The sequence below is a fragment of the Cobetia sp. 14N.309.X.WAT.E.A4 genome (assembly GCF_030397495.1).
In the GTDB taxonomy this organism is placed as follows: Bacteria; Pseudomonadota; Gammaproteobacteria; order Pseudomonadales; family Halomonadaceae; genus Cobetia; species Cobetia marina.
In genome coordinates, this window is sequence record NZ_JAPNXT010000006.1 from 57517 (window position 1) to 115187 (window position 57671).

At 62.3% G+C, this 57671-nt stretch carries 52 protein-coding genes and 2 riboswitches (1 of these 54 running past the window's edge); of the genes, 18 read left to right on the forward strand and 34 right to left on the reverse strand.

Annotated features, from left to right (window positions below; genetic code table 11):
- Both ettA and OW493_RS09840 read left to right on the forward strand, forming a co-directional pair.
- Positions 1-1060: the 3' portion of an energy-dependent translational throttle protein EttA gene (gene ettA, locus OW493_RS09835; protein WP_077375059.1), read on the forward strand. 602 nt of this gene lie to the left of the window's left edge; only the last 1060 of its 1662 coding nucleotides appear in the window; its start codon lies beyond the left edge, outside the window; the stop codon is at positions 1058-1060.
- A gap of 217 nt (positions 1061-1277) precedes the next feature.
- Entirely contained in the window at positions 1278-2654 is a 1377-nt protein-coding gene (locus OW493_RS09840) for a DUF2254 domain-containing protein (protein WP_127734649.1), read from the forward strand.
- An 83-nt stretch (positions 2655-2737) separates the two neighbouring features.
- On the opposite strand, the gene OW493_RS09845 is transcribed toward OW493_RS09840, so the two are convergent.
- The 14 genes from OW493_RS09845 to ftsB all read right to left on the reverse strand — a co-directional run bounded on the left by OW493_RS09845 (position 2738) and on the right by ftsB (position 15919).
- Positions 2738-2899 (reverse strand): DUF1328 domain-containing protein, encoded by a 162-nt coding sequence (locus tag OW493_RS09845; protein ID WP_084208047.1) that lies wholly within the window; start codon positions 2897-2899, stop codon positions 2738-2740.
- A 472-nt stretch (positions 2900-3371) separates the two neighbouring features.
- Positions 3372-3755, reverse strand: a complete 384-nt coding sequence (locus OW493_RS09850) for a hypothetical protein (RefSeq protein WP_136938776.1) — start codon at positions 3753-3755, stop codon at positions 3372-3374.
- An 8-nt stretch (positions 3756-3763) separates the two neighbouring features.
- Positions 3764-4681, reverse strand: a complete 918-nt coding sequence (lpxL, locus tag OW493_RS09855; protein WP_289863998.1) for an LpxL/LpxP family Kdo(2)-lipid IV(A) lauroyl/palmitoleoyl acyltransferase — start codon at positions 4679-4681, stop codon at positions 3764-3766.
- Between the two features lie 60 nt (positions 4682-4741).
- Positions 4742-5875 (reverse strand): alanine racemase, encoded by a 1134-nt coding sequence (alr, locus tag OW493_RS09860; RefSeq protein ID WP_191237542.1) that lies wholly within the window; start codon positions 5873-5875, stop codon positions 4742-4744.
- Between the two features lie 377 nt (positions 5876-6252).
- Positions 6253-7623, reverse strand: a complete 1371-nt coding sequence (locus OW493_RS09865) for a TolC family outer membrane protein (protein ID WP_077375077.1) — start codon at positions 7621-7623, stop codon at positions 6253-6255.
- 434 nt (positions 7624-8057) lie between these two features.
- Entirely contained in the window at positions 8058-9032 is a 975-nt protein-coding gene (rpoS, locus tag OW493_RS09870) for an RNA polymerase sigma factor RpoS (protein WP_077375080.1), read from the reverse strand.
- Between the two features lie 61 nt (positions 9033-9093).
- On the reverse strand, positions 9094-10341 hold the full coding sequence (locus OW493_RS09875) for a peptidoglycan DD-metalloendopeptidase family protein (RefSeq protein WP_289863999.1): 1248 nt from the start codon (positions 10339-10341) through the stop codon (positions 9094-9096).
- Entirely contained in the window at positions 10334-11287 is a 954-nt protein-coding gene (locus OW493_RS09880) for a DUF368 domain-containing protein (protein ID WP_240499669.1), read from the reverse strand. The genes OW493_RS09875 and OW493_RS09880 overlap by 8 nt, the downstream gene beginning before the upstream one ends.
- Entirely contained in the window at positions 11284-12018 is a 735-nt protein-coding gene (locus OW493_RS09885; RefSeq protein ID WP_084209621.1) for a protein-L-isoaspartate(D-aspartate) O-methyltransferase, read from the reverse strand. Before OW493_RS09885 ends, OW493_RS09880 begins: the two co-directional genes overlap by 4 nt.
- 194 nt (positions 12019-12212) lie before the next feature.
- The gene (surE, locus tag OW493_RS09890; protein ID WP_136938778.1) at positions 12213-12959 is read right to left on the reverse strand and encodes a 5'/3'-nucleotidase SurE; all 747 of its coding nucleotides are present in this window, start codon (positions 12957-12959) and stop codon (positions 12213-12215) included.
- 58 nt (positions 12960-13017) lie between these two features.
- A complete protein-coding gene (locus OW493_RS09895; protein WP_354670152.1) occupies positions 13018-14193 on the reverse strand; it encodes a tRNA pseudouridine(13) synthase TruD in 1176 nt (391 codons plus the stop codon).
- Positions 14186-14692: a 2-C-methyl-D-erythritol 2,4-cyclodiphosphate synthase gene (ispF, locus tag OW493_RS09900; RefSeq protein WP_169477230.1), complete on the reverse strand. Its 507-nt coding sequence runs from the start codon at positions 14690-14692 to the stop codon at positions 14186-14188. Before ispF ends, OW493_RS09895 begins: the two co-directional genes overlap by 8 nt.
- Positions 14693-14765: 73 nt before the next feature.
- A complete protein-coding gene (gene ispD, locus OW493_RS09905) occupies positions 14766-15548 on the reverse strand; it encodes a 2-C-methyl-D-erythritol 4-phosphate cytidylyltransferase (RefSeq protein ID WP_289864000.1) in 783 nt (260 codons plus the stop codon).
- Positions 15545-15919, reverse strand: a complete 375-nt coding sequence (ftsB, locus tag OW493_RS09910; RefSeq protein WP_077375092.1) for a cell division protein FtsB — start codon at positions 15917-15919, stop codon at positions 15545-15547. The genes ispD and ftsB overlap by 4 nt, the downstream gene beginning before the upstream one ends.
- 160 nt (positions 15920-16079) lie before the next feature.
- Between ftsB and OW493_RS09915 the strand changes: the two genes are divergently transcribed.
- A complete protein-coding gene (locus tag OW493_RS09915) occupies positions 16080-16391 on the forward strand; it encodes an NGG1p interacting factor NIF3 (protein ID WP_084208043.1) in 312 nt (103 codons plus the stop codon).
- A gap of 72 nt (positions 16392-16463) precedes the next feature.
- Here OW493_RS09915 and OW493_RS09920 read toward each other — a convergent pair whose 3' ends face one another.
- On the reverse strand, positions 16464-17048 hold the full coding sequence (locus OW493_RS09920; protein ID WP_084208042.1) for an NUDIX hydrolase: 585 nt from the start codon (positions 17046-17048) through the stop codon (positions 16464-16466).
- A 140-nt stretch (positions 17049-17188) separates the two neighbouring features.
- Here OW493_RS09920 and OW493_RS09925 point away from each other — a divergent pair, with 140 nt between their 5' ends.
- Together OW493_RS09925 and OW493_RS09930 are read left to right on the forward strand one after the other, a co-directional pair.
- A complete protein-coding gene (locus OW493_RS09925; protein ID WP_136938781.1) occupies positions 17189-17818 on the forward strand; it encodes a CoA pyrophosphatase in 630 nt (209 codons plus the stop codon).
- Positions 17819-17950: 132 nt separating this feature from the next.
- Positions 17951-18610, forward strand: coding sequence for a 2OG-Fe(II) oxygenase (locus OW493_RS09930; protein WP_289864001.1), 660 nt, complete (start codon positions 17951-17953; stop codon positions 18608-18610).
- Between the two features lie 71 nt (positions 18611-18681).
- On the opposite strand, the gene OW493_RS09935 is transcribed toward OW493_RS09930, so the two are convergent.
- Complete coding sequence (locus tag OW493_RS09935) at positions 18682-20112, reverse strand: MFS transporter (protein WP_289864002.1); 1431 nt, start codon at positions 20110-20112, stop codon at positions 18682-18684.
- Between the two features lie 286 nt (positions 20113-20398).
- A complete protein-coding gene (locus tag OW493_RS09940) occupies positions 20399-21145 on the reverse strand; it encodes a methyltransferase domain-containing protein (RefSeq protein WP_289864003.1) in 747 nt (248 codons plus the stop codon).
- A gap of 459 nt (positions 21146-21604) precedes the next feature.
- On the opposite strand from OW493_RS09940, the gene OW493_RS09945 reads away from it, so the two are divergent.
- From OW493_RS09945 to thiC, 6 genes are all read left to right on the forward strand, one after another.
- Positions 21605-22639: a lysophospholipid acyltransferase family protein gene (locus tag OW493_RS09945; RefSeq protein ID WP_289864004.1), complete on the forward strand. Its 1035-nt coding sequence runs from the start codon at positions 21605-21607 to the stop codon at positions 22637-22639.
- Between the two features lie 125 nt (positions 22640-22764).
- Positions 22765-24069 carry a sugar dehydrogenase gene (locus OW493_RS09950; RefSeq protein WP_289864005.1) on the forward strand — a complete coding sequence of 435 codons (1305 nt, stop codon included), beginning with the start codon at positions 22765-22767 and terminating at the stop codon, positions 24067-24069.
- 142 nt (positions 24070-24211) lie between these two features.
- Complete coding sequence (locus tag OW493_RS09955; RefSeq protein WP_289864006.1) at positions 24212-25018, forward strand: TIGR04283 family arsenosugar biosynthesis glycosyltransferase; 807 nt, start codon at positions 24212-24214, stop codon at positions 25016-25018.
- A 43-nt stretch (positions 25019-25061) separates the two neighbouring features.
- Complete coding sequence (locus tag OW493_RS09960) at positions 25062-25754, forward strand: TIGR04282 family arsenosugar biosynthesis glycosyltransferase (RefSeq protein ID WP_271302168.1); 693 nt, start codon at positions 25062-25064, stop codon at positions 25752-25754.
- A gap of 152 nt (positions 25755-25906) precedes the next feature.
- A riboswitch (TPP riboswitch) is annotated at positions 25907-26045 on the forward strand.
- Between the two features lie 142 nt (positions 26046-26187).
- Positions 26188-26847 carry a thiaminase II gene (tenA, locus tag OW493_RS09965; protein WP_136938787.1) on the forward strand — a complete coding sequence of 220 codons (660 nt, stop codon included), beginning with the start codon at positions 26188-26190 and terminating at the stop codon, positions 26845-26847.
- A 190-nt stretch (positions 26848-27037) separates the two neighbouring features.
- A riboswitch (TPP riboswitch) is annotated at positions 27038-27178 on the forward strand.
- Between the two features lie 126 nt (positions 27179-27304).
- Complete coding sequence (gene thiC / locus OW493_RS09970) at positions 27305-29314, forward strand: phosphomethylpyrimidine synthase ThiC (protein WP_136938788.1); 2010 nt, start codon at positions 27305-27307, stop codon at positions 29312-29314.
- A 131-nt stretch (positions 29315-29445) separates the two neighbouring features.
- Here thiC and OW493_RS09975 read toward each other — a convergent pair whose 3' ends face one another.
- The 5 genes from OW493_RS09975 to OW493_RS09995 form a co-directional block, all read right to left on the reverse strand.
- Positions 29446-29724: a peptidylprolyl isomerase gene (locus OW493_RS09975; RefSeq protein ID WP_043331408.1), complete on the reverse strand. Its 279-nt coding sequence runs from the start codon at positions 29722-29724 to the stop codon at positions 29446-29448.
- Positions 29725-29811: 87 nt separating this feature from the next.
- The gene (locus OW493_RS09980) at positions 29812-30318 is read right to left on the reverse strand and encodes a hypothetical protein (RefSeq protein WP_127734635.1); all 507 of its coding nucleotides are present in this window, start codon (positions 30316-30318) and stop codon (positions 29812-29814) included.
- Positions 30319-30639: 321 nt separating this feature from the next.
- Positions 30640-31008, reverse strand: coding sequence for a phasin family protein (locus OW493_RS09985; protein WP_289864007.1), 369 nt, complete (start codon positions 31006-31008; stop codon positions 30640-30642).
- Positions 31009-31290: 282 nt separating this feature from the next.
- Entirely contained in the window at positions 31291-32628 is a 1338-nt protein-coding gene (locus tag OW493_RS09990; protein ID WP_289864008.1) for a nuclease-related domain-containing protein, read from the reverse strand.
- Between the two features lie 184 nt (positions 32629-32812).
- The gene (locus OW493_RS09995; RefSeq protein ID WP_289864009.1) at positions 32813-34102 is read right to left on the reverse strand and encodes a GNAT family N-acetyltransferase; all 1290 of its coding nucleotides are present in this window, start codon (positions 34100-34102) and stop codon (positions 32813-32815) included.
- Between the two features lie 101 nt (positions 34103-34203).
- On the opposite strand from OW493_RS09995, the gene OW493_RS10000 reads away from it, so the two are divergent.
- Entirely contained in the window at positions 34204-34560 is a 357-nt protein-coding gene (locus OW493_RS10000; RefSeq protein ID WP_240499666.1) for a DUF4190 domain-containing protein, read from the forward strand.
- 132 nt (positions 34561-34692) lie between these two features.
- Entirely contained in the window at positions 34693-35877 is a 1185-nt protein-coding gene (gene pncB / locus OW493_RS10005) for a nicotinate phosphoribosyltransferase (protein WP_084208033.1), read from the forward strand.
- Between the two features lie 107 nt (positions 35878-35984).
- Here the strand turns inward: pncB and OW493_RS10010 are convergent, their stop codons facing one another.
- The 4 genes from OW493_RS10010 to gap form a co-directional block, all read right to left on the reverse strand.
- The gene (locus tag OW493_RS10010; protein ID WP_136938791.1) at positions 35985-36851 is read right to left on the reverse strand and encodes a dienelactone hydrolase family protein; all 867 of its coding nucleotides are present in this window, start codon (positions 36849-36851) and stop codon (positions 35985-35987) included.
- A gap of 74 nt (positions 36852-36925) precedes the next feature.
- Positions 36926-39337, reverse strand: coding sequence for a diguanylate cyclase (locus OW493_RS10015; protein ID WP_289864010.1), 2412 nt, complete (start codon positions 39335-39337; stop codon positions 36926-36928).
- A 213-nt stretch (positions 39338-39550) separates the two neighbouring features.
- Positions 39551-39949, reverse strand: a complete 399-nt coding sequence (locus OW493_RS10020) for a hypothetical protein (RefSeq protein ID WP_289864011.1) — start codon at positions 39947-39949, stop codon at positions 39551-39553.
- Between the two features lie 695 nt (positions 39950-40644).
- The gene (gap, locus tag OW493_RS10025; protein WP_077375144.1) at positions 40645-41649 is read right to left on the reverse strand and encodes a type I glyceraldehyde-3-phosphate dehydrogenase; all 1005 of its coding nucleotides are present in this window, start codon (positions 41647-41649) and stop codon (positions 40645-40647) included.
- Between the two features lie 376 nt (positions 41650-42025).
- Here gap and edd point away from each other — a divergent pair, with 376 nt between their 5' ends.
- The 5 genes from edd (at position 42026) to OW493_RS10050 (ending at position 48728) form a co-directional block, all read left to right on the forward strand.
- Positions 42026-43882 (forward strand): phosphogluconate dehydratase, encoded by a 1857-nt coding sequence (gene edd / locus OW493_RS10030; protein ID WP_077375147.1) that lies wholly within the window; start codon positions 42026-42028, stop codon positions 43880-43882.
- Positions 43883-43915: 33 nt separating this feature from the next.
- Positions 43916-44932 carry a glucokinase gene (gene glk / locus OW493_RS10035; RefSeq protein WP_289864014.1) on the forward strand — a complete coding sequence of 339 codons (1017 nt, stop codon included), beginning with the start codon at positions 43916-43918 and terminating at the stop codon, positions 44930-44932.
- 45 nt (positions 44933-44977) lie between these two features.
- On the forward strand, positions 44978-45847 hold the full coding sequence (locus OW493_RS10040; RefSeq protein WP_289864015.1) for a D-hexose-6-phosphate mutarotase: 870 nt from the start codon (positions 44978-44980) through the stop codon (positions 45845-45847).
- A 215-nt stretch (positions 45848-46062) separates the two neighbouring features.
- Entirely contained in the window at positions 46063-47745 is a 1683-nt protein-coding gene (gene pgi / locus OW493_RS10045) for a glucose-6-phosphate isomerase (protein ID WP_084208026.1), read from the forward strand.
- A complete protein-coding gene (locus OW493_RS10050; protein WP_141392203.1) occupies positions 47745-48728 on the forward strand; it encodes a carbohydrate kinase in 984 nt (327 codons plus the stop codon). The genes pgi and OW493_RS10050 overlap by 1 nt, the downstream gene beginning before the upstream one ends.
- Positions 48729-49069: 341 nt before the next feature.
- Here OW493_RS10050 and OW493_RS10055 read toward each other — a convergent pair whose 3' ends face one another.
- From OW493_RS10055 to lgt, 8 genes are all read right to left on the reverse strand, one after another.
- The gene (locus OW493_RS10055) at positions 49070-50098 is read right to left on the reverse strand and encodes a porin (protein ID WP_289864016.1); all 1029 of its coding nucleotides are present in this window, start codon (positions 50096-50098) and stop codon (positions 49070-49072) included.
- Between the two features lie 753 nt (positions 50099-50851).
- On the reverse strand, positions 50852-52237 hold the full coding sequence (locus OW493_RS10060; RefSeq protein WP_077375166.1) for a TRAP transporter large permease subunit: 1386 nt from the start codon (positions 52235-52237) through the stop codon (positions 50852-50854).
- Positions 52234-52827 (reverse strand): TRAP transporter small permease, encoded by a 594-nt coding sequence (locus OW493_RS10065; RefSeq protein WP_084209616.1) that lies wholly within the window; start codon positions 52825-52827, stop codon positions 52234-52236. The genes OW493_RS10060 and OW493_RS10065 overlap by 4 nt, the downstream gene beginning before the upstream one ends.
- 97 nt (positions 52828-52924) lie before the next feature.
- Complete coding sequence (locus OW493_RS10070; protein ID WP_289864017.1) at positions 52925-53914, reverse strand: TRAP transporter substrate-binding protein; 990 nt, start codon at positions 53912-53914, stop codon at positions 52925-52927.
- 379 nt (positions 53915-54293) lie between these two features.
- Positions 54294-55109 carry a ProQ/FINO family protein gene (locus OW493_RS10075; protein ID WP_289864109.1) on the reverse strand — a complete coding sequence of 272 codons (816 nt, stop codon included), beginning with the start codon at positions 55107-55109 and terminating at the stop codon, positions 54294-54296.
- A gap of 103 nt (positions 55110-55212) precedes the next feature.
- Positions 55213-55764: a dihydrofolate reductase gene (locus tag OW493_RS10080; RefSeq protein WP_077375174.1), complete on the reverse strand. Its 552-nt coding sequence runs from the start codon at positions 55762-55764 to the stop codon at positions 55213-55215.
- Positions 55761-56555 carry a thymidylate synthase gene (locus OW493_RS10085; RefSeq protein ID WP_289864018.1) on the reverse strand — a complete coding sequence of 265 codons (795 nt, stop codon included), beginning with the start codon at positions 56553-56555 and terminating at the stop codon, positions 55761-55763. The genes OW493_RS10080 and OW493_RS10085 overlap by 4 nt, the downstream gene beginning before the upstream one ends.
- Before the next feature lie 218 nt (positions 56556-56773).
- Positions 56774-57577, reverse strand: a complete 804-nt coding sequence (gene lgt, locus OW493_RS10090) for a prolipoprotein diacylglyceryl transferase (RefSeq protein ID WP_077375180.1) — start codon at positions 57575-57577, stop codon at positions 56774-56776.
- Between the last annotated feature and the right edge of the window lie 94 nt (positions 57578-57671).

Consider the following 57671-nt stretch of genomic DNA (forward strand, 5'->3'; position numbering starts at 1 on the left):
GGAGCGCTTCCTGCACGATTACGCCGGCACCGTGGTCGCCATCACCCACGACCGTTACTTCCTCGACAATGTCGCGGGCTGGATTCTCGAGCTCGACCGTGGCCAGGGCATTCCCTTCGAAGGCAACTATTCCTCGTGGCTGGAGCAGAAGGACGCTCGCCTGCAGCAGGAAGCCAAGCAGGAAGCCTCACGCAACAAGGCCATCCAGCAGGAGCTGGAGTGGGTTCGCCAGAATCCCAAGGGCCGTCAGGCCAAGAGCAAGGCGCGTCTCAACCGCTTCGAGGAAATGCAGTCCGGTGATTTCCAGAAGCGCAACGAGACCAACGAGATCTACATTCCGCCGGGACCGCGTCTGGGCGACAAGGTCATCGAGCTGCACAACGTCACCAAGCGTTTCGAGGACAAGCTGCTGTTCGACGACCTGTCCTTCACCATTCCCCAGGGTGCCATCGTCGGTATCGTCGGCGGCAACGGTGCGGGCAAGTCCACGCTGTTCAAGCTGGTGACCGGCAAGGAAACCCCGGACAGCGGCGAAGTGGTGCTGGGCGAGACCGTCAAGATCGCCTACGTCGAGCAGCTGCGTGATGGCCTGGAAGACAATCAGACTGTCTGGGAAGCCGTCTCCGGTGGCCAGGACATGCTCAACATCAATGGCCATGAAGTCTCCTCGCGCGCCTATGTCGGCCGCTTCAACTTCAAGGGCACGGATCAGCAGAAGCGTCTGTCTGATCTGTCCGGTGGTGAGCGTGGTCGTCTGCAGCTGGCGCAGACGCTCAAGCAGGCCGCCAACGTGCTGCTGCTGGATGAGCCGTCCAACGATCTGGACATCGAGACCCTGCGTGCACTGGAAGAGGCGCTGCTCGCCTTCCCGGGCTGTGCACTGGTCATCTCGCACGACCGCTGGTTCCTGGATCGCATCGCGACCCACATCCTCGCCTACGAAGGGGACTCCAACGTGGTGTTCTTCGAGGGCAGCTACAGCGAGTACGAAGAGGATTACCATGCGCGTGTCGGCAACGATGCGCCCAAGCGCATGAAGTACAAGCGTATCGATGCCTGATCCGGTGATCTGAACCGCTGGATTGACCAGGACGCCCTTGCCGCTGACGCCGCAAGGGCGTCCTGCGTTTGAGGCAAGCCTCACAAGGGCGCTCCCGCGTCGCCTCTGGCACTTGCAGTCAGGCCGAACACGGGAGATAACGGGGCGAATGCTTGCCGTCACTCACGGCCGTCCGTCGCACACGCCGTTGCGCCACTCACAGGATCAGGAATTGCCCATGAATCGCTGGCTGCAACAGCCGCTGATGTGGTTACGCACCTTCACCACCAGCATCGCCTATCTGCCAAGCCTGCTGGCGACGCTCTATATCCTGCTTGGCTTGATCTCGGTGCTGCCTTCCGGCCTCCCCGAGCCACATGAACTGCCAGCCAGCGAGATGCTGAATGCCCTGACCTTCAAGGAGCACGACACGCCGCGCACCCTGCTGGCGGCACTGGTCGGCGGGCTCATTTCGCTGATGGTCTTCAGTTTCACCATGGTGATGAGCGTGCTGACCCAGGCGGGCGCACAGTTCTCCCACAAGCTGCTGCTGGGGCTGGTGACCGAGCGTCACCATCAGCTGGTGCTGGGACATTATCTGGGCAGTCTGCTGTTCCTGCTCATCAACCTGATGGTACCCAATACCGGCGATTCGCCAACGCTATGGCGCTCCATCGCGGTCTATCTGGGCGTGTTGATGATGGTCAATTGCCTGGGGATGTTCATCTACTTCATCCACCAGGCATCACAGTCCGTGCAGATCAATGCCGTGGCTCGCCGCCTGTCCGGGCGCACGCGGGTCTCGCTTGAACGACTGCGAGAGCGCAATCGCCACGACGGTTTCGGCGAGCGCCAGATCACTCGCGACACGTCACGCTGCCAGCTGCTGAGAGCAAAGCGACGCGGCTATGTGCAGCAGGTCGATTTCGCGGCCCTTCGCCAGCTGGCCATCGACCACGACATGATCGTGCACCTGGACTTCGCGCTCGGGGCCTTCATCGTCAGTGGCATGCCGCTGATGCGCATCGAATGGCCTGCGGGCCTGCCCGAAGGCGTCTCGGCGGGTGATGAGCTCGATGAGCACCATCAGGCAGGACTGATCAAGAAGCTGCGCGCGGCACTGGGCTATCTGGATGGGGAATCCGTCGATGACCTTCACGAGCACGGCCTAACCCAGCTGATGGAAGTCGCCATCAAGGCGCTGTCTCCCGGCATCAATGATCCGGGCACCGCACGCCTGTGCCTGCATCAACTCACCGAACTGCTCAGTGAGCGCATGCAGCTGCCCCTGTGCAACTGCTGCGTGGATGAGGAAGATCACATACGGGTCAGCTGGGAGATGGAGAGCTTCGACAGTCTGCTCTACCGCAGCATCTCCCCCATCCTGCACTATGGTCGTGATGACCTCTCGATCTGTCTGGCGCTGCTCTCGCTGCTCAAGACACTGTCACTGCTGGGCAGCGATGACGCGCAACTGGCATTGCTGCAACAACATGCCGACAAGGTGGTGGAGGCCATCCTTGCCCAGGCACAGTTCGAGGTGGACAGGCGCTTCATCGAGCAGGGCCTCAAGGCCGGGCATCATCGTCTGACGCTGCCAGGTACCCCGTGGTGACGTGCTGGCCTGATGAACACGCAAACGCCCGCAGCGGTCGCTACCGTCTGCGGGCGTTTGCGTCGTGATGAAAGCCGTCCGTATCAGGGCTTGCGACGCCCCTTGAAGAACGACACCAGGAACAGCACCAGGAAGACGACGAACAGTACCTTGGCGATGGTGGCCGCAGTACCTGCGATACCGCCAAAGCCGAGTACGGCGGCAATCACGGCAACGATCAGAAAGATGATGGCATAGTTGAGCATGGCAATTCCTTATGTCATGGAGAACCGGTAGTGGGCGACGACCGCAGCGGCACGACGACTGCCTCTGCATGTGGCGTCTCATTCGACGCGCTCGCCCTTCGCTCATCAGGTGTGGCAGCTGACGTGATTGCCAGAGGGCGGAGTCACGACAGACCGCTTGATCACCTTGTCCATGTGAAGATGGTAATCAATACAAGTAAAGTCAAGGCCATGTCTCGAATCGGTAAAAGATTTTCCCGCGCGGGTTGAAAGCCTCCCTCATCATCCGCAGGTCTATTTTCAGGCACACGGCAGGCGGCATCCGGTTGGCCGCACGCATGCAGCTCGGACAAGTGGCGCTGCTTGTCGGGTGCCGCCTGATCTCCATCGAAAACGCCCCGCCAGGAAGTTCCTGGCGGGGCGTTTTCGATGATGCCCATGCGTGTCGCGTCACGGCAGATCTCGTCGGCTCACACATGGGCTCAAGTGACGTTTACAGCGCCGCGATCATGGCCTCGGCATAGGCGATGAGCTCCGGCTCGCTCATGACCTCGACCCGATTCAGGCCACTGTCCACGCTGGCAGGCCGCCCTTCCTTCACCAGCAGCGTACGCGGATAGCCCGCCCCACCGATGCGCTCGCTCAGCTGCGCATGTGCCTCACTCAGATAGACTCCGCGAGTCTCCTGCACGCACAGGGTCACCAGCGGCAGACCACCTCGCGCCAGAGCCGCCTCGAAGGCCGGCAGCGCCGGACGCTGACGCACGGTGCAGTCCGGGCACCACTGCGCAATCTGATTGAGGACGAAGGTATCGCCGGCCGCCAGGCGTGCTTCGACATCGGCCAGAGTGGCGAGAGAAGACGTGTCATTGCTCATGGTTCACCTCAATACAGGGACGGATCGGATTTCTCTGGACGAGTCTTGAAACGGCGATGCAACCACAGGTACTGCTCGGGATGCTTGCGGATCGCCCCCTCGATGAAGGCATTGATGCGCGTGGCATCCGCGACATCATCGCCACTCGGGAAGTTGACGAGTGCCGGGAGATACTCCAGCGTATAGGTACGATTGTCCGGATTGCGATGGAACATCAAGGGCATCACCGGCGCCCCTGTCATGCGGGCGATCTTGGCCGTCAGCTTGATGGAGGCGGCATCGATACCGAAGAACGGCGCGAAGACGCTGACGTCCCGACCGAAATCCTGATCCGGCGAATACCACACGCCATGCCCGCTCTTGATGCGGCGCACCACACCCCGCAGGTCATGGCGGTCGATGGCGGTGCCGAAGATGCCATTGCGCGCGCGCGTCATGAAACGCTCGAACAGCGGGTTGTCATGCGGGCGATAGACGACATCGGCCGGGAAGAACAGCGAGTGCAGTGCGCCACCGAGATCCAGTGTCGAGAAATGGATGCCCACGATGAGCGCGCCCTTGCCCTGCGCCATGGCGCGCTCCATGTGCTCCTGACCCTTGAAGGTCACGCGGTCGCGCATGTGCTCCGGGTCTCGACACCACCCCGTGGCGGTCTCGAAGATGCCGATACCGTTGGCATGGAAGGTCTTGCGTACCTGACGCGCACGCTCCGCTTCGCTCCATTCGGGGAAGCACAGCTTGAGATTGGTGTCCGTGATATGGCGACGACGCTTGCCGAAACGCCATGCCAGCTCACCGATGCCGCGCCCCAGCCACAGCTTGGCGCACCAGGGCAGGAAGGCCGAGGCCTTCATGGCCCCGATTCCCAGCCAGGCCGGCCAGTAACGGGGATGCGCAAAACTCTCGGGGTAGGTCTTCTTGGCCATGACTCTCTCGTTCAACGGGCAACGGCGGCCATTGTAGACCGCCCGAGCCCTGCCGTCAGGTCAGGCGCACGTATCCACTGCCTGAGAGGCCATCGGGTCCGCCTCGCGTGCCTGACCACCGTGATAATGCTTGGGAACACGCGGCAGGACCCCTGTCAGCAGGGTATAGCTGATGGTGTCACAACTGGCGGCCACGCGATTGACCTCCAATCCCTCGCCCCACAGCACCACGCGAGAACCGACGCCCGCTTCCGGCAGGTCGGTGATGTCCACCGTCAGCATGTCCATCGACACCTTGCCGGCCAGCACGGTTTCCTGGCCATCGACCAGTACGGGGGTCCCGTCCACCGCATGGCGATCGTAGCCATCCCCATAGCCACAGGCGACGACACCGATACGTGTCGGACGCGTCGCCACGAAACGTCCGGCATAGCCCACCGGCTCGCCGATGGCGATCTCGCGTACGGCAATGATGGCGGAAGACAGGGTCATCACCGGCTTCAGACGGCGGCTGGCATCATTGGCCCCTTCCAGCGGGTCCGCGCCGTACAGCATGATGCCGGGACGATTCCAGGCGGCATGCGATTGCGGCCAGGCAAGCGTCGCCGGGGAATTGGCCAGACAGAGTGGCAGGGCAAGCTCAGCGGCCAGCGCTTCCACTGCCGCCATCTGATGCTGGAAATAATCGGGCGTCAGGCTGTCGGCCGTGGCGAAATGCGTCATCAGGTGAAGGTCCTGCGCCTTTCCACTCGCCACCAGGCGTTCCTTGACCGCCCTGGCCTGCTCGGCATCGAAGCCGAGACGATGCATGCCGGAATCGAACTTGATCCAGCAGGATATCGGCCCGGGGAGCGTTGCCGCCTCCAGGGCGGCCAGCTGCCATTCACTGTGGATGGCACACCAGAAGTCATGCTGCGCCGCCAGCTGGTATTCCGATGCCTCGAAGATACCTTCGAGCAATACCACCGGGTGCGTGATACCGCCTTCGCGCAGCGCGAGCGCTTCTTCGATGGTCGCGACGGCAAATGCCGGTGCCAGATCTGCCAGCGCACGGGCACATGCCACGGCCCCGTGGCCATAGGCGTCTGCCTTGATCACGGCGAGCGAGCGGGAATTCGGCGCCAGCTCACAGGCCAGCTGATAATTGTGGCGCAGGGCATCCAGATCAATATCAGCACGCAACGGGCGGGACATGAGGCAACTCCAGACAATGAGAAAGAGGGACAGACACGACGAATCACGCACGGGTGACGCAGCAAGTTGGGACCTGCCAACGAGCGAGCAAGGCACGCACCATGAAAAGGAGGCGGCCAACCGGAGCAGGCGTTCTCCAGCCATCAATTATTTTCCATCATCGCGCCAAGGTCACGGTGAAAACCACCAAACATCAAGCCAACTTCTTGACGTTATCTCTGGTTTTCATCAAATCAATGGCATATTCCTCCAGACAAGCATCACAGCTGTTGTCCTTCACGCTTCACGGCGAGATTTCTGCCCCCCCGATACGCGAACACCCCCACCGGCAATGGCCGATGGGGGTGTCAGGAGAAGTCGGTCAGGCCAGTATCAGATCACTGGGCCGGGCCATCCAGCTCGGTGTCGTCTTCGTCCTGCAGAACCAGTGATACCTGACGATCGCGCTTGAGGCTCTCGTTCAGATCACGCACGGTGTTGACGTCGATGATGCCCGCCGCCTGGCGCAGGTTGAGCAGATCCAGCACGTAGGTGTAACGCGAGGAGGCATAGTCCGCCAGGGCCTGATAGAGCGCCTGCTCGGCATCCAGCACATCGACGATGTTACGGGTACCGACTTCATACCCCGAGCGCGTGGCTTCCAGCGCGCTGCGGCTGGAGACGATGGCCTGCTTGCGCGCCTTGACCGTCAGGACGTCGCTGCGGACCTGACTGTAGAGCGAACGCACGCTCTGGGTGGTGGAACGCTGCTGGTCCAGCAGGTCGTACTGGCTCTGCTCCAGCAGGTGCGTGCTCTGGCGTACCTGCGCGGAAGTGCGACCACCGGTATAGATCGGCAATGACGCCTGGATACCGATCTGGTTGTATTCCTGATATCCCCCGGAGGATGCGACGTCGGTTTCATCATAGGAGTAGGTCGCGAAGGCACCGACTTCCGGCAGATGACCGGCACGCGAGGTCTTGACGTCACCCTTGGCGACATCGACACCCTTCTGCGCGGCACCGATCAAGGGATTGTTGACCAACGCCATCTCGACCCACTTGCCACGACTGGCGGGCACCGGCGCTTCGATGGCGAGATCCTCTTCCAGCCCATCGATGGAATCGTATTGCTGGCCGGTCAATTGCTGAAGTGCCTCGAAGCTGACCTGCAGGTCGGCTTCCGCGGCAATCCGCTGGGCGCGTGCGTCATCAAAGGACGCTCTGGCCTCCTGGACATCGGTGATCGCGATCAGCCCGACCTCGAACTGCTGATTGGCCTGATCCAGCTGACGGGAAAAGGCCTTCTCCTGCGCGATGCGCGCATCCAGCACATCCCGGTTGTTGAGGATGGTGAAGTACGCGGAGGCCACATCGTACAACAGCTGCTGCTGATCGGAATCCAGCAGCAGTTTCTGCTGCTCGGTACTGTCCTTGCTGGTCGCCAGCTCATACCAGTCGGCAGCGTCGAACAGCTGCTGATTCACGTTGAGCACGATGTTGCTGTCGGTGTAATCCCCTTCCACACCGCTCTGGGAATTGCCCGTGACATCGGTGCGTGACACGGTGCCGGTGGCCGATATCTGTGGCAGCAGATCCGAAAGCTCGATCCGCTCGTTGTCCTCGACGCTCTGATACAGAGAGCGAGAGGACGACAGGCTGGCATTGTGGGTCAGCGCATCACGGGTAATGTCGAGCAGATCGGCAGCCTGGGCCTGGGTCGCGAAACCCATCGCCAGCACCAGAGGCAGTATGCGTATGTTGGCCATGTATGCGTATTCCTGATCGGTAACAGTCAGTCGTGACCTGCATGATGCGCCTAAGGCACCAAGGCAAGGGGAGATAAGGTCGTTTCACGGGCCGGCTGATGACGGCATCAGCCCCTTCGGGGGCGGGTCGTGGAAAAAGGACTCAGTCTAATCGTCGCCTTGCAAGGCGTCCAGTTAGTTGGCTAACTTCATTTGCCTTACAGCGTTTCCACCCCAGCAACAATGCAACACGGCCCCGGTGTCGAATCATATGCACCGTCATCTTTCTGCCAACCCCATAGCCTGCCAAACCAATGCTCAGAAAATATGAAAACGGCCCGCCCGCAAGCGGGGGGCCGTTTTCATGTCGTGTTGCATCCACTATCCAGCAGGATGTCACGGATATCGGGCCAGACGATGACAGCTGCCAGTCCCGTCAATGACATGTCAGCGAATCATTCGAAGATGGATTCCAGCGACAGGCCCTGTTTCTCGAGCATGCGACGCAGTTTCTTGAGCGCCTCGACCTGAATCTGACGCACTCGCTCACGCGTCAGACCGATCTCCTCGCCGACCTCCTCCAGCGTGGCGGCTTCGTGCCCCCGCAGCCCGAAGCGGCGTACCACCACTTCCATCTGCTTGTCGGTCAGCTCCGCCAGCCACTCATCGACATGTGCCTTGACGTCGACATCGACCAGACTGGACTCGGGGCTGGTGTCATTTTCATCGGCGATCGTCTCGATCAACGGCTTGTCACTCTCGCCGCCCATCGGATAGTCCACCGAGGACACTCGCTCATTGAGCCCCAGCATCTTCTTGACCGTCTCCACCGGCTTGTCGAGGAAATCGGCGATTTCCTCAGCCGTCGCCTCGTGGTCAAGCTTCTGCGTCAACTGGCGAGCAGCGCGCAGATAGATGTTGAGTTCCTTCACGACATGAATCGGCAACCGGATGGTGCGCGTCTGATTCATCAACGCGCGCTCGATGGTCTGACGGATCCACCAGGTGGCGTAGGTCGAGAAGCGGAAACCGCGCTCGGGGTCGAATTTCTCCACCGCGCGTATCAGGCCCAGATTGCCCTCCTCGATCAGGTCGAGCAGTGACAATCCGCGATTCAGATAGCGCCGCGCGATCTTGACCACCAGACGCAGGTTGGATTCGATCATGCGCTGCCGACCGGCAGGGTCTCCCGCCTGCGCCAGTCGCCCGAAATAGACTTCCTCTTCCGGTTTGAGCAATGGCGAGAAGCCGATCTCGTTGAGGTAGATCTGCGTTGCATCCAGGCTCTGGTAGTGCTTGCGCTCTTCACGGTTCAGGGCGCGTTCGAATGCCGCCTCTTCCGCTTCAGCCTCAAGCGTATCGTCTTCCTCGACATCATCGAGGGACAGCTCCACCTCGGCCTGATCGATATCCTTTTCCAGCATGCTCATGTCGATACCCCGTTGTCTCTGGTCTGGTGCCAGGAACTTCTTGTTGTGGCAGCGGTGGACGTCAGCGCTTGGGCAGGAACTTCAAGGGATCCTTCGGCTGCCCATCCTCGCGGATCTCGAAATGCAGCTGCGCACGTTCGGCGTCAGTGGCTCCCAGAGTGGCGATTACCTGTCCGGCCTCGACAACATCATTCTCCGAGACGCGGAGGCTGTCGTTGTGGGCGTAGGCACTCAGATAACGGTCATTGTGCTTGAGGATGATGAGGTTGCCGTAACCGCGCACTCCACTCCCCGCGTAGACCACAATCCCCGGCCCTGCTGCCTTGACAGGTTGCCCCTTTTGACCAGCGATATCAATGCCGCCCGTCACACTCTCGGACTCACCGAATTTGCCGATGATCTCGCCTTGCGTAGGCCACTGCCAGTCAACGTTTTTTACCGGCACATAGGTTTTCTTGGCCGGTGCCGCCTCGGGTGTGGCGCCCGCAACGTTGGTCCCCTTTTCAACCTTGTCGGAGGCACTTTTCACGTTTGCCGCCGCCTTGTCACGCTCGGCCTTGGCCGCTGCCAGCTGCTCGGCCTTCTCGCGATCCGCCTTCTCCTGCGCCGCCTTGCGAGCAGCAGCCTCGGCCTCACTCGCCCTGGCCTGGGCATTGCTGCCGGCACTCTCCAGTGCCTCGCCGGCTCGGGAAGCTTCGTCCGCGGCCTGTGCACGCGCAGACTCCGCCAGCGCCTCTTCACTGCCTTCCTGATACACGGGCCCCGGGCCGACGCCCGCAGCAGCGGCCGCGCCCGTGGCAGCCGCCGCAACGCCGCCGCTACCGGTGGTCAGGGACTGCGCCTGGGAAGCACGCTGCTTCTGCTGAGCAATGGCCGACTCATCCGGAGCCAGCCAGTCCGGCACCTCGCCGCCGCTGGCGATGGCGTCGTCGCTGCCGCCAAGCCCGGTCGCCACCACGCCCGTGCCTGATGCCGACCCCGATGCCGTGCCGGCCGTACGGGAGATGCCGGCATTTGCGGGCAACGGTGCCTGAGGGTCGAGGCGCAAAGTCTGCCCGGGCTGCAAGGTGTAGGGCGGGCGCAGGCCATTCATGCGCGCCACGTCACGGAAGTCCTGGCCACTCTGCCAGGCGATGCCATAGAGCGTGTCACCGCGCTGAACCGTATAGCTGTCTGCGGTGATGCGTGTCGTGCCACCACTGAGATCCTGGATCTGCGGACGCGTCGTGGCGGTACTGCACGCCGTCAGAGCGCCCAGCGCCAGACCCGCCAGCGCCAGCTTGAATCCCTTGTCCATCATGTCAGGCATGTTCCTGCTCCTTGCGGGAATCACTGGAAGAATCATCCGGTCCTGAGCGCTCACCCGCGAACCAGACCAGCAGGATACCTGCCAGCATCAGGGCAAGCGCCGCCCACAACTGGGCAGGCTCACCCGTCACGCTGGTATAGGTCTCCGGCATCATGAATTGATAATCTAGCGGTACCTGCTCCCCCTTGGGGCCCAGTCGATAATCGGTGATCGTGCGCCAGGGCCACAGCACCGGCAGCGAGCCGAGGATGAAGCCGACCAGCAGCATCAGTGTCGCGGTGTGATGGTGACGAAACAACCATGACAGTACACGCGAGAAGGTGAACAGTCCGATGGCGCAGCCACTTCCGAACAACAGGATCAGCGTCAGATCGAAGCTCTTGATACCTGTCATCACGGTGCCATAGAGGCCCATGGTCAACAGCAGGAAGCTGCCGGAAACGCCCGGCAGCAACATGGCACTGATGGCGATGGCCCCCCCGGCGACGATGACCCAGGGCGCATCAGTGCCCGCTGGCAGAAGGCTGGGCAGCTGACTGGCCAGTACCAACCCCAGCACCAGCCACACCAGATACCCGACCCTGAAGCCGGTAATGCGCCGCGCCACGACCACACCGGAACACACCACCAGACCGAAGAAGAAGGCATTGAGCAGCAGCGGCTGCGCCTCCATCAGCCAGGTGACGAGGTGCGCCACGCTGATCAGGCTGGCGAGAATGCCGGCGGCAAGCGGTAGCAAGAACGCCAGATTCAAGTGCTGCCACAACGCCTTGACGCCCTGTTGACGCCAGACACCGATGGCGGAAGGTCCGAAGCGCTTGATGGTTTCGATCAATTCTTCATAGATGCCCGTCACGAAGGCTATCGTGCCTCCCGAGACACCGGGCACGGCATCGGCTGCGCCCATGCCCGCCCCCTTGAAGAACACGCTCAATGCTCGTTTCACCTGATCACTCCCTCGAGCAACGGCACGAAGCGCACAGCCTCGAGCCGCTGAATATCCTGAGTGTCGCCGACGTGGCGCACTCGTGTCAGCCATTGACGATCACTGCCGTCTTCCGCCAATGGCACGATCATCACTCCCTCCGGTGCCAGCTGCTGGAGCAATGCCTGCGGCAAGTGCGAGGCACATGCCGTCACCACCACCAGATCAAACCCCGGCAGGGTCACCGACTCCTGTGCGGCCGTCTCACGCGCCGTGGTCTGCCAGCCGTGCCCGCCATCGGCGTGACGCAGCTGGACATTGTCCAGCCCGAACCACTCAAGCCGCTGCCGGGCACGCAGATGCAACAAGGCGATGCGCTCCAGCGAGGCCACCTGACCGAACAGCCGCGCCAGCAGCAGGGTCTGGTAGCCCGAACCGGTGCCGACCTCCAGCACCCGACACTGCTCGCGCGGGCGCGGTGCCGAGGCCAGAGCCAGCTCCGTCATGCGGGCATGCATGTAGGGCTGCGACAATGTCTGCCCCTGCCCCAGCGGCAGGGCGGTATCCTCATAGGCGCGATGCGCCAGCGCCTCATCGAGAAACAGATGGCGCGGTTCCGCCGCCATCAGATCCAGTACCCGCTCGTCCTGGATGCCAGCCTCTTCCAGTCGCGTGACCATGCGATCACGCGTTCGTTGAGAGGTCATGCCGATACCGCTCAACTGCGCGGCATTCGGGCGCTCCAGGCGCATGGGCACCGGTGGCGATGAGGTTCGAGTGGCCGACGAATCCGCCATGGCTTGCCCACTCTCAGACTGCACTGTGGGAAAACCGTTCTGATACACGTCCTTCATGACATCGAATTACATCCTGTCGACCGACGCGCCTGCGCCGGCTTGCTGATCGATCCCCGACACCCCTGACCGCCAGGCGGTGGCGCGCGAGGTCAACTCAGTGCTTCCAGCCACTGCTCCACATCCTGACGCGCCGCATGGGAGGTCAGGTCGGTCATCAACGGCGTGATGGACACATAGCCGGCCGCGATGGCCGCGAAATCGGTGTCCTCACCATCGTCGACTCCGTCCCCGGCCAGCGCGATCCAGTACCGGGTGCGCCCGCGAGGGTCCTGCACGGCGATCGGTGCGCCCGCCGGACCACGATGCCCCTGACGCGTGACGCGAAATCCGCGGATCTCGTGCCAGGGAACATCCGGCACATTGACGTTGAGCAGCGAACGCGGCGGCAAGGCCAGCGTCTCGGCCGCGCCGACCAGACTCGCCGCCACACGCCCTGCCGTCTCGAAATGGGTCTTGCCACACAGCGACATCGCGATCGCCGACATGCCCAGCGAGCGGCCTTCCATCGCCGCTGCCACAGTGCCGGAATACAGCACATCGTCTCCCAGGTTGGCACCGTGGTTGATGCCGGAGATCACGATATCCGGTTTCTCGTCCCAGACACCGTTGACCCCCAGATAGACGCAATCGGCAGGGGTGCCGTCGACACTGTAGAAACCGTTGTCCATCGCGGACAGCATCAGCGGGCGACTCAGGGTCAGGGAGTTGCTGGCACCCGAACGATCACGGTCCGGTGCCACCACGCGAATTCGCGCGTGATCACACAGCGCATCATGCAGGGCCTTGAGCCCGGGGGCATGTACCCCATCATCATTGGAAAGCAGAATCTTGCGCATCGTCTCACCTGTTCATGTTCATCGCGGTGTCATGTCGTGGCGCACGCTGGGCAGGCCGCTACAGCAGCGGGTGGGCAATCAGCTCACGCAACAGGCCGGTGGCGAAGCTGCCGCGCGGAAGATCGAAATGCAGCCACGCACTGGCCGCAGTCGCCTCGGCATCGGCCTGGGTCGGCGTGATGGCCCACTCCAGGCGGGCATTGGCAGGCATCAGGCGCAGTGGCCGACGCTCGGCCTTCACGCCAGCCTTCTCGAGGCCGTCACAGAGCTGGGGCCAGCTGGACGCCAGCACCTGCTCAAGCGCCGCGACCTGCGCATGGGACTCGCCACGGCCGGTGCCCCACAGCGGGCCCGTGGGGTGGATATCCCCGTCGGCAAGGCGCCGGGTCAGCGTCTCGACAGCTTCGCTGCCATCTGTGACGAAGCGCGATCCCGTCCCGCCGAGCGCGAACACCTCACCGCTCAACGCCGTCGCCCAGCAGCCAGCCTTGAGACGCGCGGCCAGCACTTCGTTGAACAGGAAGCTGCGCGCGGTGGACAGCAGCATGCCGCTGCGATCATCACGCTTGCGCCAGCCACGTATCAGTACGGCGCGTGCACGCCCCAGGTTATGCCCCTGGTGCCCGAAACGCTGCGGACCGAAATAGTTGGGCACCCCATCGCGTATCAATGTCTGCCAGCGAGTCTCGAAATCCGGATGGGCCACGGCCTCGCCGCTCACTCGCAGCGCAAAGCGATTGCCGCGATGCACGCCACGCTTGAGCTTGCGCGGGTGCCGCACGCTGGCCAGCACGCGGGCCCCCTTCTCGGCCAAGGCCTCACTCAGATGCTCAGGGGCTTCACGCCCCGGCAACCATACCGAGACCCACTGCTGGGTAATCGCCTGCTTGTCCTTGAGTCCCGCCACGCCGATGTCACGCGGTGCCACGTCACAAAGACCTGCCAGTTCGCGGCACAGCTCGTCAGTGGTCAGACCGCGCTTCTCGATCCAGAGCCACTGGTGCTCCCCGTGACCTTCGGGCACGAAGTCCATCAATTCCGTGACGCGAAAGTCTTCCGGCGTGTGTCGGAAGTCACCTGCGCCCAGCGGGCCCCCATGGGCATGCGGCCAGCGCTGCATCAGCTCGGCTTCCTTGACCCATGGCTCGCTGCCGGCGGCTTCCAGTGCCGTTCGCGCCGCGACAGACAGCGCATCGGACTCGGGCGGCTCAGACATGGCATTCACTTCAGACATGCTCGGCTCCACCCGCGGCGGGCAGCCTGCCAAGCACCGCCACGGCCTCGGCGGCGATGCCTTCCTTGCGACCGGTGAAACCGAGACGCTCGGTAGTGGTGGCCTTGACGTTGACGACCGCCACCGGCACACGCAGGTCCTCGGCGATCACCTCACGCATCGCCTGGATGTGCGGCGCCATCTTGGGGGCCTGCGCCATCACGGTGAGATCGACATTGCCGACCCCGAAACCAGCGGCATTGATCAGCCCGACGACGTGGCGCAGCAGGCCGCGACTGTCCGCCCCGGACCACTCGCTGTCGGTATCCGGGAAATGCTTGCCGATGTCGCCCATCCCGCAGGCCCCGAGCAGCGCATCGCACAACGCATGCAGCAATACATCGCCATCGGAATGCGCCACGAAGCCGTGTTCGTAGGGGATCTTCACGCCGCCGATCATCAGATGATCGCCGTCTCCGAAACGGTGGACATCGAAGCCATGCCCGATGCGCAGTGACATCGGGACATGCCCGGAGGTCGCGGGGGAGGTCGTGGAACTCGAAGTGTCGGGGGTCACGGGATGATCCATCATGTCAGGCAGGTGTCCGGGGTCTGTCGGCGTGATCCTCGCGGGCCGCCAGCAACAGGCGCGCCATGGCGAGGTCTTCCGGATGGGTGATCTTGAGATTGTCGCGCGCCGCGGGCACCAGCACGGGGGATCGTCCACAGGCCTCGAGTGCCGAGGCCTCATCGGTGATGCGCTCGGGCTGCTCCGCGAGGGCGGCACGCAGCGCCGTGCGCAACAGGCCCAGCGGAAATGCCTGGGGCGTGAAGGCATGCCACAGCCCTGTCCGGGATTCGGTATGCGCGATGCGCTGCGCTGAGCCCTCGGTACGTTCCACGGCATGGCTCAGCGCAGCGGCCCGCTTCATGGTGTCACTGGCGGGAGCGGCCAGGATGGCGCCGTCATCACTCTCGCGTGCCGCCTTGACCAGCGCCTGGATGTCGCTCTCGCGGACACAGGGACGCGCCACATCGTGTACCAGCACGAGGTCATCATCACTCGCCACTCGGCTCAGACACTCGAGTCCCGCCAGCACGCTGTCGGCACGCTCGCTGCCACCATCGGCGCGCAGCCACTCCTGCCATGGCACCATCGTCGGCGTGAAATAGGCATCCTCCGCGCCCAGCACCAGACACAATCCGGCCTCGGGCAATGCGCGCCTGAGGGTGGTGAGGGTCGCCTCCAGGACACTGCCGCCGGGCGTCAGTTCCAGATACTGCTTGGGACGATCAGCCTGCATGCGGCTGCCCACGCCTGCGGCGGGCACCAGATACCAGAGACGCGGCGCCGGGGCACCATTCATGCGAGTCATGGGTTGAGCACCTTGGGCAGGCCCTCTTCCAGCCCCTTGCCTTCCAGCGCCCCTTCCGCCACTTCATCCGCGGACGAGACCTGGCGCTTGGGTACCTCGACGTTGGGCACCCACAGGAACTGCTCATCCTTGCGCACCATGCCGAGATCGTTGCGCGCACGCTCCTCGATGGCCGCCAGACCATTCTTGAGGTCGACCACTTCAGCGCCCAGGCGTTGATTGCGGTTGTCCAGCTGCGCCGCTTCCCTGGAGAGCTGCTGCACGCGGGCACGGATGTCGAACAATTCGGTAACGCCATTTTCGCCCCACCACAGCCGGTACTGGAGCAGAGCCAGCAGTAGCAGCAGTGAGATATTGATCCATTTGAGCATGGCAGTGTCCTTGGCCGTTGCAGCGGGCATTATGCCATCATCAGGGGACGCCGCGCAGGCTCTGCCACGCTTGACTGCGTCCTCGCCAGCGCACGTCATTCCCTGGGGCGATTGGCGCCCTGGCGCTCATCGCCCGTCACGTCCCTCAAGGAGGCCCACCATGTACAAACTGGCATTCTTCGTTCCACACGAAGCACTGGAAGGTGTCAAGGAAGCGCTTTTCGCCACGGGTGCCGGACGCATGGGCGAGTACGAGGCCTGCTGCTTCGAGACGCGCGGCACGGGGCAGTTTCGTCCGCTGGCCGGTGCCAATCCGCATATCGGCGAACGCGGCACGCTGGAACGTGTCGAGGAGGTCAAGGTCGAGATGGTGTGTGAGGACGCGCTGATTCGCACGGCAGTGGCCGCACTGCGCGAGGCGCACCCCTACGAGGAAGTGCCGATTGACTGCTGGCGACTGGAAAGCTTCTGAAGGTGTGATGCCCACCCCGGTCACGCCGTCAAGCGACGGCAGGTCCCGGGGTGAAGCCTGACCACGGCCCGCTCAGTGCTTGGGCAGATGTGTCGTCTTGAAGAAGCGCTCGCGCGTCTCGAGATCGATCTGTTCCAGATGCAACGGGAATTCGCCTTCTCCCTGGCGGGCACGACGGTCCTCGAAATAGCGCCTCAGCGTCACTTCCATGGTCGGGAAGGCCAGTGACTGCCAGGGAATCTCCTCTTCGGCGAACAGCGCCACCTCGAGACTCTCGATACCCGCGGAGAAATCACTGGTCAATTCGGCGCGAAACAGCATGTAGACCTGATTGATGTGCGGCAGATCAATCAGGGTGTAGAGGCCCTGGAGATTGACCTCGGCCCCAGCTTCCTCACGCGTCTCGCGGGCAGCGGCCTCACTGGTGGTCTCCGCGTTCTCCATGAAACCGGCCGGCAGTGTCCAGTACCCCAGGCGCGGCTCGATGGCGCGGCGACACAGCAGCACCTTGCCATCGCGTATCGGCAGGGTACCGGCGATGATGCGTGGGTTCTGATAATGGATGGTGCCGCAGCTATCACACAGGTAGCGCAGTCGATCATCTCCTTGTGGCACCGCCAGACGCACCGTCTCACCACAATGGCTGCAGTAGTTCATTCGCTCTCCCGTGAAACTCTTGAACGCCGATGCCCGGGCTCGGCTTCTGGAAATGGTGCCGCTGACTCGGCCGGCTGTCACCTCACATCTTGACCGCCTCACATCCCACGCCACAAGATGAAGGTCAACGAGGACCCGACATGCTAGAAGCTCTGCGCCAGCGCCTGCAATCCCATCACCCCCGTATCGTGAGCAACGACCAGCCACGCGCTGCGGTACTCATCGCGTTGATCGACCGCCCGGAACCGACGCTGCTGCTCACGCAACGCGCCAGTCACCTGAGTCAGCATGCCGGCCAGGTCGCCTTCCCCGGTGGCAAGGCGGAGCCGGAGGATATCAGTCTGCTGGCCACGGCGCTGCGTGAGGCCGAGGAGGAAGTGGCCCTGCCCTCCGGCGAAGTGGAGATATACGGGCAACTGAGCGATGTGATCTCGCTGCACGGCATGACCGTGACGCCTTTCGTGGGACGCATCGCTCCCGACCTGCCGCTGCGCGCCGACCCCGGCGAGATAGCGCATATCTTCGAGATGCCACTGAGCATGCTGCTGCGCGATGAACGCGCCCACACCGACGTCATCCGCGTGGGCGATGACACCTGGTACGTGCCCGGCTATCAGGTGGCCGGGCAGCTGCTGTGGGGGCTTTCCGCGATGATGCTGGTGGAGATGATGGCCATCGGGTTCGGACACACCATCAGCCTGTCCTCCCCGCCACCGCCCGGGGCTCCGTTGCGCCACCTGCCACCTCGCCCCCATGCACCACGGGCATGAGCCTCTGGCGTGATTGACGCATGTCTCGCGGGCTGAGGATTGCCAGGCCTTCACTCAAGGCATTGCGCCCCTGCGCGCGCTGCTCTATAACACTGCGCCTTGATGCCTTCTGCCCTTTTTCCGGAGCGCCCGATGCCCGCTGCACCCGCCCCACTGCTGGACCCCACCGCGCTCAACCTGCTGATCGATGAACTGGTCGAGCATGGCTACAGCGTGCGCCCGGACTTTCTGCCGGCACACCTGATCCGCCATCTCAATGACGAGTTGCGGGCGCTGGAGAGCCATCAGCGACTGACGGCTGCGGGAATCGGACGCGGGCGAGAGCATGACCTTCGCCCGGACATCCGCGGGGATGCGATTCGCTGGCTGGATCGCGATTCGCGTGCCCAGCGTGCCTATCTGGAGGCGATGAATGTCCTCAAGGATGAACTCAACCGTGCCCTCTATCTGGGACTGTTCGAGTACGAGGCGCATTTTGCCCACTATCCGGTCGGCAGCTTCTATCGCAAGCACCTGGACAGCTTCCGCGGGCGTGGCAATCGCTTGATTTCCAGCGTGCTCTATCTCAATGCCGACTGGCCGGCGGACGCCGGTGGCGAGATCGTGCTCTACGACCCCGAAGATGACAGCCGTGAAATCCGGCGTGTCACCCCCGAGGCCGGGACCTTCGTGTGCTTTCTTTCCGAACGGATCCCCCACGAGGTACTGTCGACGAAACAGGCGCGCGCCAGCGTGACCGGCTGGTTCCGCCGCAACGCCTCGCAGGGCAACCTGGTCGACCCCTCCCGCTAGTGCGACCTACTCATCTCTTCTCCCCTCCCCCCCCTTGCGACGCACGTGAGGCATGCCGCTCACACAAGGCCTCAATCTGCGTTGCGCCCGTCGGATGCCTCGCCATGGCGGGGCGCCTGGCGCAGGCTTTCGCCCTCATGAGTCTCGATCTCCTCGAGACTATCCAGGGACGCCTCGGTGATCAGCTCCGGCATGTCGACGGCCAGCTCGCGAGTCACCTCGACCAGCGGGTCATTGACCTCGGCATCCCGCAGGTGCTCCTCGGCGGCCTCGACCAGTTCCGGCCCGACGGCAAGCTCCGTTCCCAGGGGCGTCTGTGGCGCATGGGTCTCGAAGGGGGCCAGCGGCTGCGGCGCCGGACGCATCACGCGTCGCCAGACGAAGAAGGCCAGCATGCCACCGCCCATCACCGCCAGACTCAGCGCCATGCCGGGCATGGCACCCATCTCGGCCATCGGCAGTGATACGGCCGGCGGTGACAGGGTCGAGCCCACGGCATTGATCAGCAACAATCCCTGACTCATGCGCACCAGCGCCCCGGCGGGGGCACGGTCTGCCGCATGGCTGACCGCGACCGGATAGAGCGTGAAGGCCGCGCCGCCGAGCAGGAACAACACCGTCAACTGCGCGATGCCTTCGCGTGCCGGCCCCATCAGCAAGGCGGCGAACCCGATGATGGCCACCGACAGGATGATCAATACCTGCTGACGATCATGACTGTCAGACCAGCGCCCGATGGGGTACTGCAGCAGCATGCCGCCGAGAATCACCAGCGCCATGCGCTGCCCGATCTCCGCGGTGTCCAGCACGCCGCCCTCCCCCAATGCCAAGGGCAGCAGGCTGTAGAGCACTGCCACCACCAGCCCCGAAGCCAGGCAGCCGAACACGCCGGTCGGCGTGATGCGAATCAGACGCCAGGGACTCAACGGCTCGGATTGCTCGATCAGCGGTGATACGCGCGGCAGCAGCACCAGCGGCAATACGGACGCCGCCGCTAGCATCGCCACCAGCATGAAGGCCGCCTCGAGACTCAGCATGGCGGTTACTCCCAGCAGCAGCTGCCCCAGCACGCCCGCGCCATAAAGCACGATCATGTAGAGCGCCAGCAGGCGTCCGCGTACGGCGGGGTCGGCGGCACTCAGCAACCAGCTCTCGATGACCAGATAGACGCCGACCAGCGACCAGCCGATCATCATGCGCAGCAGGAACCACACCACGGGATGATCGCCCAGCCCCATGGCCAGGGCGGCGACTGCCACCAGCGAGGCGAAGCCGGCGTAGGCTCGGATGTGTCCGATGCGCAGCAGCAGGCGGTCGTTGACCAGCGCTCCCAGTCCAAGCCCCAGATAGTAGGCGGAGCTGATCAGGCCGATCGCCTCGCTCGAGACACCGGCGGCAGACAGCCGCAGGGGGACCAGCGAAGTCAGCATGGCATTGCCGATCCCCAGCAAGGCAAGGCCCAGCAAGGGCGCGAGAGACATCAACAACAGATGACGGGGCATGACCAGTTCCTCGGCCAGGCGCAGGACTGCGTTCGGCCAATGCCGCAAGGTGCGGAGAGCTACGGGAGAGGGAAGCGCCCTGCAGGAATCTCGCAAGGCGCGGGCAATATAGTGACAGTCTGCGCCAAATCCAAGTGTTTTTGCGTCAGCTTCACGTCATTTCGCGACATCGTTCATTGTCTCGCCCCGAATCTCGCAGCCAGCCCGGTCAGGCGCACGCGCGTGGGGCGGCTGGATCATGCCTCGGTAGCGGGCATCTCCCCTCCACACCCGCCACGCGAGCCCTTCAGGACATCGGAACGCGGAAGATGACGCTATCGCTCGCAATCTGCTCGAAGGCCAGGCCATGGGTCCGCGCCAGCCAGGCGAAGGTCGTCGGGCTGAACAGGCAGACATGGGTCGGGTCACGCAGATAGTGCCAACGCTTGAGCGCATCCAGATCATCCGCGGCGGGTTGCGTCATGATCCCCAGCAGGCCACCGGGTTTGAGACACCCAAGCCACTGACGGAAGACATCGCCGGGCGCGTAGAGATGCTCGATCACCTCGGTACTGACGATGAAATCATGCTGACGGGCGAGCGCTGCCGGGTTCGGGTGGTAATACAGATCATGCAATGCCATCGGGTGGCCGACTTCCTCGAACATCCGTGCCAGGGCTGGCCCCGGCCCACAACCGAAATCGAGCCCGCTGGCACCGGCCGCCAGCCGCTCGCACATCGGCGTGAACAGCCTGGACAGGAAGGTGCGATAGCGCGGGTCTGCCGGGTCGTTCTCGTGCTGGTCGTAGATGTCTTGCTCTGCGCGGGCATCCAGTCGTTGAGAGGGCGCGAGATACAGCAGATGACATTCGCCACACCGCAGGTAATCACGCTCGTCGGCAGGCGGACGCTGACCGGTCCGCGGACATGGCTTGCGTCGTTGCACCAGATGCAGCACCGGTTGACTGCCATGGGTCGCGCATAACGGGCATTGATGGTCGGATTCAGGCAATGCCTGTGCCGGGGACTCGGGGGCAATGGGGGAAGATGACATCAGGGCTCCGCACAGGGCAAGGGACACGACAGGCACAAGACATGACAGGCACAAGACATGACAGGCACAAGACATGACAGGACGAGCACATCAGGGAAAGCGCATCAGGGAAAGCATCACCGAAAAGCACTACTGGAAAGCACTACTGGAAAGCACTACTGGAAAACACGGCACACGAGAACCGCTCGGGCAGTGCCGTGGTCTGACTGTCTGACAGAGCGCCTCGGGACTACGCCAGCGACGTGATCCCGGATGTGCCGATGCCAGCATGATACTGGCAGAGGAAACGGGCCGCACGCCCCGTGCCACACACGACGAAGGTCACTGCGTGCCCCCCGATGCCTCGAACCTGCATGACGTTCGCCCCTCTGGCACAATGGGGCGCGACGGGCAGCGCAGGACTCGCCCTCTGACCAGTGCGGTATCTCACGCCAGACCACCGGAACTTCATGTGTGACGATGGAAAAGACTCTCAAGCGTTTTGAAAAGGCCATGGAACAACGCCTTTTACCCCTCAAGGCCAATGCCGTCGCCTGGCTATGGCAGCGACTCTCGGGCCTGACCACCCGCCAGCTGTGGTGGATGGCGCGCCCGGTCGCGCGTCTCGTGCAACTGCTCAATCCGCGGGAACGGCGCGTCACGCGCAGAAATCTTGGCCAGGCCTTCCCTCATCAGCCGCGTGAGGCACGCACACGCCTCGTGACCGAGAGCCTCGCGCACTCCACCGCCACCATGCTGGAGCTGGGCAAGGTATGGCTGGGTGATGAAGACGCGGTGCGCGATTCGATTCTCGAGGTGCACGGTCGCAATCTGCTCGACGAAGCCCGTGCCGAGGGACGTGGCGTGATCGTGCTGGCGCCGCACTTCGGCAACTGGGAAGTGCTCAATTTCTGGCTCTCGAGCCATTTCCCCTTCACTGCCATGTACGAGCCGCCCAAGTTCGAGCGGCTCGACCCGATCATTCGCAACGGGCGTGAGCGCATGGGGGCGAGACTGGTGCCTACCAACTCCCGCGGCGTGGCAGCGTTGCTGAAGGCGCTCAAGCGCGCCGAGGCGATCGGCATCCTGCCGGATCAGGAACCGGGACGCGGCAGCGGTGTCTTCGCCGACTTCTACGGCCGCCCCGCCTACACCGCCACTCTGCTCCCCAAGCTGGTGGCGAGAACCGACGCCCGCGTGGTGACCGGTGTCGCTCAACGCCTGGAAGATGGCCATGGCTTCGCCATCCACTTCCTTGCGGCGGATGAGGCGGTCTACGCCGAAGACGAGGTCATCTCGGCGCGGGGAGTGAATGCCTCAGTGGAAGCCGCGATCGCCCTGGCGCCCGCGCAGTATCAATGGGAATACAAGCGCTGGCGCAAGAGCCCGGAAGAACTGGACGAGCAGCCAGGCTGGCGTGAGAAGCGCTTCTATCCCCGGGACGATTCCTGGCTTTCCCTCAAGGGCTGGCGCCGCCACCTCAAGTACCGCCGCCGCAACGCGAAGCGCTCCTGACTCTCCAGGGACAGGGCAGCACTGGCGCAAACCGGCACAAGCTTCCAGACTTTCCTGCACGACAGCGAGCGATGCCAGTCGACTTGCCGAGGCAGCCGCGACAGGCCAGGGAGGCAGTGGAGCACATGAGCAAGCGCCAACAGGAAATCCGCGGATGCGCAAGCATCAGACAGCTGATGGGGACGGCGCTCATCGGCTGTCTCTGCGCGTCGTCTCCTGCCTGGAGCGAGGCAAGCAGCAACGACACCCTCGATGGCGAGACCTCTGCTCATGCCCCGACTCTGGCATTGCAGGCGGCAAGCTCGGTTCCCGAGGACGCCCCCTCCCTGAGGCTGCCACCAGGGGCCGGCATGACTCGGCTGGCATCGCTTCAGGCACCTCGCATGCTGCACCTTACCGCTCACGATGAGGTGTTGATCGGCTCGCGGGCCGGCAAGCTCTACCGAGGCCAGCTGGCCGATGATGGCAGCCTCAAGCGCATGGAAGTGCTGGTCGAGCTGGAAGGCTATCCCCACTCTGTCGTCGTCCGCGATGCGCGCCTGTATGTCGCGACCACGGACGCCCTGCTGGTCGCGGACTACCATCCCGGGATCTCCCTTGCCCCGAGCGACTTCCACCGCGTGATCGCGATTCCCGGCGGCGGCGGCCACAACTCGCGTACGCTGAGCCTGGGCCCTGACAATGGCCTGTATCTGGCGCTGGGGATCCAGGGCAACTGCTCCGATCAGTATCTGGCAGGCACCTCGCCTCGCTATCCACAGCAACAGCGCCGTGGGGGAGTGATGCGCCTTGAGGAAAGTGGCGAGCCTCCCGAGTGGCGTGCGTGGGCGAGTGGTCTGCGCAACCCCGTCGGCCTGGTCTGGCAGGCACTGGCGACAGGAGAGACGCGCCTGCTGGCCACCAACAACGGACCGGACCACTGGGGCTACGAGCATCCCCGCGAGCTGGTGGTCGCAGCTGACCAGGGCAGCTTCCATGGCATGCCCTGGTATCAGTGGATCGATGGCCGCTGGCAGGCAGATGATTGCATCACGAGCGATTCACCGCGCGAGCGTGACGAGATTGCACCGCCACTGGCCGAGATCCCCGCTCGCAGTGCGCCGATGGGAATCGCGGTGGTACCGCCAGGGCATCCATTGGCTGCTGACATGGATGTCGTGGTGGCAGTCCACGGCAGCTGGGGCACGGCACCGTCCGGCAAAGCGTGGGGAGACCCCGCCAGTCGTCGTGAGCCTCGCCTGCTGGGCCTCAAGCTGGCGACGCCAGACACTGAAGCACACCTAGTGCCGGTACTGACCGGCCTGCAGGATGCCGCCAGCGGCGAGCGCTGGATACGCCCACTGGATGTAGCATTCGGCAAGGATGGCAGCCTCTACCTGACCAGCGATACCGGAGCCTCAGGACTCTATCGGATCACCTTCTCTCAGTGACCTCCAGCCGCCTCTGACCCGACACGGCGGCTCACGCGTTGATTCTTCGCCCAAGCGTTGAGCGAACGTCTCGACGCTCTGCATCCATGGGGTGATCACATGCGTATGCTCTCAGGACGACGCCATCGCCGGAGCCTGCGCCATGACAAAGCCCTCCATCTTCTCGCCAGTTGCCAGCCCTTCCCCCGGGGCTGTCCGCCCGGGCAGCGCCCTGACGCGCACCCCGTGGCTGAGCATCATCATGCCAGTCCACAATGAGGCATCCGGTATCGTCTCGGCCTTGATCGCCTTGAGTCCACTGCGCGCGAGCGGGGATTGCGAGGTCATCGTGGTCGATGGCGGCTCCACGGATACTACCCGCGAGCTGGCAACGCCGCTGTGCGATCGCTGCCTGAGCAGTGATCCGGGCCGGGCAACGCAGATGAACGCCGGTGCCTCTCAGGCTCGTGGTCAATGGCTGCTGTTCCTGCATGCCGACACGCGCCTGCCGGCACATGTCCTCTCGGTACTGTCAGAGACCCTCGCCGAGCATCGCGAGTGCGACTGGGGTCGCTTCGATGTCGACATCGAAGGAGATTCTCCGCTGCTGCCCGTGATCGCCATGCTGATGAATCTGCGCTCGCGCCTGACCAGCATCAGCACGGGTGATCAGACCCAGTTCGTACGACGCTCCACCTTCGAGGCCATCGAGGGCTTTCCCGTCGTGCCCCTGATGGAGGACATCCAGCTGAGCGTCAGGCTCAAGCGGCTGACCTCGCCGCTGAACCTCTCCGCCAGAGTCACCACCAGTGGAAGACGCTGGGAAACCCATGGCGTCTGTCGCACCATCCTCAAGATGTGGGGGCTGCGCCTGGCAGCCTGGGGTGGCGTATCTCCTGTCCGTCTGGCGCGTCTCTATGGTTATGGTGCTGCCGCTCAAGCCTGTGAACGTGGCTTGCCTCATGCCTGAAGCCTCGCTTGCTGGCAGGGAAACCGACACGGCCGCGTATGACATGCGCCCGACGCTCATCATCTTCGGCCGCCTGCCACTGGCCGGACAATGCAAGACGCGGCTGATCCCTGCCCTCGGTCCCGAGGGGGCGGCACGCCTCTACTCGCGCATGCTGCGCAGAATCGTTCAGCAGGCCTGCGCCTCACGCCTCGGCAAGGTGGTCGTGATGCTGACTCCCTCCCCCGAGCACGCTCGGCAGCAACCTGAGCTGGCAGCCCTGCTGACGGACCTTGAGGATCAGTTGCGTGCAGAGAGCATGGCGGCATATGGCAAGCGAATCACGCTCGAGGCACAGCCACAGGGTGGGCTTGGGGAGCGCATGCATCAGGCCATGCTGCGCCACCTGCCCGCAGGCCCCGTGCTGCTGATGGGCTCTGACCTGCCCGCATTGGACAGTCAACGTCTGCGCGAGGCGGCGCGGTGCCTGCATGACCATGAGGCGGTGCTGCAGCCCAGCGAAGACGGGGGATACGGATTGATTGGCCTGAAAGCAGCCTGCCCGGCGGCCTTCCAGCTGGATCACTGGAGCCATGCCGACGTGAGCCGGGAGACTCTTGCACTGCTGGCTCAGGCAGGCAGAAGCGTCGGTTGCCTGCCTGTCAGCTGGGATGTCGATGAGCCTCACGATCTGGTGCGCCTGAGGCGACACTTCCCAGCCCTGATGGCGAACCTCTCCTCCTGTCAGCCTGCATGACATCTTTCCTGCAGCGCATGACACGCTTCCCGCATCGCAGGAAGCCCTTTCAGCATCGCAGAAGGCCTCCCAAAGTCGCATGGGTTTTAGGGCGGCAGAGGCTTTTCCTGCACCGCAGGACTGTTACACTCGAGATATCGTGACGTCTGAGTCACAGCTTGACGGGGTGCCGGTAAGACCGGCTGAGATGTCATTCGCACTGTTCGAGGCCTTGCATCGAGGTGCGTGAATGACGATCCCGCCGAACCTGATCCGGTTAGTACCGGCGTAGGGATCAAGCGCGAAGTGTTGCCGCACACCATCTTCACCTCTTCCAGGTGAACGCCGCACCTCCCCCGCTTTTTCCCTGCAGATTGCCGGACCTGACCACGCTCGAGCCAGACCTTTGCCACTCCATCACGGATTGGCAGCACGCTCACCGAGGGATGCGTCGATGCCCAGCTTTTCAGACCTGACCAGTGCCTGCGCCGAGGAATGGCGCGACTATCTCGAGCATGACTTCGTTCGCCAGCTCGGGGAAGGTCGTCTGCCAGAGGAGTCCTTCCGCCATTACCTGCAGCAGGACTACCTGTTCCTGATCCACTTCGCGCGCGCCTGGGCGCTTGCCGCCTACAAGAGCCGCACCCTCGCGGAGCTGCGTCAGGCCACGGCCAGTCTCGACACCATTCTCAATACCGAGCTCGACCTGCATATCGGCTACTGCAGCGAGTGGGGCATCAGCGAGGATGACCTGAGTGAGCTGCCGGAATCCCGCGCCACCCTGGCCTATACCCGTTACGTACTGGATTGCGGCCAGCGCGGCGATCTTCTCGATCTTCACGTGGCGCTCGCGCCCTGCCTGATCGGCTACGGCGAGATCGCCGAGTGGCTGCTGGATCAGGACACCACCGAGATCGAGGACAATCCGTACGCGGACTGGATCGCGATGTACTCCAGCGATGAGTTCAAGGAAGCGGTGGACGCCGAACGTGAATGGCTGGACGCTCGGCTCTCGGAGGTCTCGGAGCGCCGGCTGGGCGAACTGGTGGATGTCTTCCGCGATGCGACACGTCTCGAGATCGACTTCTGGCAGATGGGGCTTGATCGCGACTGATCCGTGGCAGGCCGTCGCCTGACAGGCCGCACCAGCGCGAACGGAAGATTCATCGATTTCCATGGGCTTGGGGACGTGGTCCTCTCGCCAATCATCCAGACACACCACAGGCCATCAGAGCCTGAATGCGAGCACGATGACCTGGGCCAGCACAACGCTCAGCACAGGTCATGCCCGCATTGAACTCTGAGCACGCTTGACGGGGTGCCGGTGGAACCGGCTGAGATCCTGCATGCATCACCTCGCCGCCAAATGGGCGAGGCTGCCAGCAAGGGGTCCCGTGGAACCTGAACCGGTTAGGACCGGCGTAGGAATCAAGCTGATGGTCAGCCGCTGCCCGCGGCCGCCTCGCTCCCGGGCCACCTGTTGGCAAGGAGTCGGCGATGGCCATCCTCTCCCTGCGCACGGTCTTCCCATGATGACGTCTGCCGTGACGTCGCCCTTTGAGGAGACCTGCATGAGCACTACCCCCACGACTCAAGATCCGCAAGCCACCAACGCCGCAGAACCGTCGCTCGCCCCCCAGCCTGAAGCTGCGCCGAAGGCGCGCGCACGTGCCGGTCGCAAGGATGGCAGTCGCCATCTCGCCAGCGAAGCCCGCGTCGACGCCGCCGCCATCGCGCCGCTGAGCGGCTCGCGCAAGATCTATATCGAAGGCTCTCGCCCGGACATCCGCGTGCCCATGCGCGAGATCGGCTGCTCGCCGACCCAGACCTCCAGCGGTCTGGAAGAGAATCCGCCGATCGTCGTCTACGACACCTCCGGCCCCTACACCGACCCGGCGGTCGAGATCGACATTCGTCGCGGGCTGGCGCCACTGCGCGAGAAGTGGATCGAGGAGCGCGGCGATACCGAACAGCTCAATCAGCTGAGCAGCGAATATGGTCGCGTGCGCCAGGCCGACCTGCGCCTGTCGTCCCTGCGTTTCGAGCTGGACCACCGCCCGCGTCGTGCCCTGCCGGGCAAGAATGTCACCCAGCTGCACTATGCGCGCCAGGGCATCATCACGCCGGAGATGGAGTACATCGCGATTCGCGAGAATCAGCGTCGTATCGCGCTGCGTGAGGAATATCAGGGCAGCGACTCCGTCGAGAGCATTCTGGGCCACCAGCACCCGGGCCACAGCTTCGGCGCCAACCTGCCCGACGAGATCACCGCCGAATTCGTGCGTGAGGAAGTCGCGCGTGGCCGCGCCATCATTCCCGCCAACATCAATCACCCGGAAAGCGAGCCGATGATCATCGGCCGCAACTTCCTGGTGAAGGTCAACGGCAACCTGGGCAACTCGGCGGTCACCTCCTCCATCGAGGAAGAGGTCGACAAGATGACCTGGGCGATCCGCTGGGGCTCCGACACCGTGATGGATCTCTCGACCGGCGCCAACATCCACGAGACCCGTGAATGGATTCTGCGCAACTCTCCCGTGCCCATCGGCACGGTGCCGATCTATCAGGCGCTGGAGAAGGTCGATGGCGTGGCCGAGAATCTTGATTGGGAGATCTTCCGCGACACGCTGATCGAGCAGGCCGAGCAAGGCGTCGACTACTTCACCATCCACGCCGGCGTCCTGCTGCGCTATGTGCCGCTGACCGCCAGCCGCGTGACCGGCATTGTCTCGCGCGGTGGCTCCATCATGGCCAAGTGGTGTCTGGCGCATCACGAGGAAAGCTTCCTCTATCGCCACTTCGAGGACATCTGCGAGATCTGCAAGGCCTACGACATCAGCCTGTCACTGGGCGATGGCCTGCGCCCGGGCTCGGTGGCCGATGCCAATGACGCCGCCCAGTTCGGCGAACTCGAGACGCTCGGCGAGCTGACGAAGATCGCCTGGCAGCACGATGTCCAGGTCATGATCGAAGGTCCGGGTCACGTGCCGATGCACCTGATCAAGGAGAACATGGACAAGCAGCTCAGCGAGTGCGACGAGGCGCCCTTCTACACCCTCGGCCCGCTGACCACCGACATCGCCCCGGGCTACGACCACATCACCTCCGGTATCGGTGCCGCGATGATCGGCTGGTTCGGCTGCGCCATGCTCTGCTACGTGACCCCCAAGGAGCACCTGGGCCTGCCCAACAAGGACGACGTCAAGACTGGCATCATCACCTACAAGATCGCCGCGCATGCCGCGGATCTGGCCAAGGGGCATCCGGGCGCGCAACGTCGTGACAATGCACTCTCCAAGGCACGCTTCGAGTTCCGCTGGGAAGACCAGTTCAATCTGGGCCTTGACCCGGACACCGCGCGCAGCTTCCACGATGAGACGCTGCCCAAGGATTCGGCCAAGGTCGCCCACTTCTGCTCCATGTGCGGGCCGAAGTTCTGCTCGATGAAGATCACCCAGGAAGTCCGCGACTACGCCAACGAACACGGCCTGACCGGTGACGCCGACAGCGTGATGGCCGGCATGCAGGAGCAGGCTGACAAGTTCAAGCGCGAAGGCAGCCAGCTCTATCAGGAGGTATAGGAAGAGAGACTGGCGCACGAAAGGCTGACGTGCTGAGCCGCACGAAAAACGCCCCGACCATCACTGGTCGGGGCGTTTTTCAATGGCCTGCTGCCAACCGCTCATGACACGTCATGAGCGTGATCCAGAGATCACGTGCGGCTGGTGACTTCCAGCAGGTGATAACCGAACTGGGTCTTCACCGGGCCCTGCACGGTGTTGATCGGTGCGCTGAACACGACTTCGTCGAATTCCTTGACCATCATGCCCGGGCCGAAGGCGCCCAGGTCACCGCCACTGCGACCGGACGGGCAGGAGGAGTGCTCGCGAGCGGCATCAGCGAAATCGCGGCCGTTCTCGATTTCGGTCTTGAGAGCTGCACACTGTTCTTCGCTGGAAACGAGAATATGACGCGCTGTGGCCTGTGCCATGTCTATCACCTGTCACTGATCGAATAAATGCCGCCGGCAATCACCGGCGGCGTGGCAGCACATTGTGGCCCAAGGCGACGCTCGCCGCTAGCGTCCGCCACAGACCCGGCGCTGATACTGGATGGCATCAAGGTCGCTGCTGCCCAGCAGCGCCGCTGTGGCAGCATTGCATTCCGCCTCTGCCAGTTGATCGGCACCTGATGATTCAGCCCACTGGATATTGCCGATGCTGGGCTGATAGCTGACCGCCGCATGGCAGGCCATGCGCCGCGTACTGTGGTAACGCTGGGAGGGCAGGGTCGGAGGATTGGCGGTCATTTCCTGACAGGTGGAAGCGAACATCTCACTGGCCGCCTGGCTGCAGCGGGTATGTGCCATGGCATTCTGCCGCTGGTTGGCACACACGGAGTCATTGAGAACACGCCACTGCAAGGTATCGAAATCGATCATCTGCCCTTGATAGCGGGTCTCGACATGTTCTCGCTGAAGCCCTGCTGTCGACGTCAGATGAGACGCTACCCCCTCCCCGAATTGCCCACTCATGCCGGATACCGCGTCCATTAATGCTGCCAATGCCGCACTGACAGAATTCATCACACACTCCTTGTGTTGATGCCTCCCGGCATATGCCGCCGGGGAGCCTTGCTCGATCATCCATGACTGTCACTTGCGGTGACATGATCTGGTAACGCTGCCTGGTAACGCTGCCGGATAAGACCGACCGATAGCGTCAGCGCGCTCACTGCGATATTACCCGCTCACCGCCATCATTGCCTTGACGCTCAAGGGGATGGTGCCAACGCTTCCTCCTCCCGCAACGAGCCGTCAGATTCAAGACTCCAGACGCGCGAACGCCCACCCGGAAGACCGGATGGGCGTTGTAGACGCTCGCCTGAGAGCGTCGGCAGCAGTCGCTTACTTGGCGACTTTCTGCATGGCCTCGGAGGCGGACTTGGCATTGCTCTCTGCCAGTTCCTGACCTTTCTTGGCGTATTCCTGGTTCAGCTCGACCACCTTCTGGGTATCGTTCTGAAGCTTCTCGCCCAGAGACTTGACCGTCTCCTGCTGTTCCTTGACGAAGTTCTTCAGGCCTTCGCTGTCCTTGATCTCGAGCATGGAACGCGCCTGCGCCATGGAGGTGTCAACGTAGGACTTGGTCAGATCCATCTGAGCGCTGACCAGCTTCTCGCTGTAATCGAGGCTCAGGGCGCTGAAAGCACGCAGCGGAGCGAAGAACATGTCGTCGAACTGCTGAGTGGTCTTCTCAAGATTGGTGTTGAACATGGGGCACCCTCCAGGGTTTGGCATCACACGGAAAATGAAGCGGAGCTTTGCTCCGTTGGCTACCAGGACTGAACCAAGCTTGTGAGCCATGAGGTCGAGATCTCACTGCAAGCCAGCATTCTCGACAGGTTCCATCCTCGCTGCAGTGCAGCATAAGCCACCTCTTGCTGCACTGCAACATCAGGAGCGCAATATTGATCAACCACCTTGCCCTGCGAGTCTGCTGCCGGGCTGACTGCCCTCTTGCCTAGAGACGCCAAGCCCCTGAATGACATGAAGATTTCAGTCGCTCGCACGGCATCGCTGGCACAACATCCTGTCACCCAGCAATTCGCGCTGACCCTCGCTACGACATAACGCCACACTGGCCTTGGACAACCAGCGACGACACTCATCACAACGTGGCTGCAGGTATTGCATCTCATCATGGCCAGACGCCATGCCACGATGGCCGTGCGACACGTCAGAGGCTTTCGCGCCAGCGGAGGACACGCCCTGCAGCCTCACGTCAGAAACTGAAGGCTGCCAGTCCTGAGCCTGCAAGCCGTGGCACGTGGACGAGGGCATGGTCTGCGTCATGCCGGACATCAGTGTCTGGAAAGAGGATGAGATGGCCTTTGGAGGAGTGGCCCGGCGAGTCTCGGAAGGTGTTGGCCCCTCCTCGCGAGGCGTGACCTGAGGAGCGTCATCCCCGCTTGAAGAAGGGATGGCGTCATCACGCACGGGGGCCACCGAAGGGGAAGCGGATGGGTCCTGGGGTGGCGCCCAGGCGTAGGCCGTCTGTTCATCGGGATGGATGGCCACGGTGGCATGTTCTGACAAGCCGAGTCGCGACGCCCAGTCGACCCGTGATGGGCCATGCTGCGCCAGGATGGCACGACCGAGACGCCTCAGACGACGCGGGTCGATCCGGTGGGTGAAATCACGCATGCGGGCGACGGAGGCCTCCCCGCTCCCAAGATTGAGGCATTCTTCGGACAACCCGCGCAGGTCCACCAGCGCTCGACTGTCCAGAATATCTTCGGGAGGCCGGCTGACCTGTTCCTCGGAGGCAATGACCAACCGATGCGTCAATTGTGGCTGCAGCACCATCCCGAGTCTGGAAGGCAGGAGACCTGAGCTCTCCAGCCAGCGGCGAAAGCACTGCTGCTGTTCCTTGAGTGCCAGCAGCGGTGATGGCGTCAACCGCAACTCATCACCGCTCTGAACGACCTCCTCGATATCTTCCAATGAGCCCTGCCCGACGGAAGCGCCTTGCTCGACAGAGGGGCCCTGGTGCGCGCTCAGCTCGCCAAATGGCGAGATCGTCAGCGGGAGATCAAAGCAGGACGCATCCAGTACCCAGAATTGCATGAGGCGATTGATCAACACGTGATCCAGCTCGATCACGCCATCATCCCCTTCCAGGCGCAGGTCATGCAGCACGACCCAGTCGTCGCGCGACTCGAACAGGGTGTTCAGGAATCGGGCGAGCGAACGACGACGCTCCTGATGCGCTCGAACGCCTCGCAGCATCCTCAGAACCTGCTGGCGCTCCTGGGTGCTCAAGGTGGCATTCTGCGCCAATACCTCAAGTACCAGAACGTCATACTCCCTGGAGTCACAATCCTTGAGCAGCATGGGAGCCTCTAAATTTAGAACATTAAGATGTTTTCAGTGTAGTCATCGCAGTGCCATCTCTGCCACCTGCTACCTGTCAGGGCATCCTGCCAGGGGGAACAAGCAGGGGAGAAACGGGTACCGGGCAGATCTTCAGGATAGCGCTTCAGGACAGACCTTAAGAATAGCGCTTCAGGACAGACCTTCAGGATAGATCAGGCTGATGATGATAGGGCAGCATCGCCTCCACCTGGCGTCGCGCCCCGCTCAACCAGCGCGCTTCCTCCTCAAGCGCGTCAGCCACGGCTGACTGCAGGCCGGGGTGTACCAGCCAGTGCAATGACCAGGTGTCATAGGCCGAGAAGCCGCGGCTGATCTTGTGCTCACCCTGTGTGCCTGGATCAAAGCGCGTCAGTCCCCGCTCAAGGCAGAACTCCAGCCCCTGGTAATAGCAGACCTCGAAATGCAGGCAGTCCGCCTGCACTTCACTGCCCCACCAGCGCCCATAGAGGCAATCGGCACCGACAAGGCACAACGCAGCTGCCACAGGATCGCCGTGTTCATCACGCGCCTGCACCAGCAGCAGCTGTTCGGGCATGCTGCGCCTTAAGCGCTGAAAGAACGCCAGTGTCAGGTAGGGCCGTTGTCCGCGCTCCAGATAGGTCATGCAGTAACAGCGGTGGAATGCTTCGAGATCGCTCTCACCGATGGCTTCACCGCTGAGGCGCGCGAGGGTGATGCCCTGCTCGAGCACCTTGCGCCGCTCGCGGCGGATCTCCTTGCGTCGCTTGGAGCGCAGGCTGCCCAGCCACTCATCGAAGTCTCGCTCACCTCGCGACTGCCAGTGATACTGCATGCCACCACGCAGCATCAGCTGCGGACTGACGGCTTGCCAGTCGCGGCACTCGTCGAGATCCGCGAACAACAGATGAAAGCCACTGTGCTCAAAGCGTCGCAAGGGTCCGCCTGCGTCGACGGCGGGTGCCACGCCGGCCTGAAGCCTGGGCCACAACCAGGCAAGCAGCGCTCGGCGGGAAGGGCCTCCCGCCTCCGATGAGGCCAGGACCAGCCGCGGACCAGCGCTCGGCGTGAAGGGAACTGCCGACAGCTGCTTGGGATAATAACGCCCACCGGCCTGCTCCAGCGCCTCGGCCCATTGCTGATCAAAGACATACTCGCCCCGCGAGTGCAGCTTGAGATAGCGCAGCAAGCCGGCGACAAGCCGTCCTGACTCGTCACGCACCAGCAAGTGCGCCGGGTACCAGCCCGTAGACGCGCAGGCCGCGCCGCTGTCTTCCAGTGCACGAAGATAGGCATGTTGCAGAAAGGGATACTCTTTTCCCGCCAGCGCATCCCATTCTGCGGGCGTGACAGCGCTGATCGACGAGAGCACGTCCAGATGCCAGTTCGCGCCACGTCTGTCAGTGGCCTCAGTCCCGATCTGCCTTCGCGACGCATCACTCTCCTGATGCCCTGCTTCCCGGTGCTCGCTCACCCTGCTCTCCTCTGAAGATGCCCACCCTGCCGCCCGGCCGATATGCCGCCTGCCCCAGGACATGCTAGTGTGTCGCCATGATGCAAGACAATGAGACTGCCATGACTGATACATCGCCTCCCGCCGACAAGCCTGAGCCCACGCGCGATACGGCGACGGCTACCGAGCGTCCCACCACTCCCTCTGCGCAGGAAACCCGCGCCGAGACCAATGCCATGGCACTGGCCTCCTTTGCCCTGAGCGTGCTGGGCTGTCTGCTGGCACCCGCGGCATTGGGTGGCATCGTCTGCGGTCATCTCGCCCGCCGACAGATCCGCCAGCGCGGTGATGCCGGCGATAGCTGGGCGCTGGCCGGCCTCATACTGGGCTACCTGCTCATCGCGTTGTCATTGGCGGGTCTGCTGATGTTCGGCGGCATGATGCTCACCATGTTCGGTATCATGGCGTTCAGCAGCTGACGCAGGACGACCCTCCTTCAGCCTGCCCCCCGATTTTCATGCCAGCGGGACACCCTGCCGCCTTGAGCACCTGGTGTGCTCCCGCCAGCGATTCCGGCTCCTGTGAGCCGCCTCATACCTGAGCGAGCCTCGATGCTGCACTCGATTCTCGATAATGATTTCTACAAGTTCACCATGCAGAACGCGGTGGTGAAACTGTTTCCCTACGCACGCACCCGTTACGCCTTCATCAACCGGGGCCAGCATGCCTTCCCCCCGGGATTCGGCGAAGCACTGCGCGCGGCCGTGGATGACATGGCACGCCTGGCGCTGAGTGCTGAGGAAAAGGAGTTTCTGGAGCAACAGTGCCCCTTCCTCGACCCCACCTATCGTGACTTTCTTGCCGGCTTTCGCTTCGATCCCGCGGAAATCACCATCACCCAGTCGGGTGAGGAGCTTGAGGTCCATATCGAGGGCTACTGGTACCGCACCATCCTGTGGGAAGTCCCGCTGATGGCGATGATCAGTGAGCTCTGGTACCGCCTTGGTGGCGATCAGCGTGACAGCGACAAGAGCGTGCGTGACAGTACGCTGACCAAGATCGAGCACTACAAGCGTCTGGGGGTACGTGTCGCCGAGTTCGGGACGCGTCGTCGCCATTCCTATGCGGTCCATGATCAGGTAGTGGCCGCCCTCAAGGAACAGGGCCGTGGCTGTTTCATCGGCACCAGCAATGTCCACATGGCCCAGCGTCATGGCACCAAGCCCATCGGGACGCATGCTCACGAGTGGTTCATGTTTCATGCAGCGCGCTTCGGGTTCAAGATGGCCAACATCCTGGCGCTGGAAAACTGGGTGAAGGTCTACCGGGGTGATCTGGGGATCGCGCTTTCAGATACCTTTACCAGTCGTGCCTTCTTCAGAAGCTTCGACAAGAAGTTCGCCAAGCTGTTTGATGGGGTACGGCACGACAGCGGTGATCCCATCGAGTTTGCCGAAGCGACCATCCGCCACTATGAGTCGCTGGGCATTGATCCCAAGACCAAGACGATCATCTTCTCGGATGGTCTGGATACCGACAAGGTTGACCGTATCGTGCGCTACTGTGCCGGTCGTATCGGCATGTCGTTCGGGATCGGCACCAATTTCACCAATGACGTCGGCCCCCAGCCGATGAACATGGTCATCAAGATGACGGAAGCCCGGCCCGAGGGTCAGGATTGGGTGCCGGTGATCAAGCTGTCGGATGTGTCCAGCAAGCATACGGGTGATCCGGACATGATCCGTCTCGCGCATCAGGTGCTCTCGCTCAAGGAGCTGGATCAGACGGCAGACTGACGCGCTCGCCCCTGACACCGTCACCCCGCAATGAAGAAGCCCGTTCAGGATGATGCCTGAACGGGCTTCTTCATGTAGGTCACGCATTCGGCGTCACGACAACCTGCTCACGTCTGCGGCTGGGTCTTCGGTGACTTGAACACGCCATTGAACAGATTGAGCATGACCTGCCAGGAGGCAGCATCCGCCGACGCATCATAGCCGAGCGGGAGGTCGTACCTGGCGGCCTTGGCATCCGACTCCGGATTGGTGAACGCATGCTTCGCCCCCGGATACTGGATCAGGGTCGTCCGCGTACCGAGGGATTCAAAGGTAGACAGCAGCGTGTCCAATCCTTGCTGCGATACCAGAGAATCCGCCTCGCCATTCTGGATCACGACGCGTCCGGCGAAGGGCTCGGGATTCTCGACGGCGATTCCAGGGCTGCCGTGGAAGCTGACGACAGCCTTGAGCGGAGCGCCGGAAAGCGCCATGTTCAACACGACACCTCCCCCGAAGCAATAGCCGATGGCCGCAAGGCGGTCACCATCCACCTCGGGGCGAGAACGCAGCACCGCCAGCGCCGAATTGAAGCTGGATTCGGCCTTCGGCCAGTCACTCATCACCGCCGACGAGAAGGCCTTGGCATCCTCGGGATGCTCCGCCGTGCGGCCTTCACCGTACATGTCTACCGCCATCACGACATAGCCGAGCCCCGCCAGCTGCTCCGCGCGCTTGCGAGCATAACTGTTGAGCCCCCACCACTCATGGACCAGCAGTATGCCGGGACGACGTCCCTTGGCCTTGGCATCACGCGCGATCAGCCCGACATGCTCCTCACCATTGGCACGATAGGTCACGACCTCGGTGACGACCTGCGGTCCTTCGAGGCGGTCGACGAGGGTGCCATCATCGGCCGCCAATGCCTGCCCCGCGGACAGCACCGATTGTGCAAACAACAGACTTCCGGCGCACCAGCCACGTAACATACGCATCGCCCACTCCTTGTGCAGATTGACAGAGTACAGAATGATGGAACGTGCCCACTGTCGTGTCGCGGTCACATCCCTTACTCCCGATTGTCCTCGCTCACCGAGCTTGATGCCACTACCACCCGGTTACGACCACTCCGCTTGGCACTGTAAAGCGCCATGTCAGCACGATGCAGGAAGTCGTCACGGCTCTCCCCGGGCAGCGGCGTGGCGACGCCGAGACTCACGGTACACAGCAGCTCCTGCTGCATGAACGCGAAGGTCATGCCGGCAATCTTCTGACGCAGACGCTCTGCCATGCCGACAGCGGTGGCGACCCCGGCATCAGCCAGCAAGATGCCGAATTCCTCGCCCCCCAATCGCCCGAAATAGTCATTGCGCCGCAATTGCTGCTGACAGATGCCGCCCAACCCACTCAACAACTGGTCCCCGGCGGCATGACCGAAGCTGTCATTGACCCGCTTGAAGTGATCCACATCGAACAGGACCAGGGCAATCTGGTCCCGCGAGGCGGATACCAGCAACGTATCCAGCATGGAGAGGAAGCAGCTGCGGGTCATGGCACCGGTCATCGCGTCCGTCATGGCTTCATGCTCGCGCCGCTGTTCGATCAGCTTGCGTTCATTGATATTGCGCGAGACCGACAGAATCCGGAGATAGCGGCCGGTCTTGGGGTCCATCGAGGGCGTGGAGATGGATTCGAACCACAGCGTATGGCCCTGCTTGTGGAGAATTCGGAAGTCGACACGAAAGACCTCTCCAAGACAGGCGGAACGATGGACCTGCCTGGCGACGCGGTCTCTGTCATCCGGATGAATCAGCAGCTTGATCTCGCTGCCCTCGATGTCATTCACGCCAAACCCGCAAAGCCTCTCGACGGATGGACTGATGTACTGACAGATCCCGTCACTGCCTTCAATGCTGACCATGTCGCTGACGGAATCGAGAATGAATCGATAGCGCTCCTCGCTCTGGCGCAGCGCCCGCTCGATGTGATGGCGCGCCGTGATGTCGTCACAGTAACCATTCCATGTCACGCTGCCATCGATGGGGTCCATCGGTTGGGGCAAGGCCACGCAGGCCAGCCGCCGGGTTTCCCCATCTGGATGCTCATAGTAGATATCCGGCTCCCAGGGCGACTGGGTTTCGGCACTGGCGCGTGCCGATTCAAGCAGTCTTTGCCGCTCCTGGTCATTGAGATGCGACAGGAAGCGCGAGGCATCCTCAAGTGTCGCGTCAACTTCCTCTCCCAGCAGTTGATGGGCGACCGGCGATAGATAGGTATAGGTGAACTCATCCTCCCGGCTGAGCCGGCATTGAAACACCATGCCCGGCATCTGCTGTATCAGATACTCCAGCTGGCGTCGGTGAGCCTCGCTTTCACTGATGTCACTCAGTTGCCCCAACACCTCTCTGACGGCGCCTCCGGCCGCATAGTAGAGGTGCATGTCATCCTGCAGATAGCATTGGCGGCCATCCACATGGCGGAAGGAGTAACGCAGGCTGACGCTGGCACTGCGCGAGTCGACGGCCTCCTGAAAGCGTGCCTGACATTCCGCCAGGTCATCCTCGCAGATGCGTGACTGCCAGATTCGCGGGCTGGCCAGCAGCAGGTCCCGCGACAGGCCCGCCAGCATCTCGACGCCGGAGGAGATGGATTGCAGCTCCTCCAGTGGCCAGGGGCCTCGCGCACAATAGCGCACCCCCGGGGTGTCATTGAGCTGAGTCATCAACCGCTGACGTTGATTGACCGCCTGCTCCAACCGGTGATGAGCCGCGCTGATGTCACGCACCATCACGGCGACTCGAGGCGAGTCTCCTTGCTGCGTCCGGCCCAGACCCACCAGCTGGACGGAAAGACGACAATCGCCACGTGGCAAGCTCAGGCTGACGTCACACTGCAAGGTCCCGGCTCCTTCCAGACAATGCATGACGTGGGAGTGATACACCCGCTCCAGGGTCTGTCCCGCATGTGCCATGGCGGCGTCATGGTAGAGGTGCCATGCCGGATTCGCCTCATGCAGGTACAGGGAGGTTCCTCTCACCTCCAGCATGGCCATGGGGTCTCTGCTGCGCATCAGCATCATGCGATATGCCTGAAGCTGCTGTCGCTCGTGGGCAAGTGCCTGTTCTCGTAGGGAGATATCGACGACTCGACCGCAGACCGGGTGATTCGCGCCGGAGCGCCAGAGTGTTTCCTCCACCAGCACGCCGTGTCCACTGCGATCCCTGATGCGATAGGTCATCGACCCGGCAGGAGCACCGGAGGCCCGGAAGTCTCTGACTCGCTGACGATCTGCCGCCACGATCAGGGAGAACCACAGTTCGGGATGCTTGAGGAAGTCGCGCTCGCCATACCCGAGCAGACGCTCCACTGCAGGATTCAGGGTAAGGAAGCGCTGGCCGTCCGCGCTCAACATGAACAGGACATCCCCTGCGACGGCATGGTAATGGTGCAGCAGGCGGGCATCTGAGAACGATTCCAGCAATGTGAGACTCCCCTTTGGGTCAGACGTCGCCCCTCAGAGTGCGTCATCACCCCGCGCAAGACCAGTGCGTCACGCCAACGCTGGAGGGCACGTCACCGTCAAGGGCAGGCAGGCCCATGCCGCCTCCGGACTGACAATCTCGATGGGCAGCACGAAAACGCCCGACCCGGAACAGAGTCCGGGTCGGGCGTGAAGGGGTCAGAGCGGAAGGTGCTAGCCTTGTGCGGTACGTGCACCGACCATGGCATCAGCCTGCAGGGTATCCGGCTCGCTGACCGTGTCATGCGGGGCACCATCGCGGGCGACATCCTTGCGCACTCGGCTCGCCGCAGAGGGCGCCTTGGCTCGCCTCTGAGCCGCGCCGGTAGCGTGACGTCGCGTGGCAGTTTCCTGCCGCTCACCACCACGGGCGCGGGAGTGTTCCAGCAATGAACGAAAGTCATCCGGCGTCATGTCAATGCGTTCTGCGGCGGCACTCTCCTGCCAGAGAACATAGATGGCCGGCTCTTCACGCCCGAGATCCATGCCGACCACGCGTCCCTGACGTTGTGTCCCGGGGTCGCGCAGCGTCGCACCGATCAGTTCGTGGGCTTCGCGAATGGCATCGTGCATCTGAGACAGCCTGCTTTGGAAGTCAAGAGATCTGCCGAGAACAGCGGCAGTGTGGCAATACCTTCCCTGCATTGCCCCAGTACATGAACATTCGCAGGACGAAAGCGTGCCTGCATGATCTGACATGCCACCCGCGCTCACGAGCGACGTACACGGCGCATGTCAAGAGCAAAGTGTAACACATGTTCATAGTTTCGCTAATCACACCGACACCACCCACAAGAAAGCGGCACATTGCCTGCCATTCGACACTTTTCACCGCACGTTATGCCGACCAACTTCAGAGAGTGTCGCCATCTTTGTAATCTCTGTCTCTCATGCCCCACGCGAATGATGCCAAACGAAGACACGAATGCCTGGAGGACGAGCATCGCGAGGCAAGCCCTCATCTCGAGATTCAGGCGAAAAAAAACCTCCCATGACTGGGAGGTTCAAAGAGTGGATGACGCGATGTCATTCCGAGCAGCATCGAAGCCGGTCTTGGCGCCAACCCTGACCGACATACGATTGAGAGGGGACGAGTGACATTGCCTTGTCCGTGGAGCCTGAGCGCGACGCGAGAATCCTCGGGCCACTCGTCCTCACCTGGGGGAGCCTGTCGAGTCTCTGACAGGGCTCCGAATTCTGAGACCTCACCTGTGCCAGCCTGAAGAGATGGCCTCTTCAGGGAACCTCAGGCGAGGCCTTGAGTCATCTTACTTGGCGGCCTGCATGGCCAGTGCGGTGTCGAGCATGCGATTGGAGAAGCCCCATTCGTTGTCGTACCACGCCATGACCTTGACCAGACGCCCTTCGCTGACGCGAGTGTGGTTGCTGTCGAAGGTGGAGGAATGCGCATCGTGGTTGAAGTCGATGGACACCAGCGGCAGCTCGTTGACGGCCAGCACGCTGGAGCCTTCGGCAGCCTTGGTCACGATGGCATTGATCTCTTCGATGGAGGTATCGCGAGAGGCCGTGAAGGTCAGATCGACCAGCGAGACATTGATCACCGGCACGCGAATCGCCAGACCGTCCAGCTTGCCATTGAGTTCCGGCAGCACCAGGCCCACGGCTGCCGCGGCACCGGTCTTGGTCGGAATCATGGAGTGCGTGGCACTGCGGGCACGGTACGGGTCGGAGTGGTAGACATCCGACAGGTTCTGATCGTTGGTGTAGGCATGGATGGTGGTCATCAGACCGTTCTCGATGCCGACTTCGTCGTTCAGCGCCTTGGCGACCGGTGCCAGGCAGTTGGTGGTGCAGGACGCGTTGGACACGACCTGATGCTCTGCCTTCAGCGTGTCTTCGTTGACACCGAACACGATGGTGGCATCGGCATCACCGCTCGGCGCGGAGATCAGCACACGCTTGGCGCCGGCTTCGATATGCTTGGCGGCAGCGGCACGCTTGGTGAACAGACCCGTGCATTCCATCACCAGGTCAACATTCAGGCTAGACCACGGCAGTTTGGCCGGATCGCGTTCCGCCAGGATACGAATCTTGTCTTCACCGACGAACAGGTTCTCTTCGTCATGAGAGACCGTCTCGGCGAAACGACCATGCACGGTGTCGCGGCTCAACAGATGAGCGTTGAGCTTCGGATCTCCCAGATCGTTGATGGCAACGACCTGAATGCGATCATTGTATTGGCCTTCATACAGCGCACGCAGCACGTTGCGACCGATGCGACCAAAACCGTTGATGGCGACGCGTAATGTCATGACTCAACTCCTGTGGCGTATGGCAGGTGCAGGTTGGCACATGGCTTCACTGCTCGGGAAGACTTGGCGCATCCCGGGCAGACCAACGTGGCTCATGAAAGTATCCTACACGCTTTTACGTTAATTTGGCCGAAAGTCGTCCAGTCTTCAAGCAGTTTTTTTGTTAAGTTTACCGAATATTTCGAACAAATGCGTTTCCTGAGCAACGTGACGCGCTACTGTAGCCTGCTCTCGGCAGGATGACCGAGACTCCAGACTTTACAGTGCCGCCGTCACTGGCTAGCGTCGCCCTAGACAGGCACGCCCGATGCACGGGAAGCCCCCATTTCTTCGCCAGCCTCGGCGCCCTGCGCCGCCTGACCCATGAGGTAAGAGCATGTCCGTCAATCCGACCGTCGAGCGCGTGACTCAGCGCATCATTGATCGCTCCAGCGAACGTCGTGCTGCCTATGAGCAACTGATGGAAAGCCAGCAACGCCGTGGCGTCCATCGTTCCGAACTCTCCTGCGGCAACCTGGCGCACGGCTTCGCTGCCTGCGGTGAGACCGACAAGAATCGCCTCAAGCTGATGAACTCGGCCAACCTCGGCATTATTTCGTCATATAACGACATGTTGTCCGCGCACCAGCCATTCGAGGATTACCCGCGCATCATCAAGGAAGCGGTGCAGGCGATGGGGTCCACGGCCCAGTTCGCCGGCGGCGTACCCGCGATGTGTGATGGCGTGACCCAGGGGCAGCCGGGCATGGAACTGTCGTTGTTCTCCCGCGACCTGATCGCCATGGCCGCCGCCATCGGCCTGTCACACAACATGTTCGACGGCGCCCTGTTCCTGGGTGTCTGCGACAAGATCGTGCCGGGCCTGTTCATCGCCGCGGCGCGCTTCGGTCACCTGCCGAGCCTGTTCGTGCCCGCGGGCCCGATGCCCTCCGGCCTGCCCAACAACGAGAAGGCGCGGGTACGTCAGCTGTTCGCCGAAGGCAAGGTGGGCCGCGACGCGCTGCTGGAAGCCGAGTCCGCCTCCTATCACAGCCCGGGCACCTGCACCTTCTATGGCACCGCCAACTCCAACCAGCTGATGATCGAATTGATGGGCCTGCACCTGCCGGGCGCCTCCTTCGTCAATCCGGGCACTCCGCTGCGCGACGCCCTGACCCGTCACGCTGCCGAGCAGACCATCCGCAACAGCGAAGTCGGCGGCGACTATCGTCCCTTCTATCGCCAGATCGACGCTCGCGCCATCGTCAACGCCATGGTCGGCCTGCTGGCCTCCGGCGGCTCCACCAACCACACCCTGCATCTGGTCGCGATGGCGGGTGCGGCAGGCGTGACCATCACCTGGGATGACTTCACCGAGCTTTCCGCCGTGGTCCCCAGCCTGACGCGCATCTATCCCAACGGTCAGGCTGACATCAACCACTTCCAGGCAGCAGGTGGCATGAGCTTCCTGATTCGCGAGCTGCTCAAGGCGGGACTGCTGCACGACATCACCACCCAAGACGGTGGCACTCTGGCCGGCTACGTGCGTGAGCCCTTCCTCGAGAACGGCAAGCTGGTCTGGAAGGATGGCCCCACCGACAGCCTCGATGAGGACGTGCTGCGTCCGGTCGCCAATCCGTTCGCGCCGACAGGCGGCCTGACCGTGCTCGAAGGCAATCTGGGGCGTGGCGTGATCAAGGTCTCCGCCGTCAAGGAAGAGCACCGCCTCGTCGAAGCCCCCGTGAAGCTGTTCAGCGATCAGGACGAGCTCAAGGCCGCCTTCGAGGCCGGCGAGCTGGAACAGGACATGGTCGCCGTGGTCCGCTATCAGGGTCCGCGCGCCAACGGCATGCCGGAACTGCACAAGCTGACGCCCTATCTCGGTATCCTGCAGGACCGCGGTTTCAAGGTCGCGCTGGTGACGGATGGCCGCATGTCCGGCGCCTCCGGCAAGGTGCCGGCCGCCATCCACATGACCCCGGAAGCGCTGGACGGTGGCCCGCTGGCACGACTGCGCGAAGGCGATGTCGTTCGTCTGGATGCCAACGCCGGCACGCTGGAAGCCCTGGTCGAGGAAGGCGAATGGCAGGCTCGTGAGGCCGAAGGCATCTCCCGTGACAGCTACCACCATGGCCTGGGCCGTGAGCTGTTCTCCGGGATGCGCTCCCTGGTCGGTGGCGCCGAAGAAGGGGCCTCCAGCTTCGCAGGCTACGGCGACCAGCCCGGCAGCGGCCACGACCGCAATACCCACTGAGCAGCCACGCAAGTCGACTGAGGACGCCACACGATGACTCGTGAGACACCGAGCCGCTTTGCCTTGGTAGGCGACATTGGTGGCACCAATGCCCGGCTGGCACTTGTCCAGCCGGGCAGCCACACCCTCCATGACATCCACACGCTGGCCTGCGCCGAGCATTCCGGACTCGTGGAGGCCGTCCAGGCCTACTACCAGAGACTGGGGCTTGCCCCTGACGAACAACCCAAGGAGGCCTGCCTCGCCTTTGCCTGCCCGGTCCATGAGGAGCAGGTCAGCATGACCAACAACCATTGGTCATTCGCCAAGAGCGACGTGTGCGAATCCTTGGGCCTGACGCGCTTCAAGTGCCTCAATGACTTCACCGCCATGGCACTGGGCGTGCCGCACATCGAGGCCGATGAGCGACTGGCCATCGGTGAGGAACTCACGGAAGGAGCGGGCAATGATGCCGGCCCCCGCCTGATCATGGGCCCGGGAACAGGACTGGGTGTCGCGGGTCTGGTACATGGCACCCACAACTGGATTCCGCTGGCTACCGAAGGTGGGCATGTCAGCTTTGCCCCCACCGATGCGCTCGAGGATGCGCTGCTGAAGATCTTCCGGCGCTGGCACGGCAGAGTCTCGGTGGAACGCCTGCTCTGTGGCCAGGGAATGCTCGAGATCTACCGGGCGCTGGGCGAACTGCGCGGCCTGCCGACTCCGCTCGAAAGCGCTGCGGACGTCAGCCAGGCCGCCCATGCCCGCGATGCGCTCGGGCAACCCAAGGACACCTTGGCTTGCGATGCCGTGCTGCGCTTCATGAAGATTCTGGGAGACGTGGCCGGGGATCTTGCCCTGGCACTCGGCGCACGTGGCGGCGTGTATCTCTGCGGCGGCGTCCTGCCGCGCAACCTTGACCTGCTCAGGCAAAGCGATTTTCGCCGCGCCTTCGCCGACAAGAACCGCATGAGCCGTTACAATGCCGCGATCCCTACCTGGGTGGTGACCGCGCCGTGGACCGGTCTGCTGGGGGCCGCCGAGGCACTGCACAATGAAGAGGTGGCCTGACGCGATGCCGTCGGCCACGCTCCTGAACCGTCGAGGAAGCTCGAGATGATTCCTGAAAGTCTGCGCGCACTGGTGGATGCCACGAGCGGCCAACGTACCTGCGAATGGCAAGGCCGCATGCTCCTGATCCTCAACCGCGCCTGGGGCGAGCTGGTCGTCTGCCACCAGGGCGCCCAGGTGCTGCATTACCAGCCAGCATCCCAGCGCCCCTGGCTGTGGGTCACCGAGACACCGGCGGCACTTCCGGGCAGCATTCGTGGCGGCATTCCGCTGTGCTGGCCCTGGTTCGCTGACGAGTATCCTGAGGGCGAGACAGAGCTGCATGGCCCGGCGCGCAAGGCCGAGTGGCGTATCGACGCGGTAGAGGAAGACGAGGAGGAAGGCGTCGAGATCCACGCCTCTCCGCAATCTCCCCTGCACGCGGCACTCTCGCCTCGCGTCGTCATCTTCGCGGGTCGCCACTTCCTGAAGGTGGAGCTGATCACGGAAAATCGCGGCGAGAACCCGGTCAAGATGACCGGCGCCCTGCATACCTACTTTGCCGTGGAAGATGCCTTCCAGTGCCGCGTCACTGGCCTCGCCGGCGCCAGCTATCTGGACAAGCGTCAGGACTTCTCGCGTCTTGATCAGCAAGGCGAGCTGGGCATTCGCGGCCCGCTGGATCGCATCTACCAGTCAAGCCAGGTCCAGGTGCTCGAGGATGGCCAGCGCAGGCTGCGCATTGCAAAGCAAGGCTCCGACTCCACGGTCGTCTGGCACCCGGGCGATGCACCGCCGGCCGATACCAGCGTCGAGAACGCCCGTAGCTTCCTGTGTGTCGAGGCTGCCTGTACCCGCCTTGACCCCGTCTGGCTGCCGCCGGGCGCGCAACATCTGCTGGTACAGCACATCTCCCCTCTCGAACAGGAAGGGTGACACTCACGATCCATACACCACCTGTCAGCCTCCCACTGACAGGTGGCTACCGAGCGGCGATCAGCAGGCAATCATCGGCAAGTGCCTTTCCCATGGCACTGAATCGTGTCATGCCACGCCTGCCAGCGTCATTCGTCAGCTCAAGGCGCGCTGGTCAGCGACGGACTGCAGACTGGCGACACAAGCTATCCACAACCCATACGATGGACACTTCCATGCTGCAATTGACCCGTAGTGTTTCCTGGCAGGCGCTGACCCGGCTAGGCGAGGTAACCCGCAACGACCGTATTCGCGACTACTTTGCCGCGGACCCCAAGCGCTTCGAGAAGATGAGTCTCCGGGTCGGCGGCCTGTTCCTCGACTATTCCAAGCACCACATTTCCGACGAGGTGATGAAGGCACTGATCGAGCTGGCAGACCACTCTGCCCTCGTTCAGCGTCGCTCCCAGATGTTCTCGGGTGACATCATCAACGTGACCGAGAATCGCCCCGTCCTTCACACGGCCCTGCGCAGCCAGTCCAATACGCCGGTCATCGTTGACGGCAAGGACGTGATGCCGGAGATCCACAGCACTCGCGAGCAGATCCGCGCCTTCTGCGAAAGCGTGCGCAGCGGCGAATGGAAAGGCTATGACGGACAACGCATCCGCGATGTCGTCAATATCGGCATCGGAGGCTCCGACCTCGGCCCCAACATGGCCTGCCGCGCCCTGCTCAAGCATCGTCATCCGGAGCTGAACTTCCACTTCGTCTCCAACGTGGATGGCAACCACATCCAGAAGGTGCTCAAGCGCCTCGATCCGGCCACGACCCTGTTCATCGTCTCCACCAAGACCTTCTCCACGCAGGAGACCCTGCTCAATGCGAAGTCAGCACGTCGCTGGTTCCTGGAGCAGGCAGGTCAGGATGCCGACGTCGGCGCCCACTTCGTCGCGGCCTCCACCAACCGCAAGGCGGCCAAGGAATTCGGCATCCGCGAAGAGAACGTCTTCGAATTCTGGGCCTGGGTCGGGGGCCGCTATTCCATGTGGTCATCCATCGGTCTGCCGATCGCCCTCTCCATCGGCTATGACGGCTTCATGGAACTGCTGGAAGGCGCCTATGAGATGGACCAGCACTTCATCGAAGCGCCGCTGGGCGAGAACATGCCGGTCCTGATGGCCCTCATCGGTATCTGGTACATCAACTTCATGGGTGCCGAGACCCAGGCCATCGTGCCCTACGATCAAGCCTTGCATCAGCTGCCCGCCTTCCTGCAGCAGCTCGACATGGAATCGAATGGCAAGTCGGTGGACATCTTCGGGCGTCCTGTCGACTACAAGACCGGCCCGATCGTGTGGGGCGAGACCGGTTCCAACGGTCAGCATGCCTTCTTCCAGCTGCTGCACCAGGGGACTCGCTACGTTCCCATCGACTTCATCGCTTCCCTGAAGCCGGAGCCGGGTACCGAAGAGCACCACTTCGCACTGATCACCAACATGCTGGCCCAGGCCAATGCCTTCATGGAAGGCAGCCAGGATGGCAGCAACCTCGACCCGCATTACAATTGCCCGGGCAACCGTCCCTCGAGCACGCTGCTGCTTGATGAGCTGACACCGCGCAACCTGGGGGCGCTGATCGCTCTCTATGAGCACAAGGTCTTCGTGCAGGGCGTGATCTGGAACATCAACTCCTTCGACCAGTGGGGCGTGCAGCTCGGCAAGCGCATCGCAGGCGAGATCAGCGCACGCATCGATACTGACGTCCAGGCCTTCGATCCCTCCACCCAGGGCCTGCTGGCACTGGTGCGCGAGCACTTCCCGGCCGCAGGAGACAGCATGCAGCCAGAGGCAGGCGTGACCAGCACCAAATCAAGCAAGAAGGCCCCGACGGCCACCACCAAGGGAGCAACCTCCTGATGACTCCGGTAATCGCATTCGGCGAAGCGCTCGTCGACATGCTGTCCAACAAGCTCGGCGGCCAGGCCGTCGAGCAGGAAACCTTCACGCCCTACGCTGGTGGTGCGCCCGCCAATGTCGCCGTGGCCTGCGCACGTCTCGGGCTGCCCAGCCACTTCGTGGGCATGCTGGGCCAGGACAGCTTCGGTGACTTCCTGCACGACGAACTGGCCACCCATGGCGTACGCCTGGATCACGTCAAGCGCACCAGCGAGGCACGCACCGCGCTGGCCTTCGTCTCGCGCGACGAGGATGGCGAGCGTCGCTTCGACTTCTATCGTCCGCCGGCAGCTGACCTGCTGTTTCGTCCGGAACATGCAGGCCCGGAACTGTTCGCTCAACCCGCCATCTTCCATCTGTGCAGCAACAGCCTGACCGACGCCGGTATCGCGGACACCAGCTTCGTGCTGGCGTCTCGCGCACGTGCTGCTGGCTCCCTGGTCAGCGTGGATGCCAATCTGCGTCACAACCTGTGGCCGAATCAGCAGGTCGACGTGTCACTGGTCACTCGCCTGCTGGACAACGCCGATATCCTCAAGCTTTCCCAGGAAGAGGTCGAGGCACTCACTGACGGCCAGCAAGAGTCCGATTGGCTGCAGGCACGCCTGCAGGCCGGCGTCCGCCTGATCGTGCTGACCGACGGCCCGGGCACCATCCGCGCACTGGTGCGCAAGCAGAGCGGCGAGACCAGGACCGTCAGCATCACGCCGCCGGTGGTCAAGGCCATCGACACCACGGCCGGCGGTGATGCCTTCATCGGCGGCTTCCTCTCGGCGCTCAGCGAAGCCGGCGTGGATGCAGCCCTGCTGCATGACTGGTGCGAGGAAGAGAGCCATCTTCAGGCTGCGCTTGAGCGTGCAGCAGCCTGCGGCGCCTTTGCCGTGACTCGCCCTGGTGCCTATGCCGCGCTACCGACTCGAGAAGACCTCACTGCCATGCAGTGAGCGGACCGAGTGACGTCACTGGCCACCCCAGAGCCAGCGACAATCTTGAGACGCTCACGTAAAAGCCCCGCTGATCTGATGATCAGCGGGGCTTTTGGTTTTCTGAGTTCAAGTTCTTGCCTCATTTTCTGAGTACATGTCTTGAGTACATGTTCTACGTACACGTGCCAGGTGTCATGACAGCCCTGCGTCTTTTGACCAAGACCAACCAACAACAAATATGCCTGCGAAGCGCGGCAGAAAGCCACGCAATTTCCGTCTCAAGTCGGCACCTATCAGACGTAAAAAAGCCGGCCCCGAGGGACCGGCTTTCGTTAGCTTGCTAGACGTTTGAGAGCGTCTTAGAAGCCGTAGTAGATGCCGACTGCAGCGCCGTCACCGTCATCGCCAGAGCGATCGTACTGGGCGTATTCAATGTAGGTGTACATCGCGGAAGAGATGTTGTAAGTCACACCCAGGTTGAATTCGTTGAAGCTGTCGTCGCCGCCATTTTCGGAAGCCACGGTGGAAGCATCTTCAGCGTCGACGTACTGGTAGCCGCCGTAGACGTCGCCCATGCCGTAGCCGTAACGTGCGCCGATACCGTAGTAATCGACGTCAGTGTCATCTTCTTCACCAGCGAAGCGCTCAGCCTTGACGGCGATGCGCAGGGCGTCAACGGTGTACTGACCGGTGATACCGTACTGGTCGCCGATGTCACTGCCGTTGGTGGCTTCGAACTGGTCCAGGTTGTCATACACACCAGCGATGGAGAAACCGCCGACGGTGTACTTGGCACCTGCGAAGAAGGACGCCTGATTGGAATCAGTGACGTTCTCGTCTTCACCGTCGCCTTCGAAGTTGGAACCGACAGCGAACTGCAGGCCGCCCATGACCGGAGACATGTACTGAAGCTTGTTGCCTTCACGAGTCTGGCTGTCACCGTCGATCTGGGTGCTGGAATCAGTCAGATCGAAGTATTCGTTGTTGGAGATCGGATCCTGGATCCAGTCGTCCATCAGCTGATCCCAGGAACCGATACGCGCGTCACCGAAGGAACCCTTGGCACCGACGTAGGACTGGTCGCCATCGTTCAGGCCGTTACCAGTACCCTTGGATTCGTCAGCGTCGTATTCCCACTCGGCCTTGAAGTAACCGACGATGTCGTCGTTGATCTTGTGCTCACCCTTGGCACCGAAGGTGGAACCGTTGTCGCCCAGTTCACTTTCCGGGTCACCGCCGAGCTGGTCGACATAGGAGTATGCCAGCTGAACGTTGCCGTAGATGTCCAGCTTGGTGCCGTCTTGATTGTAGACGGTTGCAGCGGAAGCGGAGGTAGCAGCCAGGGCAGCAGCGCCGGCGATGGCAGTAGCCAGAAGTGTCTTTTTCATCGCGATAGTTCCTTAACTAGCGTTAACTGTTCGATCGTGTCTGCCGGTGGCAGTGGCCGAGGTTCCGGGCGCTTGATGACGCCTCTAAAACCCTGTGGCCTTGTTATTATCCAATGCTCGCAGGGAAACCATATACCGGGCTTTCAGGATGTGCAACAGAAAAAAACACTGTTTTCGATCACTGGTCCTGAACCAATACGCCGGTCAATTGTCTGGCGTGCCAACACTCTAGAGCGGAAGAATGAAGGATTCATGACAACCATGGGTTTTCTCGAGGGTTTTGACGTTCACTGATTTCCCGGCAATCAGAGCGAAGACACATTTGCCTCGGCCATGACATGCAAGACAAAAGTAGCATGCACTGAGCCGATGAATTCTTTGTCATCTCACGCCATTGGAAGCTCATCATTCCCCTTGCATGCCATCGTGCAAATCTCTGGAATCGAAAGGAAAACGAGTATGGACGCGCCTCGGTGAAAAATGACATGGCAGTCAATTTTCGGTGTCTTCTTCAACGACTCACCGCTTTCCTCCGATGACCTTGACGTGATGAAACCCCGATCACTCGATGGAGTGACCGGGGTAGTCCATGGTGGCCTGACCATGATCAGGCTGAATGCCGCTGGTCAGAGCATCACTGACGGCAGTACCTCACGTCGCGACTCTGGTGAGGGATAGCGCAGGATCGACATGTCGCCTGCACGAAGTTTCCACATTCCTGTCGCCTCAAAACCGCGATGGAGCATGGCGCCATCATTGGCTTAGCCAGTTGGGCAGGAAGAGTGAGATCGACGGGACATAGGTGATCAATACCAGGAACAGCAGCAACAACGACAGCCACGGGAGTGCGGCACGAATGACCCAGGTCATCGGCTTGCCGGTGATACCCGCGGTGACGAACAGGTTGAGCCCCACTGGTGGCGTCAGCATGCCGATCTCCATGTTGACCACCATGATGATGCCGAGATGGATCGGATCGATGCCCAGCTGCGTCGCGATGGGAAACAGGATCGGGGCCATGATCAGCAGGATGGCCGAGGGCTCCATGAAGTTGCCCGCCGCCAGCAGCAGCAGATTCATCACGATCAGGAATCCCCAGGCTGGCAGCCCCCAGCCGATGATGGTCTCGGCGATGGTGTGAGGAATGCGTTCAGTGGTCAGCACATGGGCGAACAGCATCGCATTGGCGATGATGAACAGCAGCATCATCGAGACGCGCGCACCATCCAGCACCACCTTCTTGACCTCCTGGTCCGAGAATGAGCCCACTAGGCCTGCCGGCACCTGCCAGAGAGCACGCAACCCGGCCCTGCCCCATGCTTCGTTGCCTCTGCGCCATGGCACGTCCTTCAAGGGCCCCATGTCGCGATAGCCCACCACTGCGATGAACCAGGCGTAGACCGTCGCGACCGCCGCCGCCTCGGTGGGGCTGGCCACCCCGCCGTAGATCGAGCCCAGCACGATGAAGATCAACATCAGCCCGCCCATCGCGACCAGCCCCGAACGAGCCAGCGTCCTGAGACCCGGGAACGGCTGTGAAGGCAGTTTCTTGATTCGGGCAGCGATATAGATGGCCACCATCAGGATGCCGCCCATCAACAGCCCGGGGATCAGGCCCGCCATGAACATCTTGGCCGCCGAGACCTCCGTGGCCGCGGAGTACACCAGCATCACGATGGAGGGAGGAATCAAGATCCCCAGGGTACCGGCATTGGTGATCACACCGGCCGCGAAGGATTCGCTGTAGCCCTGGCGCACCATCCCCGCGATCACGATGGAGCCAATCGCCGCGACCGTGGCCGGAGAGGACCCCGAGACGGCGGCAAACAGCATGCAGGCCAGTACCGAGGCCATCGCAAGCCCGCCACGGACATGGCCGATGGCATCGGTCGCGAAGGTGATCAGGCGGCGTGCCACGCCTCCCGTCGAAAGGAAGGTGCTGGAAAGAATGAAGAAGGGAATCGCCAGCAAGGTGTAGTGATGCGACAGGGCTTCAAACAGCTTGATGGCGACCGAGCCCAGCGAATCACTTGAAAACAGCAGTATCGTCGTGACACTGGAAAATCCGAGCGCAAAGGCGATCGGCATGCCGAGAAAGATGCCACCGAACAGCAGCGCGAACAGAGTGGCTATGGTCATCGTCTGGGTTCCTGATCACTGTCACGTTTACCACCGGCACCATCGGAGCTGTCACCAATGACCGAGTCAGCCGGCTGCACCAGGTGCATGCTGTCCTCGCCTTCGTCGTGAAAGCCGAAACCGCTGGCATCTCCGCGTATCACCTTCCAGCCCAATACCGCGAAGCGCAGCATCAGCAGCAGCATCGCGATGGGCAGAATCGTCAGGGCATACCACTTGGGTATCGCGATATCCTCGAGTTCGATACCGATCATCTGCATCAAGGACAGATATTCGTAACTGCCGACCAGCAGCATCACGCAGTACGCCATGCAGATGACCAGCGCGGCCAGGGTAGCCACCCGCTGCCAGATCAGTGGCAGCATCTTCACCACGACATCCACACCGATGTGCGCGCCCTGCTTGACGCCCCACGACACGCCGATCAGCACGAACCAGCCCGCCAGATAGAGAGTGGCTTCCTGGGACCAGCTGATACCGGTATTGAAGACGAAACGCAGCACCACCTCGACGAAGACCAGCAATACCATCGCCACCAGCAGCAGCGAGAACAGCGTCTCTTCTGCCTTGTGTAGCCATCCAAGTTTCATGGCAATGTCCTCATGCCCTTCATGGAGACTTGCCTCGCACGAGAGGACGGACATGTCGCGTCTCCCGGCGAGGCAAGTGATTGTCAGCCTGCACGTCTCAGCGATTGGCATCCTGAGCGGCATCGATGATGTCCTGACCGATATCATCGGCGAATTCACCCCACACCGGCTTCATCGCATCCACCCACTGCTGGCGCTGCGCATCGTCCAGCGTGATGATCTCGCTCTGACCGGAGTCGATGATGGCCTGCTTGGCCTCGAGATTCTTGGCCTGGGACAGCTCATTGCCATAGGCGATGGCTTCATCCAGCGCTGACTTGACCTCGCCACGCACCTCCTCCGGAAGCCCATTCCAGAAGCGTGCCGAGGACACCACCATGTAATCCAGCACGCCGTGATTGGATTCGGTGATGTAAGGCTGCACTTCAAAGAACTTCTGGGAATAGATATTGGAGTAGGTATTTTCCTGACCGTCGATGGCCTTGGTCTGCAGCAGGATGAAGACTTCGGAGAACGGCTTCTTCAGCGAGACGGCGTCCAGCGCATCGAACTGCGCCTCGAGCACGTCAGAGGTCATGATGCGGAATTTCTTGCCATCCGCATCATCAGGCACCGTGAGCGGTGAGGACGCGGAGAGCTGCTTCATGCCGTTGTGCAGATACCCGAGTCCGACCAGCCCCTTGGGCTCCAGCGCCGTCAGCAAGGATTGGCCTGTCTCGCTGCTCTGGAAACGCTCCACCGCTTCCATGTCCTTGAACAGGAACGGCAGATCGAAGACCTGCAGCTGATCCGTGTATTTCTGGAACTTGGAGAGTGACGGAGCCGCCAGCTGGACATCGCCCAGCAGCATGGCTTCCAGCACCTTGTCATCCCCATAGAGCTGGGAGCTGGGATAGAGCTCAACGGCCACCTGATCCCCCAGTCGCTCTGCGATCAGCTCCTGGAACTTCTTGCCCATCTGCCCCTTGGGGGTGTTTTCCGCGACGACGTGAGAGAACTTGATGGTGATAGGGTCGGCCATGACAGCGGTCGAGGCCATCAGAATGGCGGCACTCAGGGCTGTCAGGGCAGGCTTGAAAAGGCGCATGGCAGTTCCTCTCGGAATCTTGGTTGTTATTGGGGTTTGGTCATCTGTTGTTCATCCCGCCTGGCGTGTGCTGCATCACGACACTCGGCATGAGCGCGAGTCGCAACGCCAGACATGAGCGCGAGCAGGGACACCTGGGTATAGCGAGTACCGCGCCATGAGCAGCACATTCCCAGTTTTTTCGATTTAATTCAGATACCTGTGGCGAAAACCCTTCTTCGCGACATGAGAGGACTTGCCGACAGCGCCGGCCCGATGTGCGGATTTCCACCCACCAACGACAGAGCCCCTGTGCGGCAATCCGCACAGGGGCTCTGAACACTGACGATCGAGGTGACATGTGCGGGCTGGCCATGGGGCCTGCCTGCACGGCACGTCGCTAGCGGTGCTTGGTCATCAATTCACTCAGCTTGTGGCTGATGCGCTGGCTGGCAGCCTGCTCCTCACGCTCCTTCTGCTGACGAGTCAGCTCCGCGAGCTGCTGACGTGCATGCAATGCCTCGTCTTCCGTGACGGCACCCACGGACTGACCTTCAAGATCGACCCGCTGCGTGCCGGCACGAACGGCCTTCAGGTATCGAGGCAAGTGGACGTAGCCCGCCAGAGCGCGGCGCACGAGCTTCTCGTCCCAGGGCTCGTTCTCCAGCAACTCGACATGGATGCCGATCTTCAAGGGCCGGGTGTGGCCCTTGAAGAAGGTATCCGGATAGCGCTTGTACCATTGCTTGAGCAGCGCCTGGGGCGACGGCGGCGTTGCCTGGTCCGGTGTCTCGTCAGAGCCAGCGGATTCGGCTGGCGCGTCGTTAGGCATTGCTGGCGACGGTGCAGACTCGGCGTCAGCGGTCTCACCCGAGGCAACACCGGGTGACTCGCTCGCGGAGGCCAGCTGCTCCGCGGCAGCTTCCACCTGCGCAGCACTGGGGCGCGCATCCTCCACCGGCTGTGACGCGGGGGACTGTGCGCTGCGTTCGCGCAACTCGCGCAGCTCGGCATCACGCGCCATCAAGGCCTCGCTCAGCCCGGTCAGCTGCGCCTGCTGCTCCTGCATCTGCTGGCGCAGCGCGGCCAGCGTCTCGCGTAGCTGGGCATTTTCCGATTCCAGCGCCAGACGAGCCTGACGCTCTCCGTCACGCTGCTGTCGCTGAGTGTCGGCTTCATGTTCAAGCGCAGAGTACAGCGCTTCGAGGCGATCCATCGTCAAGGCCTGAGCCTCCCTTGCACGCTATGGGCAGTTCCGTTTGGCACCAGTCTGTGTCAGTACCTGCTGACTGTAAAGTTCCCGCTGGCAGGCGCAAGCGCTAGTCGTCCCTGCGCTCATAGCGCACGAAGTCGTAGGCAGGCAGGCCTTCACCACTTTCTCCCGGCACACGCTGAGCTTCTTCCCAGTCAGCACCAAGCTCCGGGAAGTGCGCATCGCCTTCGATCTCGACCGCTACCTCGGTCAGGTACAGACGCGTGGCGACGGGCAGTGCCTGTGCATAGATCAGTCCACCCCCGATCACCATGATCTCGTCCACACCTTCGATCATCGCATGGTGATCCGCCATGTTGAGCGCCGCCGCCAGATCGTGACAGACCCGTACGCCATCGTGGTGGAACTCGCTGTCACGCGTGACGATGATATTGAGTCGATTGGGCAGCGGCTTGCCGATGGAGGCAAAGGTCTTGCGCCCCATGATCACCGGCTTGCCCTGGGTCGCATGCTTGAAGAACTTCAGGTCTTCCGGCAGGTACCAGGGCAGATTGTTGTCGACACCGATCACGCGATTGACCGACATGGCGGCGATCATCGCCACCGGGACCACGGTCTCGGCGGCGGCACTCAGCGGAGAAAATTCCTTGTCACTCATACGGCCACCTGCGCCTTGATATGCGGATGAGATTCATAACCTTCGATGGCGATGTCATCGAAGGTGAAGTCGAACAGATCCGTCACGTCCGGATTCAGCCTGAGCGTCGGCAGGGCCAGCGGCTCGCGCGTCAGCTGCTCACGCGCCTGCTCCAGATGATTGCTGTAGAGGTGGGCATCGCCGAGGGTATGAATGAACTCCCCCGGCTTGAGGCCACAGACCTGAGCGATCATCTGGGTCAACAGCGCATAGCTGGCGATGTTGAACGGCACGCCGAGGAAGATGTCGGCGCTGCGCTGATAGAGCTGGCAGGACAGCCGACCATCGGCGACATAGAACTGGAACAGGGCATGACACGGCGGCAGGGCCATCTCATCCACCAACGCCGGATTCCAGGCCGAGACCATCAGACGGCGCGAGTCCGGGTTGGTCTTGATCTGCTCGATCAGATGCGTGATCTGATCCACGCTGCCGCCTTTCGGATTCGGCCAGCTGCGCCACTGATAACCGTAGACCGGCCCGAGATCGCCATTCTCATCGGCCCACTCATCCCAGATACGCACGCCATTTTCCTTGAGATAGGCGATGTTGGTGTCGCCTTTCAAGAACCACAGCAGCTCGTGGATGATCGAGCGCAGGTGCAGTTTCTTGGTGGTGACCAGCGGAAAGCCTTCGGCCAGATCGAAACGCATCTGGTGACCGAAGACACTCAAGGTACCGGTACCGGTGCGGTCGCCCTTTTGCGTGCCGTTTTCCAGCACGTGGCGCATCAGATCGAGATAGGGTTGCATGGGCAGCGGGTCCGTACGGCGGATCAGAGGCTGACTCGGCGAGCGGATCCGGGGGGATCGGCTCTGCACCAGCCTCTTCATGAATTCGAATCGTTCACTTGACGATATTTTACGCTGCCAGATACGCAAGAACGCGGCCCGATGGCCGCGTTCTTGCGTATCTGGCAGGGGGCCAGTTTACACCGATTGCCCCCTGTAATCACACCTGCATTCCCACCTCAGGATGCGCGAGGCAGCGGCGGCTGCGCCACGTCCTGACCACGCGACCATGCCATCAGCAGCAACCCGAACAGCACCATCGGCAGCGACAGCAGCTGACCCATGGTCAGCCAGTCGAAGGCGATGAAGCCGAGCTGGGAATCCGGTTGGCGGAAGAACTCGGTGATGAAGCGGAAACTGCCGTAGCAGAGCAGGAACAGACCGGAGATCAACCCCTTCTGGCGCGGCTCACGCGAGGCGAACCACAGGATCGCGAACAACGCGACGCCTTCCAGCGCGAATTGATAGAGCTGAGAGGGATGGCGTGGCTCCGGCCCGTAGAGCGGATAGACCATGCCCCATGAGACATCGGTGATACGCCCCGGCAGCTCCTGGTTGATGAAGTTGCCCAGGCGCCCTGCACCGAGGCCGATCGGTACCATCGGCGCGATGAAGTCAGTCAGCTGGAAGAAGGTCAGCTGGTGACGACGCGCGAACACCAGCATGGCGATCAACACACCCAGCAGGCCGCCATGGAAGCTCATGCCGCCATCCCAGACCTTGAAGATCCACACCGGGTCCGCCAGCAACTTGTCGAAGCCGTAGAAGAGCGCATACCCCAGGCGCCCACCCAGCACCACGCCCAACGCACCGAAGAAGATCAGGTCTCCCACGGCATCCTGACTCAGGCCGACCCGTCCGCGCCGGGCACGCGCCAGCCCCCAGGCCGCCGCGAAGCCGATCACGTACATCAATCCATACCAGTGAATCTTGAAAGGCCCCAATGCCAACGCCACGGGGTCGATCTGAGGATATTGCAACATGAGAAAACCTTGAATGAATAAGTCGGCACGACTGACGCCAGTCGCAAGTCTTTCGCCATCAATCCGATGCGCTACCGGTCAGGTGACGAAGGGT

Excerpts from the sequence above, each read along its gene's own strand:
- OW493_RS09915 (WP_084208043.1), top strand. The coding sequence starts at position 16,080 with ATGTACAAACTGGCATTCTTCGTTCCACACGAAGCACTGGAAGGTGTC.
- OW493_RS10050 (WP_141392203.1), top strand. The coding sequence starts at position 47,745 with ATGACTCCGGTAATCGCATTCGGCGAAGCGCTCGTCGACATGCTGTCC.
- OW493_RS09980 (WP_127734635.1), bottom strand. The coding sequence starts at position 30,318 with ATGAATTCTGTCAGTGCGGCATTGGCAGCATTAATGGACGCGGTATCC.
- OW493_RS09950 (WP_289864005.1), top strand. The coding sequence starts at position 22,765 with ATGAGCAAGCGCCAACAGGAAATCCGCGGATGCGCAAGCATCAGACAG.
- OW493_RS09840 (WP_127734649.1), top strand. The coding sequence starts at position 1,278 with ATGAATCGCTGGCTGCAACAGCCGCTGATGTGGTTACGCACCTTCACC.
- OW493_RS09955 (WP_289864006.1), top strand. The coding sequence starts at position 24,212 with ATGACAAAGCCCTCCATCTTCTCGCCAGTTGCCAGCCCTTCCCCCGGG.
- OW493_RS09865 (WP_077375077.1), bottom strand. The coding sequence starts at position 7,623 with ATGGCCAACATACGCATACTGCCTCTGGTGCTGGCGATGGGTTTCGCG.
- OW493_RS10085 (WP_289864018.1), bottom strand. The coding sequence starts at position 56,555 with ATGCAACCCTATCTCGATCTGATGCGCCACGTGCTGGAAAACGGCACG.
- lgt (WP_077375180.1), bottom strand. The coding sequence starts at position 57,577 with ATGTTGCAATATCCTCAGATCGACCCCGTGGCGTTGGCATTGGGGCCT.
- thiC (WP_136938788.1), top strand. The coding sequence starts at position 27,305 with ATGAGCACTACCCCCACGACTCAAGATCCGCAAGCCACCAACGCCGCA.
- OW493_RS10065 (WP_084209616.1), bottom strand. The coding sequence starts at position 52,827 with ATGAAACTTGGATGGCTACACAAGGCAGAAGAGACGCTGTTCTCGCTG.
- OW493_RS10040 (WP_289864015.1), top strand. The coding sequence starts at position 44,978 with ATGATTCCTGAAAGTCTGCGCGCACTGGTGGATGCCACGAGCGGCCAA.
- OW493_RS09935 (WP_289864002.1), bottom strand. The coding sequence starts at position 20,112 with ATGCCCCGTCATCTGTTGTTGATGTCTCTCGCGCCCTTGCTGGGCCTT.
- OW493_RS09975 (WP_043331408.1), bottom strand. The coding sequence starts at position 29,724 with ATGGCACAGGCCACAGCGCGTCATATTCTCGTTTCCAGCGAAGAACAG.
- OW493_RS09895 (WP_354670152.1), bottom strand. The coding sequence starts at position 14,193 with ATGTCTGAAGTGAATGCCATGTCTGAGCCGCCCGAGTCCGATGCGCTG.
- OW493_RS09850 (WP_136938776.1), bottom strand. The coding sequence starts at position 3,755 with ATGAGCAATGACACGTCTTCTCTCGCCACTCTGGCCGATGTCGAAGCA.
- OW493_RS09940 (WP_289864003.1), bottom strand. The coding sequence starts at position 21,145 with ATGTCATCTTCCCCCATTGCCCCCGAGTCCCCGGCACAGGCATTGCCT.
- OW493_RS10020 (WP_289864011.1), bottom strand. The coding sequence starts at position 39,949 with ATGCACGATGCCATTCGCGAAGCCCACGAACTGATCGGTGCGACGCTG.
- OW493_RS09920 (WP_084208042.1), bottom strand. The coding sequence starts at position 17,048 with ATGAACTACTGCAGCCATTGTGGTGAGACGGTGCGTCTGGCGGTGCCA.
- OW493_RS09925 (WP_136938781.1), top strand. The coding sequence starts at position 17,189 with ATGCTAGAAGCTCTGCGCCAGCGCCTGCAATCCCATCACCCCCGTATC.
- OW493_RS09845 (WP_084208047.1), bottom strand. The coding sequence starts at position 2,899 with ATGCTCAACTATGCCATCATCTTTCTGATCGTTGCCGTGATTGCCGCC.
- ftsB (WP_077375092.1), bottom strand. The coding sequence starts at position 15,919 with ATGCTCAAATGGATCAATATCTCACTGCTGCTACTGCTGGCTCTGCTC.
- OW493_RS09945 (WP_289864004.1), top strand. The coding sequence starts at position 21,605 with ATGGAAAAGACTCTCAAGCGTTTTGAAAAGGCCATGGAACAACGCCTT.
- OW493_RS10060 (WP_077375166.1), bottom strand. The coding sequence starts at position 52,237 with ATGACCATAGCCACTCTGTTCGCGCTGCTGTTCGGTGGCATCTTTCTC.
- ispD (WP_289864000.1), bottom strand. The coding sequence starts at position 15,548 with ATGACTCGCATGAATGGTGCCCCGGCGCCGCGTCTCTGGTATCTGGTG.
- pgi (WP_084208026.1), top strand. The coding sequence starts at position 46,063 with ATGCTGCAATTGACCCGTAGTGTTTCCTGGCAGGCGCTGACCCGGCTA.
- rpoS (WP_077375080.1), bottom strand. The coding sequence starts at position 9,032 with ATGAGCATGCTGGAAAAGGATATCGATCAGGCCGAGGTGGAGCTGTCC.
- surE (WP_136938778.1), bottom strand. The coding sequence starts at position 12,959 with ATGCGCAAGATTCTGCTTTCCAATGATGATGGGGTACATGCCCCCGGG.
- OW493_RS10010 (WP_136938791.1), bottom strand. The coding sequence starts at position 36,851 with ATGCGTATGTTACGTGGCTGGTGCGCCGGAAGTCTGTTGTTTGCACAA.
- OW493_RS10055 (WP_289864016.1), bottom strand. The coding sequence starts at position 50,098 with ATGAAAAAGACACTTCTGGCTACTGCCATCGCCGGCGCTGCTGCCCTG.
- OW493_RS09960 (WP_271302168.1), top strand. The coding sequence starts at position 25,062 with ATGCGCCCGACGCTCATCATCTTCGGCCGCCTGCCACTGGCCGGACAA.
- OW493_RS10075 (WP_289864109.1), bottom strand. The coding sequence starts at position 55,109 with ATGGATCGCCTCGAAGCGCTGTACTCTGCGCTTGAACATGAAGCCGAC.
- ispF (WP_169477230.1), bottom strand. The coding sequence starts at position 14,692 with ATGTCACTGCGCATCGGGCATGGCTTCGATGTCCACCGTTTCGGAGAC.
- glk (WP_289864014.1), top strand. The coding sequence starts at position 43,916 with ATGACTCGTGAGACACCGAGCCGCTTTGCCTTGGTAGGCGACATTGGT.
- OW493_RS09990 (WP_289864008.1), bottom strand. The coding sequence starts at position 32,628 with ATGCTGCTCAAGGATTGTGACTCCAGGGAGTATGACGTTCTGGTACTT.
- edd (WP_077375147.1), top strand. The coding sequence starts at position 42,026 with ATGTCCGTCAATCCGACCGTCGAGCGCGTGACTCAGCGCATCATTGAT.
- tenA (WP_136938787.1), top strand. The coding sequence starts at position 26,188 with ATGCCCAGCTTTTCAGACCTGACCAGTGCCTGCGCCGAGGAATGGCGC.
- OW493_RS09885 (WP_084209621.1), bottom strand. The coding sequence starts at position 12,018 with ATGCGCCTGGAGCGCCCGAATGCCGCGCAGTTGAGCGGTATCGGCATG.
- OW493_RS10070 (WP_289864017.1), bottom strand. The coding sequence starts at position 53,914 with ATGCGCCTTTTCAAGCCTGCCCTGACAGCCCTGAGTGCCGCCATTCTG.
- OW493_RS09930 (WP_289864001.1), top strand. The coding sequence starts at position 17,951 with ATGCCCGCTGCACCCGCCCCACTGCTGGACCCCACCGCGCTCAACCTG.
- OW493_RS10000 (WP_240499666.1), top strand. The coding sequence starts at position 34,204 with ATGACTGATACATCGCCTCCCGCCGACAAGCCTGAGCCCACGCGCGAT.
- pncB (WP_084208033.1), top strand. The coding sequence starts at position 34,693 with ATGCTGCACTCGATTCTCGATAATGATTTCTACAAGTTCACCATGCAG.
- OW493_RS09875 (WP_289863999.1), bottom strand. The coding sequence starts at position 10,341 with ATGCCTGACATGATGGACAAGGGATTCAAGCTGGCGCTGGCGGGTCTG.
- gap (WP_077375144.1), bottom strand. The coding sequence starts at position 41,649 with ATGACATTACGCGTCGCCATCAACGGTTTTGGTCGCATCGGTCGCAAC.
- lpxL (WP_289863998.1), bottom strand. The coding sequence starts at position 4,681 with ATGGCCAAGAAGACCTACCCCGAGAGTTTTGCGCATCCCCGTTACTGG.
- OW493_RS10080 (WP_077375174.1), bottom strand. The coding sequence starts at position 55,764 with ATGAGTGACAAGGAATTTTCTCCGCTGAGTGCCGCCGCCGAGACCGTG.
- OW493_RS09985 (WP_289864007.1), bottom strand. The coding sequence starts at position 31,008 with ATGTTCAACACCAATCTTGAGAAGACCACTCAGCAGTTCGACGACATG.
- alr (WP_191237542.1), bottom strand. The coding sequence starts at position 5,875 with ATGTCCCGCCCGTTGCGTGCTGATATTGATCTGGATGCCCTGCGCCAC.